The sequence below is a fragment of the Streptosporangium canum genome, assembly GCF_900113865.1.
In the GTDB taxonomy this organism is placed as follows: Bacteria; Actinomycetota; Actinomycetes; order Streptosporangiales; family Streptosporangiaceae; genus Streptosporangium; species Streptosporangium canum.
The window spans coordinates 136,041-193,711 of sequence record NZ_FOQY01000006.1 but is presented as its reverse complement, the minus strand read 5'-3'; the positions used below and the strand labels follow the sequence as shown (position 1 = coordinate 193,711).

Here is a 57,671-nt window from a genome sequence, read left to right as displayed (position 1 = left end):
CAGGGCCGACCTGTTCCTGGGCCGCCCGTGGGCGCTGTGCCCGACGGAGGAGACCTCGCCCGACGCGGTGGAGGTTCTGCTCGGGCTGATCAAGCTCTGTGGCGGCGAGGCCGTCCGGGTCGACGCCGCCGAGCACGACAGGGCCGTCGCGATCGTCTCGCACGCTCCGCACGTGACCGCCTCCGCGGTGGCCGCCCGGCTCGCCGACGCGCCGGCGACCGCGCTCGGCCTGGCCGGGCAGGGCGTCCGTGACGTCACGCGCATCGCGGCAGGCGACCCGGGCCTGTGGACCGGGATCCTGTCGGGCAACGCGCTGCCGGTGGCCGACGTGCTGGAGGCGGTGGCCGCTGACCTGGCGGCCGCGGCCGCGTCGCTGCGGGCCTCCGCGGATCCGGCGGCCATGGGCCAGGTCACCGAGCTGCTGCACCGCGGCGTCGCGGGCACGGGCCGGATCCCCGGCAAGCACGGAGGCCCGGCGCGCACCTATGCGACCGTCCAGGTCATCATCGGCGACCGTCCGGGCGAGCTGGCCAAGCTGTTCCTGGTGGCCGAGGCGGCGGGCGTCAACATCGAGGACGTCCGGCTGGAGCACGCCCCAGGGCTGCCGCTGGGCGCCGCCGACCTGTCCGTGCAGCCGGAGGCGGTGGCGGTGCTGTCCGAGGCCCTGCGCGCGCACGGCTGGCACCTGCCGTAACGGGTCCGTTCCGCGGCCCGCTCCGGCGGGCCGGGGAGCGCCCGGGGCGATCGATGCGTGCTTCCGCCTCCGCTCCCGGTAGCCTCGTACGGACAACTGAAGCGGGCTGTAAGGGAGAGGCGTCGTGACCGGACTGGTCGTCGCCATGGACGGTCCTTCGGGGTCGGGCAAGTCGAGCGCGTCGCGCGGTGTCGCGCGGGCACTGGGACTGCGTTATCTCGACACCGGAGCGATGTACCGGGCGATCACCTGGTGGATGCTCGAACGAGGGGTCGATCTCACCGATCCGGAGGCGATCGCGGCCAGGGCCCTGGCCCCGGTTCTCTCGATGGGCACCGATCCGGACGCCCCGTCGGTGGCCGTGGACGGCGCCGACGCCGCCCTGGCCATCCGGACCTCCGAGGTCACCGCCGCCGTCTCCGCGGTCAGCGCCGTGCCCGAGGTGCGGCGCCGGCTGGTGGCCGAGCAGCGTGAGATCATCGGCCTGGGCGGCATCGTCGTCGAGGGCCGCGACATCGGCACGGTGGTGACGCCCGGCGCTCCGGTCAAGGTCTACCTGACCGCAAGCGCGGACGCCCGTGCGCTCCGCCGTACGGCAGAGCTCACCGGGACCACGGTGGAGACGCAGAAGGCCGCGATGGCCCGGCGCGACACCCTGGACTCGACGCGGAAGACAGATCCGCTCGCAATGGCGGCCGACGCCGTCGAACTGGACACCACGGCGCTGAACCTGGAAGAGGTCATCGCCGAGGTGCTACGTGTGATTAAGGAAAAGGCGTGACCGGGGAAGAAGACAGCGGCTGGATCGAGGCTGAGCTGGCCGATCTGGGTACCGAAGACAGCTCTGAGGAAGTGGGCCCGGACTCCGGCCCGCAGCCGGTCGTGGCCGTGGTGGGCCGTCCCAACGTGGGCAAGTCCACTCTGGTCAACCGGATCATCGGCCGCCGGGAGGCGGTCGTGGAGGACGTGCCGGGCGTGACCCGTGACCGGGTCACCTACGACGCCACCTGGCGTGGACGCCGGTTCACGGTGGTCGACACCGGTGGCTGGGATCCCGACGCGACCGGCATGGCACTGAAGATCGCCGAGCAGGCGCAGGTCGCGGCCGAGCTGGCCGACGTGATCCTGTTCGTGGTGGACGCCGTGGTGGGCGTGACCGACGCCGACGAGATCGTCGGCCACGTGCTGCGCGGCTCCGGCAAGCCGGTCATCCTGGCCGCCAACAAGGTCGACAACCAGCAGATGGAGCTGGAGGCCGCCGGTCTCTGGGCTCTCGGCCTGGGGGAGCCGCAGCCGGTCTCGGCCCTGCACGGCCGTTCCAGCGGCGACCTGCTGGACGTGATCCTGGACAAGCTGCCGGAGACGCCGCAGCAGCGTTTCGGCGTCGAGCGCGGCCCGCGCAGGGTGGCCCTGGTGGGCAAGCCCAACGTGGGCAAGTCCTCGCTGCTGAACAAGCTGGCGGGCGAGGAGCGCGTGCTGGTCGACCCGATGGCGGGGACCACCCGTGACCCGGTCGACGAGCTGATCCAGCTCGGCGGCAAGACCTGGCGCTTCGTGGACACCGCCGGCATCCGCCGGCGCGACCGTGAGCTGAAGGGCGCCGACTTCTACGCGAGCATGCGCACCCGGGGCGCCCTGGAGCGCTCGGAGATCGCGGTCGTGCTCATCGACGCCAGCGATGTGCTGACCGAGCAGGATCTGCGGATCATCTCCCTGGTGATCGAGTCGGGCCGTGCCATGGTCGTGGCGTTCAACAAGTGGGACCTCCTCGACGAGGACCGCCGCTACTACCTGGAGAAGGAGATCGACCGCCAGCTCGTCCGCGTGCCGTGGGCGCTGCGCGTCAACATCTCCGCCAAGACCGGCTGGCACGTGGAGAAGCTCGTCCCGGCCATCGAGAAGGCGCTGGACTCCTGGTCCACCCGGGTCCCCACGGCCCGCCTCAACGCCTTCCTCACCGACCTGGTCGCGGCCACCCCGCCGCCGGTCCGCGGCGGCAAGCAGCCCAAGATCCTCTTCGCCACCCAGGCGTCGACGGAGCCGCCCAAGTTCGTGCTGTTCACCTCGGGCTTCCTTGAGGAGACCTACCGCCGCTTCATCGAGCGCCGGATCCGCGAGGAGTTCGGCTTCGCGGGCTCTCCGCTGGAGGTCACGATGAAGATCCGTGACAAGCGAGGGGCCCAGAAGAAGAAGTGACCATCTGATCGGACGGCCCGGCCCGCGCCGGGCCGTCCGTCGTCTCCGGACCTCCACGCCGGGCGGCCGGGCGGCGGGTCCGCCGCACCGGGCCGGACGGCTTCCGCCTTCCGCGGAGGGGCATCCGGGACACCTGCCTACGTACTACGGACCTACGTTTTACGAGACCACGTACCACGGGATAGGTATCTATATGGGTATTTATCCCGTTCCGACGCTGTCTTTTCGGAGGAGATGCTGGTCACGTCGGCAAGCACTCCGGCGCGACCAGCAAAGGATCGAAGGTACGAGCCATGTGTCAGCACCAACCCCTGTGTCCTCCCGCGAGCGCTCCAGATCGTGAGGCCGCCTCGCTCGTGGCCTTCCACCCTGCGCAGGGATGGGGGTTGCTCTGCAACGGTGTGGTGGTCTTCGAGGACACCGGTGAGCTCCTGCCCGACGGAAGCAGCGTCTCCGCCCACCGCGATCTCCGCGAGCGGGTGGCATGAACCCGTTCTCCGCTCCCGCCGACCGGCGAGCGGGCACGTTGTGCCCGCTCGCGCCGGCCGAGGTCCTTTCCGTGAACCGCTACGCGCGCTTCCGGCACCGGCTCAGGCGCACCGTCATCCAGCTCGGTGAACGTGTGGCCCGCCCTCCAGAGGAGCCCCCTGCCCCGGAGGCCTCCTGGCCGCTCCCGCCCGAGCCGCGCTCCGTGCCCAGAGCGCGGCGGCTGGTCCGCGCCCGGCTGGCCGAGTGGGGGCTGGAGGAGCAGAGCGAGGTCGCCGAACTGCTCGTCAGCGAGCTGGTCACCAACGCGCTGGACCATGCGAGGGGGGCGATCCGGCTCACCCTCCGCTGCCAGGACGGCCTGCTGCGCTGCGAGGTCGAGGACGCCCATCCCGCGGCGCCTCGCATGCGCCGGGCTCGCGACGACGACGAGAGCGGGCGCGGGCTGTACATGCTCGACCTGCTGGCCTGCTGCTGGGGCAGTGCCCGCACGCCGGCGGGCAAGGCGGTCTGGTTCGAGCTGCCCGTCGACGCCCTCTCCGAGGACCGGGTCGCCTGACCCGCCCTGCCCCCTCCGAGGACCGGGTCGCCTGACCCGCCCCGCCCCCTCCCCGGGTGGGACGCCGGAGCCGATGAGGTCACCACACGGATCGGCTCCGGTGTCCCTTCGCCCGTCACACCGCGTCCCCTGTCAGCCGCCGGGATCGTGCTCGCCGTCCACGCTCCGGTTCCACTCGCCTATCCAGACGGCGACCTGAGCGCGTGAGGTGAAGCCGAGCTTGCTCAGAATGTGCTCGACGTGCCCCTCGGCGGTGCGCTGGGCGATCACCAGCGCGGCCGCGATCTCCTTGTTGCTCATCCCCTGGGCGACGAGCTGGGCGATCTCCATCTCCCTGCGGGTCAACGGCGCCGGCCGTCCCTCTTCCGCCTGGGACCCGTCCCCGGGCGCGCTCTCGTCGAGTGCGTAGGCGAGCGCCTCGTCGTAGGCGAGCCTGGCGCCTCGCCTGACGGCCGTGTTGAAGGCCGGCTCCCCGAGTGCCCGGCGGACACGGGACACGCATTCGTCGTGGTAGCCGGCCAGGTGCCCGAATCCGGACAGTGGCGCGCCGATCGCCTGCCAGACGGTCTCCAGGATCCCGAGCAGCCGGGCCGCCTTCTGGTACTGCTTCTCCGCGGCGGCGATCCAGGCCAGCACCTCCAGGTTGATCCCGGCGCCCAGCGGGTCGCTGAGCGAGCAGTTGAACCGCAGGCTCTCCTTCTCGAGTCCGGCCGCGCGCGGAGCGTCGCCCTGACGCCAGATCTCGATGCCGAGGGCCATCATCGCGTACGCCCTGTGCCAGCCCTCTCCATGGGCGTCGCACACCGCCAGGCACTCCTCCGCGGCGGAGACGGCGCCCGGCGAGTCGCCCAGGAAGGATCGGGCGAGGCAGAGCCGGATGAGCGCCAGCGCCAGGCCCACCGGGTCGCCGGTGGAGCGGTGGCGGGTCACCGCCTCCTCGTAGAGCGCGACCGCGGATCCGGCGTCCCCCCGGTACATGGCGACCATTCCGGAGTAGAGGGCGACGTAGGCGAGGACCGGCTCCTGGCCGAGCCGCTCCCCGAGGGCACCGGCCTCCTCCAGCATCGCCGCGGCGGAGGCGACGTCGGCCTGGATGACGGCCAGCCAGCTGTCGGTCCACAGGGCCCGGGCCCGGGTCTCGTCCGGTCCGGTGCGGGCGGCGAGCCCCCGGTCCAGCCAGCGGCGCCCCTCGGCCAGGTAGCAGTTGGTGATCCAGTGGTAGAGCAGGTCGGCGGCCATGCCCAGGCCCGTCGCGATCCCCTCCGGCCTGGCGAAGCAATGCTCCAGGGCCGCGCGGAGGTTGGCGTGCTCGATCTTCAGGGTGGTGAACCAGGCCACCTGGGACGGACCGAACTGCTCCGCGCGCGCCTGTGCCGACAGCTTCCGGTAGTAATCGCGGTGCCGCCGCTGAAACGCGGCCGCCTGACCCGTTGCGGCGAGCCGCTCCCGGCCGTACTGCCGGACCGTCTCCAGCAGCCGATACCGGGCCGCCGAAGGGGAAGACGGACGGTCGTCCCTGATCAGAACGGACTTGTCCACCAGTCCGATCACCAGATCGACGACCTCCTCACGGAGGATGCCGTCGCCGGAGCAGACCGCCTCGGCCGCCGGCAGGTCCAGGCCGTCGGCGAACACCGAGGCGCGTGCCCACAGCAGCCGCTCCTGCTCGGTGCAGAGGGCGTAGCTCCAGTCGATCAGCGCACGGAGGGTCTGCTGGCGGGGCAGCGCCGCCCGTGATCCCGCGGTGAGCAGGTGGAAACGGTCGTCCAGGCGGGCGAGCAACTGCTCGACGGAGAGGGCTCGCAGCCGCACGGCAGCCAGTTCGATCCCGAGCGGGATGCCGTCCAGCCGCCGGCAGATCTGCTCCACGGCGTCCCTGTTGGCCTCGGTGACGGCGAACCCCGGCAGGACGGCCCCGGCCCGCTCGACGAACAGCTGTATCGCGTCATACTGCGCGAGCGATTCGAGGGAGGGCCGCGAGACGTCGGCGTCCGGCAGCGGCAGCGGCAGCGCCGGGACGGAGAGCGTCTGCTCACCGGCGATGCCCAGCACCTGCCGGCTGGTGGCGAGGATCCGCACCTCAGGCGTGGAGCGCACCAGCGTCTCGGCCAGCACGGCGCAGTCGTGCAGGAGGTGCTCGCAGTTGTCCAGGATCACCAGGGCCTGCTTGTCCCGCAGATGCTCGATGAGCACCCGCACGGGGGGACGGGAGGAGTGGTCCCGGATCTCCAGGGCCTCGCTCACCGCCTGGACGAGCAGCTCCGGGCTCTCCAGCGCGGCGAGGTCGACCAGCCACACGCCGTCCCGGAAGGCCCGCACCACGTCTGCCGCGACCCGCAGGGCCAGCCGGGTCTTGCCGACCCCGCCGGTGCCGGTGAGGGTCACCACGCGGGCTCCGGACAGCAGCCGTTTGACCTCGGCCACCTCGTGCCGACGCCCCACGAAACTGGTCACCTCGGCCGGCAGCCCCTGTGCCTGCAGCCGCTTCGAGGTGGTTGATGCCACCACATTCATCAGCGCCTCGCGCCGCCCCGGCCAGCGGATCACCATGCGCTGGAACCAGGCCGACAGAACCCAGGTTATGTCCCGGCCGTGTCGGTGCGCGGGTCGCACCGGGGTGAACGGCGCAAGCCCCTGCGAAACCGTTGCCGGCGCTCGCGGCTGAGTCCGCGGTGGTGCCGCCGGCGGCGTGCGTGGCAGGACAGCGGCAGCCACGATGATCCAGGGGTTGACGGGCCGCGTGGGCGGATGGAACCCGAGGAACGTGATGGGGTCTCCGCGCCCTGGAGGCCCCGTCACGTCGTCTGCCGCGGGTCACGGTTCCTTGAGGAATCCGGCGTCCACCGAGAATTCGGCACCGGTCGTGCTGGCCGAGCGCGGCGAGACCAGCAGGGCCACCACGTCCGCGACCTCCTGCGGGTCGACGAGACGTCCGGTGGTGAGGTTCATCATCTCCGGCGCGATCTTGTCCAGGACGGTGTCCCGGTCCGCTCCGGTCCGAGCGGCGATGATGTCGGCCGCGCCGCCCTCCTCGGTCCACCAGGCGGTCCGGACCGGGCCGGGAGAGACGGTGTTGACGCGGATGCCCTGCGGGCCGTACTCCTCCGACAGCGCCTTGGTGAGGTTGGTCAGTCCGGCCTTGGCCGCGTTGTAGTCGACGTTCATCGGAGCCGGCTTCCGCGCGTTGACCGAGGAGATGTTGACGATCGCGCCGCAGCCCCGGGCAAGCATGAGCGGGATCGCGGCTCGGATCGCGCGGACCGCCGAGAACAGGTTGAACTCGAACATCACCCGCCAGTCCTCATCGGTCGCGGACAGGAACCCGAAGCGGGGAAGCTGCGCCCCGGGCGGCGGGCCGCCCGCGTTGTTGACCAGGATGTCCAGCCCGCCGAACGCCTCGGCGGTGTAGGCGACCGCTACGCCGGGCCCCTCGGGGTGGGCGAGGTCGACCGGCGCATGGACGAGATTCGGGCCGGCCAGCTCATCGAGCCCGGGACTGGTGCGGCGCGAGACGGCCACCACTTGGGCCCCCTCCTGCAGCAACGTACGGGTGGTGGCCAGGCCCACCCCCTTGGAGGCGCCGGTGACGAGTGCGATACGGCCGGACAACTGCAAATCCATGATCATTCTCCATCGGATCGATGTCTAACGGGGCAAAAAGCCCATTAGGTGAAGATGGCGTACTCCGGTGCTGATGAAACTCTTGACCCCTTTGCTGGGTAGGGATGGCTGTTACGTGTGCCCGTCAGGTGGTGTCGCCGGCGGGTTCCCGCCGTCCCCGCCTCTGGCGGCGCCGGCCCGGCTGCGCGTTATGGCAGGTCGGCGGTCTCGGCCGTGATGAGCCGCTGGGCCGAGACCCGGGGGGCGGGTGCGGCGGTGGGATCGGTCCGGCCGGCGAAAGTGCCGGTGCCGAAGCTCGGCGCGGGGACCTTGAGCCCGGACGCGCCCGGTTGTCGGTGTTGCGTGAGGTGGCTCTCTGGTGCTTCATGGTTGTGGGTGCCAGGTGGCGCCGTCGGCGTCCTGACGTACTCGGCCGAACACCACGTCGGCGAAGTGCATGCCGAAGCCGAGGGTGCCGGGGCTCTGGAGCTCGGCCAGCAGCCAGTGGCGCCGGCGGGCCGAGAGGGCGGGATCGTGATCGGTGGCGGCGGACCACGCCGGGTGACGTACCTGGACGGGAGAGTGCAGCGCGTCGCCGAAGGCGATCAGCCGCTGCCCGCCCGCGGTGATGGTGAAGGCGGTGTGCCCTGCCGTGTGGCCGGGCACCGCCAGCGCGCGCACACCCGGGAAGATCTCTTCTCCGTCGCGTACGAGCAGCAGCCGCAATGTGACGGCGGCCAGCATCCCCGCGGTGACGCCGTGCGCGGCGGCCTGGTGGCGGCCGGTCCACTCCCGTTCGGTCACCAGGAAGTCGGCGCCGGTGAAAACCGCGGGGCTGACGCAGGCCCAGCCGAGGTGGCCGGGGTGCAGGTGAGTGAACGCCACCGCCTCGATCTCGCCGGGTGCGCGGCCGATCCTCTGCAGGTTGTCCAGCAGGGCGCCACCGTGGATGGCGCCGATCAGCGGATGATCGGGATCCTCCGGTACGGCCCGCGGTCCGAACCCCGCGTCGATGAGCAGGGCCCGCCTGCCGTACTCCACCAGCAGCCCGCCGACGCCCGCCACCAGATGGCCGGTGTCGTTGAGATATTCGGCGTGTTCCGCCCAATCCCGTCCGGTGGTGGCCGGCAGCCAGCCGCGCGGCCTGAGCTGCGCGACCCCGTCGGGCACGTAGGTGATCTTCAGCTCGCCGAGCTGGAGCGACCGGATCCCCGACGGCCTGCGTAGCCGCCGGTCGCTCATGAGGGCGGCGCCTTGCCGATCGGCGGCTGTCCGCCCGGATGCGGTGGGGCGTGCCGCCGAAATGTCGATCGCTTCTGTCACGGCGATGTTCCTCGGTCTGTGGTCACCACTCCACCATCGGGGAATCGGACATATGGCAACAAGGGTGATATATGGAACAATCCATTAGTTAGGTGCATCGTTCGAGGTGGATGGCATGGAACGGCTCGAGATCGAGATTTTCCTGACGCTGGCCGAGGAGCTGCATTTCGGGCGGACGGCAGAGCGTGCCGGAGTGTCGCAGGGCAGGGTCAGTCAGACGCTTGCCAAGCTGGAGCGTCGCATCGGGGTGAAGCTGTTCGAACGGAACAGTCGCAACGTGGCGCTGACCGCGATCGGTGAACAGTTGCGTGAGGGGATCGAACCCGCTTACCGGCGCATCCAGGAGGAGGTCGCCAAGGCGACGGCGGCCGGACGCGGCATCACCGGAATGCTGCGGGTCGGCTTCTCCGGAGCCTTCACCGGCGACCTCATCCTTCAGGTCGCCGACATCTTCTCGGCCCGCCACCCGGGGACCGAACTGCAGATCCAGCAGGTGCAGATATCCGATCCCTACGGCCCCCTGCGGGCCGGCGATGTCGATCTTCAGGTCACCGAACTCCCGATCGACGAACCCGACCTCACCGTCGGACCCGTCCTGATCTCCCAGACTCGTGCGTTGCTCATGCCGTCCGCGCACTCCTTCGCCGGGCACACGTCGGTCAGCCTGGAAGACCTGGCCGAGATGACCCTGCTGACCGTCGTCAGCGAGAACGTCCCCGCCCACTGGGTGGAGTATCACGCCCCACGCCAGACCCCCACCGGCAGGCCCATCCCGCAGGGCCAGGCCATCGTCTACTGGGAGGACGTGCTGTCGCTCGTGCTCGCGGGCAAGGGCGTCTGCCCGGTCTCCGCCGCCGGAGCGCGCTACTACGCCCGCCCGGGACTCGCCTTCGTCCCTTTCCGGGACGCCCCGCCCTTCGAATACGCACTCGTGTGGCTGAGCGCCCGCGAAACCGCCCGGGTGCGTACCTTCGTCCAGATCTCCCGCGAGTTCGTGGAGAGCCGCGGCGGTCCTTCCGCGGTCGTCGACACGATCTGAACCTCGGGCCCGCGCTGTCGTCGGCCGGGAGCCGATCGACTCCCGCGTCGCCGTACGGGCCGTCGCCGGGGCGCTCGCCGCGGCCCGAGCCGGTGCCTTCGTCGACAGCCGTACCGGCGGGAGCCTGCCGGAACGTCCCGCCGACGGCGTGGAGCATGGATGATACCGGCGTGAGCTGCAATCATGCGTTAACTGATATCGATCTCCCTCTGATATCGGTATTGGACATCCACTGGCTCGATCTGCTTTGCTCCTCCCGTCTGACGGACGAGAGCAAGGACATGGCATGCGGCATGGGCTTATGCCCGGACGGGGTGAGGGTCGGCCGGGGGCCGCGACGAAGATCGCGCGTCTTGCCGCCATGGGGGCGGCGGCGGGCGTGCTGGTCGCCGGGATCGCGTTGCCGGCCGTGGGAGGTGTGGGCTTCGGCGTCATATCGGCGGCCAACGAGGTGAACCTCAAGCCCGAGGACCTCACCGAGCCTCCGCCGGCGGAGGTCACGATCGTGCAGGACGCCGACGGCAACGAGATCGCGCGGTTCTACGAGGAATATCGCGAGGTCGTCAAGCTCGACGAGGTGGCTGAGATCATGAAGACGGCGATCGTCTCGATCGAGGACTACCGGTTCTACCAGCACGGTGCGATCGACATCGAGGGCACGATCCGCGCGTTCGCCAGGAACGTGCAGGCGGGCGGGGTGAGTCAGGGCGGGTCGAGCATCACCCAGCAGTACGTCAAGCAAGTGCTGCTCAACTCCGCCGGCACCGACAGCGACAAGAACAAGGCGCTGGAGGCCAGCTACGCGCGCAAGCTCAACGAGCTGCGTTACGCGATGGCGGTCGAGCAGAAGTACTCCAAGGACGAGATCCTGGAGAAATACCTCAACATCGCCTACTTCGGCGCGGGCGCCTACGGCGTCGAGGCGGCGGCCAGGCGGTTCTTCGGCGTCGAGGCGGACGCGCTCACCCTGCCGCAGGCGGCGACGCTGGCGGGCGCCGTGCAGGACCCCAACGCCACCGACCCCAACCTGGGCAGGAAACAGCGCGAGCGGATGCTGGACCGGCGCAACGTCGTGCTGGACCGGATGGCCGAGCTGGGCGAGATCACCTCGGCCGAGGCGGCGGAGGCGAAGGCCACCAGGCTCGGCTACAAGGGCACGGCGCTGCCCGGCGGCTGCGAGGCCAGCGACCATCCGTACTTCTGCATCTACGTCCGCAACGAGATCCTGAACAACCCCGACTTCGGCGAGACGACCGAGGCCCGTGAGGCGTTCCTCAACCGCGGCGGCCTGACGATCAAGACGACGATCGACCCGGAGGCCCAGGCGGCGGCGGACCGGGCGATCAGGAAGTGGGTCAGCCCCTCCGACGACCCGGTGGCGGCCGAGGCCCTGGTCCAGCCGGGCACCGGGGCGATCAAGGCCATGGCGGCCAGCCGGACGTACGGCCGGAGCAAGGCCAGGAACGAGATCTCCTACAACCTCGTCGCGGACGCCGCGCACGGCGGTGCCATCGGCTTCCAGGCCGGCTCCACCTTCAAGACCTTCACGCTGCTCAACGCGTTGCAGAAGGGCATGAAGGTCGACGACGGCTTCACCGTCGGTGAGGGCTACCGCGCCTCGGGCTACCCGGCGTTCAAGAACTGCAAGGGCGAGAACGTCGGCGACCCGGCCCACACCGTCACCAACGACGAGGGCAGCCCCGGCTGGAAGACCCTGCGGACCGGCACCTGGGGCTCGGTGAACACGTTCTTCATGACGCTGGAGCAGCGGGTCGGGCTCTGCGACACGGTCAAGACCGCCAAGTCGCTGGGCATCCACCGCTCCGACGGGGCGAAGCTCCAGGAGTACGAGACGTTCACGCTCGGCATCAACGAGATGGACCCGGTGACCGTGGCCAACGCCTACGCCGCGATCGGAGCGCGCGGCACGTACTGCGCGCCGATGGCGATCACCCGGATCACCGACAGGTACGGCGAGGTCACCGACTTCACGCCCAAGTGCCGCCAGGCGCTCGACCCGGAGGTCGCCGACGCGGCGGCCGACGTGCTGTCCGGGGTGTTCACCCAGGGCACGATGCGGGGTGTCGGCGGCCTCGGCCGCGACGCGGCGGGCAAGACAGGCACCACCGACGACTACGCCACCGCGTGGTTCGCCGGGTTCACCCCGGACCTGGCCGGAGCGGTCAGCCTCGGCGACCCGCGCGGCTCGCGGGACCACAAGCTGAGCGGCGTCACGATCGGCGGCCGGTACTACGGCGCGGTGCTCGGCGCCAGCATCCCGGGGCCGATCTGGAGGGACACGATGCTGGCGGCGCTGAGGAACGTCGAGCCGGCGTCGTTCACCCCGATCGACTCGGCGCGGTTCGGCGGCTGCGGCCAGGACTGCCGGCCCGCACCGCCCACGCCGCCCGCGCTGCCCACGCCGTCCCCGTCGGATGACGACGGCACCACCGAGGTCGACGGCCTCGACGGTCCCGACGGCGGCGACGGTGGCGGCCCGGACGCCCCCCTCGGCCAGGACGGCGGCTGACGCGTCGCCGCCGATCAGGCGTCCGGGTCACTTCGCGGACGTGCCCCCGGGCTCATGCGGGAGCAGCAGGGCGACGAGCGCCCCCACCGCGCACAGGACGGCGGTGAGCAGGAAGATCTCGCTGTACTCGGTGTGCAGGGCGGCCCGCACCTTGCCCTCGTACTCGGCCAGCCGCGCGGCGTAGACGGCGGGGTCCACGCCGAACGGCAGCGGCGTGTCCAGGTCGGCGGTGAGCGACTGGAACCGGTGGAACCCCCACGCCGACAGCCCGGCGACGCCGAGCAGCATGCCCATCATCCGGGCCACGACCACCGCCGCCGAGGCCACGCCGTGCTGGGCGGCCGGCGTGGCCCGCAGCACCGCCGAGGAGAGGGGGGCGATCACCACGCCCAGACCGAGCCCGGCGACGATCAGGTCGACGTCCATGCGGTATCCCGCGGCGGCCAGATCGGCGGGCCACTGGCCGATCCGGACGTAGCCGGCCGTCGCGAGCGCCAGCCCGGCCACCGCCACCACCCGCTCGCCGTACCGGCGGGCCAGCAGCCCGCCCAGCAGCGCGGACACCGAGAGCGCGACGAGGAAGCGGGACAGCACCAGCGCGCCGTCCAGTGTCCCCAGCTCCAGCAACGTCTGTGCCGACAGCTGCACGTCCACGAGCGTGACCAGCAGCGCCGCGCCGGTCAGGAAGCTCACCCCGAGGGTGGCGGAGAACGGGCCGCGCAGCGCCCCGGTCAGATCGATCAGCCGGGTCCGGGAGCGCCGCTCCCACCAGGCGAACGCGACGGCGGACACCACTCCCGCCACGATCATCGGCAGACCCCACGGCGGCAGGATCGACACGCTCGGGTCGGGGTTGTAGAGCCCGGCCACGAGCAGGCCCAGCGCCAGGGCCAGCAGCAGGCCGCCGACCAGGTCGACGCGTTGCCTCCCCGCCGGACCGCCCGCCGGACCGCCCGCCGGCTCGCGCGCCGGTGGGGGCACGGATCGCTGTACGGCCACCGCGGCCAGGGCGACCAGGGGGAGGTTCAGCCAGAAGATCGAGCGCCAGCCGCCGAGCTGGACGTCGCCCAGCCGCAGCGTGGCCGGGACCAGGGCCGCCAGGCCCGCGCCGTACAGGGGGCCGAGCACGCTGCCGAGCTCCTGGGCCGCGCCCACCGCGCCGAGGGCGACCGGGCGGTCGCGTTCGTCCCACAGGTCGCCGACCAGGGCCATGGTGATGGGCAGCAGCGCGCCGCCCGCGACGCCCTGCAGGCCGCGCCCGGCCACCAGCCAGGGGACCGTCTCGCCCAGCGCGGTGACGACCGAGCCGGCCGCGAAGCCCGCCAGGCAGAGATGGATCAGCGGGCGCCTGCCGTACCGGTCGGAGAGCCGGCCGAGCAGCGGCATGGCCGCGATGTAGCCCAGCAGGAAGCCGGTGACGATCGGGGTGGCCCGCTCCAGGTGGTTCAGCGGGACGTCGACGTCCTTGGCGATGTCGACCAGGACGGTGGCCACGACATAGGCGTCCAGGGCCGCCAGCAGCACCGCGGTGCCGCCGACGCCGAGGGCGGTCCGCCGCCGGGCCGCCCGGTCAGTGCCGGGCGCCCGGCCGGGGGGCGCGGCGGCGCCGGTCACGCCGTGGGAGGTGGAGCCGGTCGGGCTCCCGGCCGGGGGCGCGGCGGGGCGGTGGGGTGCGGGGTCGGTCATGGGTCACTCCGCCGGCGCGGTGACCTGGACCGGCACGTCGTAGTCGCGGAAGGTGACGATCACCTTGCCGCCGTTCATCGGCAGGTCGGCCTTGAGCAGGCGGCTGGTGGTCCTGTCGATCCAGAGCCGCCCGTTGACCCCCTGCGAGAGGCCCGGCACCATCGTGGCGAGGACCTGCTGGGAGAGCGTGGCGGCGACCCGGTAGGCGTCGGCGCCGTCCACCTTCTCCACGGCCTCGGTCTTCGGGTCCAGCGCGGTGCTCAGAAGCTGGACGACGCCCTTGTCGGGGTTGAGGATGGCCGACGGGTCGTAGATCGCGGCGAGCTGGCTCCGCGCTATCTTCTGGAAGCCGCCGGTCACGCCCTTGAAGTGGACGGTCTCACCGATCAGGACGAACTGGATCTCCTGGAGGCTGCCCGCCAGGTCGATGTTGATGGTGCCGTCGGCGTCGCCGGTTCCGCTGAGACGGCCGCCGGCCTTCTTGACCGGCACCGGCGGGGTGCCCTCGGTCTCCATGGTGAAGGCGGCCGACTTGACGCCTCGCATCGCCTCGGCGGACTTCTTGACGAGCTCGCTCCCGCCGGGCAGCGCCGCCTGGTCATCGGAGGAGCCGCCGCTGCACGCGGTGACGAAGGAGAACGCGGCGACCAGCGCGGCGATGAGGATCCGGCGAGCAGACATGGCCGGATCGTAGCGACCGCCCGGTCACCTAAGGGAGAACCCGCCGGTATCGGTTTCGCTTCAGCGCAGGCTCTTGAGGTGGCTCACCACGGGGGCGTAGGCCGTCTCCAGCTCGCGGAGCTGGTCGTCGGTGAGCAGGTCGATGAAGTGCTGCCGCACGCTGGCCACGTGGTGCGGCGCGACCTTCTGGATGGTGGCCCAGCCGTGCTCGGTGAGCACGGCGAAGGTGCCGCGCCGGTCGTCCGCGCAGGTCTCCCTGGCGACCAGCCCGGCCGCCTCCATCCGGGAGATCTGATGGGACAGGCGGCTGCGGGACTGGATCGTGGCGTCGGCCAGGTCGCTCATGCGCATGCGGTGGCCGGGGCTCTCCGAGAGGTTGACCAGGATCTCGTAGTCGTTCACGGAGAGCCCGAAGGTCTGCAGGTCGCGATCGAGACGGTGTTCGAGGAGCTTGTGCGCGGCGAGGTGGGCACGCCAGGCCTGCTGCTCGATGGAGCTGAGCCAGCGGGGCTCCTCCTCGTCCACCGGTCGCTCACCATTCCTCATCAGCTGCGCGGGCGGCTCCGTCCAGCCGGCCACTGCGCTCCCCGCGTTGGCTCGCTCCCTGCTCATAGGTGAGAACCTACCTCAGACAGTCGTTACCACCTCGTCGTAGGCCAGCCGGGGAAGGCGGTCGAACCAGGCGTTCTCGCCGGGCTTGCCGATGTTGACGACGGCCAGCACGGTGTGGTCGCCGTCGAAGAACTCCTTGTCGATGCCGGCGGCGTCGTAGCCGGCCATCGGGCCGGCGGCCAGGCCGGCGGCGCGGACGCCCAGGATGAAGTAGCCGACCTGCAGCGTCGCGTTGAACATGGCCGACCGGGTGCGCCGCGCCTCGTCGGCGAACAGGTCCTTGGCGCCGGCGAAGTGCGGGAAGACCTTGGGAAGCTCCTCGTGGAAGTCCAGGTCGGCGGCGAGGATGGCGACCAGCGGAGCGGCGGCGGTCTTGGCCTGGTTGCCCGGGGACATGAGGCCGACCAGGCGCTCGCGGGCTTCGGGGCCGCGCACCAGGAGGACCCGGAGCGGCTGCTGGTTCATCGCGGTCGGAGCGTACTTGACCAGGTCGTAGATCGCCCGCATCTGCTCGTCGCCGACCGGCTCGTCGGTGAAGGTGTTGGCCGTACGGGCGTCACGGAAGAGCAGGTCCTGGGCTTCGGCGGAGAGAGCGAGAGCCATCTGTAATCCTTAACGAGTCTTATAGGGCATTTGTCCGTTTCAACATGAGTGAAGATTCAACTATTCCTGGCCCGCCGGAGACGTGGGTCACAGGCGCGTACAGTGATCGGGTGGTGGACAAGGCGGCGGAGAAGTCCGGACCGGAGAGCCTCGGCACGGTGATCGTGGCGGGCCTGGCCAACCTCGCGATCGCGGTGGCCAAACTGGTCGCGGGGCTGGTCAGCGGCTCGTCGGCGACGCTGTCGGAGGCCGCGGACACGGTCACGGCGAGGAGGTCGCCGACCTGAGGATCTCCTACGCGGTCCTCGCGATCGGGGCGGTGTCGCATCTCTTCCTGGACCCGCCCCCGGCAGGTCAGCCCAGGGTGGCCGGGTGGTCGGTGACGACGCAGACCGCGACGCCTGAACCGGTCCGCCACTCCAGCAGGTGCCTGCCCGCCCACTCCAGGCGACGGATCCCCTCTCCGCCGGGACCGGCCCCCTCTCCGTCCGGGGGCGTGGCGTCCCCGCCGAGGGGGAGCGCGGACAGGTCGATCGTGCCCAGGGCGTCCAGGGTGAGCTCGCCGCGCTTGATGAGCGCCTCCTTGCGGACCCACAGGCGGATCAGCGCCTCGTTGTCGCGGGCCAGGGGTCTCTCCGCGGGGGCCAGGGCGTGCGAGACCAGGGCCCTGTCCGGCGGGCCCGCGGGGACGCGCTCGGCGTCCACGCCGACCCGGCCCGGCCCCACCGCCACGCACACGTATCCATGGCTGTGCGACAGGCTGACGCCGAGCTCGGGGACCTCCGCGAGGTACGGCCTGCCATGCCCCGGCCCGCAGTGGTCACAGTGCTGGAGCAGCGTCAGCCGGTCCTCGGGGACGCCGAGGACCTTCGCCGCGCATCGCCGTACCAGGAGGTGGGCCGCCACGAAGTCGCGTCGGTCGGCCTCTCGGACGAACGCCGCCGCGCGCTCGCGCTCGACCTCGGTGAGCAGGTCCGTTCCGGCGGCGGAGTAGATCTCGTCGGTGGGACCGGCCAGCACCAGGCAATCGCGCATCTGCCCAGATTAGGGGTTTTAGGGGTGTAAGACACGAAAGCACGGATGGAAGGCCGAGCCTGATGGCATGCCCGGCCATCGCGGGCCTCACTGCCGTGAACCCGGGTGGTGGGTTGTGGCGATACATCCCTGACCGACTTCCCTACAGAAGGGCGGAGATGATCACACAACCCGCCACCCGGGGCGGCGACGCCGACCTCGTCAGCGCCTCCTGGACCCAGCCGGAGGCGTTCGCCGAGCTGTTCGACCGCTACTCCGGCATGCTCTACCGGTATGTCGCCAAACGGCTCGGCCCGGAGCCGGCCGAGGACCTCGTCGGCGAGACGTTCCTGGTCGCCTTCTCCCGCCGCAGAAGCTATGACCTGGCCTATCCGGACGCCCGGCCCTGGCTCTTCGGCATCCTCACCAAGCTCATATCCCGTCAGCGCCGCACCGAGGCGGCCCGCTACCGGGCGCTGTCACGGGCGCCCGTGGACGACCACGAGGACTCGCCCGCCGACCGGGTGGCCGCCGGGGTGAGCGCCCAGGCCGCCCGGCCCGCTCTGGTCAGCGCGCTCGCGGCGCTGCCCGCCAAGGACCGCGACGTGCTGCTGCTGATCGCCTGGGGTGATCTGACATACGAGGAGGTCGCCCAGGCACTCGGCATCCCGGTCGGCACCGTACGCTCCCGCCTCAACAGGGGCAGGCGGAAGGTACGGGCGGCGCTGGGCGACACCAACCCGATGGTCGAGGAGGCGTGACGATGGACGATCTGAAGATGCTGCGCGACCTTGGCGCCGAGCTGGAGCACCAGCCGCCGGCGACCCTGGCCCGCCAGCGCGACCGCCTGCCGGCCCTCCAGGGCGACCGCCCGCCGGCCGCCCGCCCCCGCCGCCTGCGGGTGGGCTGGCCGGTCGTGGGCCTGGCCGCCGCCGCCACCGTGGCCGCCGTGACCGTGCCCACGCTGGTGCTGAAGGCCGGTGAGAGCGTCGCCCCGACCGGAGCCAGGCCGGTCAAGGTGACCGGCGCGCTGAACATCCTCGTTGTCGGCACCGACAGCCAGGTCGGGACCCCCCGCTTCCGGAGTGGCGCGCGCAGCGACAGCATCCTGCTGGCGCATCTGCCGGCGGACCGGGAGCGGATCACGTTCGTCAGCCTGCCGCGCGACTCGATCGTCCAGATCCCCGCCTGCGGAGCGACGCCGGCCCGGAAGGACATGATCAACTCGGCGTTCGACAAGGGCGGGCTCGCCTGCACCGTCAAGACGGTCGAGACGCTGACCGACGTGCGGATCGACCACGCGATGGAGTTCAACTTCCAGGCGTTCAAGGAGGTGGTCGACGCCCTCGGCGGCGTCGAGGTCAGGTTGCCCGAACCCGTGAACAACCACCAGGCCAAGCTGACGCTCCCCGCCGGCAAGAGCCTGCTCGACGGCGAGAAGGCGCTCGCCTACGCGCGGCTGCGCTACTACGGCGACGGCTCGGACATCCAGCGGATCAAACGCCAGGTCGCGCTCATGCAGGCGATGCTGAGAAAGGCCAGGCAGGGACTCGCCGACCCCGTCCGGCTCCGATCGTTCCTCTCGGCGGCGACCAGGAGCGTGAAGAGCGACATGGACCTGGACACGATGGTCGCCGTCGCCGCAAGTGCCCGCGAGAGCCAGCCGACGTTCCTCGCGGTGCCCTGGCGGCCGGCTCCCGGGGACCCCCGCAAGATCGTCTGGAGTCAGCCCGAGGCGAGCAAGCTGTTCGGCGGCCTGCGCTAGCTCGATCTTCACCCGGAGAGTCTCCGGAGTGACCTTCGCGGGATCGACGGGGCAGCCTTCGGGCGACGGGACCCCGGGAGGGACCGCGCGGGTCCCTCCGGTCCGCCACTCCGGTCCGCCACGGTCCACAGCGGCGCCGGGAGCCCTATCCGTCCTTCTTGCCGGTGCTCGGGGAGGGGGTGGGAGTGGGAGTGGGGGCCGGTTCGACGGCCTTGCCGTTGGGGTCGGTCACCAGCTCCTCGGCCGCGCCCATCACCGTGGCGTCGTTGACCTTCCACTGGCCGCCTGACTTGATCAGGCCGAGCTCCATGTAGGTGCCGAGCATGCGCCGGGTGCCCGCGGTGCTCGTGACCTGGGAGTCGACGACCGTGATCGCCTTGGCTCTGTCCTCGGTGACCTCGCCGACGTAGACACCCCGGACCGAGGCGGACGAGTGGGCCTTCATCGAGGTGATCACGCCCTCCAGCGGGCTGAAGGCCTCATCGTAGGTCTTCTCGAAGTCCTCGCCGGAGATGGCGAAGACCTGGTCGCGATAGGCCTGGAGGTTGGCGTAGTCATAGGTCTGCAGGGCCACGGCGAACTCGCCCGCCCGTGCGGACACCGCGCCGCGCTCGGCCTTCTCCTCGGCCAGCCGGTCGGCGGCCGTCCACTGGAGCACGGCGGTCGCCGCCGTCGCCGCGAACGCCATGGCCGCGACCGCGCCCACCAGCCGGCCGCGCCACCTTCCGGCCCCCGCGAGGCGGCCCCGCTCCCCGCCCCCGGCCACCGCCCCTTCCGGTGTCGCCTGGTCCGGGGCGACCCGATCCGGCGCCGCCCCGTCTGAGGTGGCCTTGTCGGAGGCGGCGGCCTTGTCCGAGGCGGCGGCCCTGTCCGAGGTGGTCCCCTCCGAGGTGGCGGCCTTGTCCGAGATGGGCCCGTCTGAGGTGGCCTTGTCGGAGGCGGCGGCCTTGTCCGGGGTCGCCCCGTCCGGAGCCGCGTCGACCGGGGGCACGGCGGCGGAATCCGGCTCGGTGGGTTCCCCTCCGCCCTCCGGGACCTCACCGCGGCCTGAGCCCGCCCCCTGAGGGAGGTCGTCGGGCTGCTGAGGGATTGGGCTCATCTGGATCCTTCCGGCGTGGAGACCCCGGGCCTCGGTCCCGGGGAGGATGTCAACTGGTCACTCCTGTTCACGGCGGCGTGACGCCCGGCCGACCGCGATCCAGCCGAGCACGCCGCCGGAGATGACGACGGCGAAGAGGATCGCGACGATGAAAGGGGTGAGGTCCTGGCGGGTGGAGCGCGAGGTCCTGCCGGCGTCCGCGGCGGGGGTGGCGGTGTCCTCGGAACCGGTGGCGTCGAGCGGCCCGTCGCCCTCCTGCGGTGTCCGCGTCGCCTCGTCGGGCGTGGCGGTCGCCTCATCGGCCGGATCGCCGCCGCTCCAGGAGCCGTCGGTGGGGTGGGGGCCGGGGTCCTGGTCGTCGTCGGTCCGGGTGGACACCTTGACCGCGGGGCCCTTCGGGCAGGCACGCAGTGCGGGGACCTTCGGCGGGGACAGCGGGCCACGGTACTCCCGCGCCACCGGGGGGCCACCGGGGACGCTGAAGACGAACGTGACCCTGCCGTACACCCCGTCGGCCCGTCTGTCGGTTATGTCGGCGACCATCGCCTGAGTGGTGGGCACCGTCCGCAGCAGCTGGTTGATGTTCGACCGGGTCCGGGGGGTGAACACCACGCCGGGGTTCGTCCCGGCCGCGGTGAGCATGCAGGACAGGCCGGGGCGGGCGGTGGTGAGCAGGTTGTCGACCTGGCGGAAGAAGCTCGGGCCGTGGTCGAGGGCGGTGGAGAGCTGCTTGCGGGACTCGCGGATCGCCCGGGTCACCCCGGCCAGGTCGGTGACGCCCTGCGACAGCTTCTCGCGCCGGCCCGCCAGCGTGCCGGTCAGCCGGGTCAGCTCCACCGACAGCTCGTCCAGCACGCCGGTGTTGGCGGCGAGGGTCGTGGTGAGGTCGTGGGCGTTGTCCACGACCTCGCGGATCGAGGTCGTCCGGCCGTCCAGTCCCGCCGCCAGCTCGTGCACGATGGTCTGGGCGTCCTCCGGCGGCACCGCGTTCAGCAGCTTGCCGACCCCGTCGAACAGCTTCTTGTAGTCGAGCGGGACCGAGGTGCTGGCCAGCGGGATGGTGGCGCCCGCGGCGAGGGCGCCGCCGCCGGCTCCGGACCGGGGCGGCGAGATCTCCACGTACGGCTCGCCGATGGCGGACTTGCGGCGCACCTCCGCGGTGACGCCTCGCGGCAGCCGTACGTCACGGTTGATGCTCAGGCTCACCACGATCTTGCCCGGGGCCAGCGCCACGTCGTCGATCCGGCCGATCCGGACGCCGAGGTAGGCCACGTCGAAGCCCCGCACGAGACCGGGGGAGGACAGGAACTCGGCGCTGATCCGGTAGGGGCGCTCGACGATGTCGAGCTTGATGATGCTGGTGAACGCCCACACGGTCATCACCACGCCGAGCACCACGAAGAAGCCGAGGTTGATCCGGATGCGGTTCCTCATCGTGGCGGCTCCAGCAGCAGGCGGAAGTCGTCCACCGAGTTGGGCGGACGCGGGCGGTCGCTGCTCCTGTCCGGCTTGGGCAGCAGCAGTCCCTTGAGCCAGACGAAGGTCAGCAGCTGGCCGTTCACCACGATCGGTGGCAGGTCGATGAACCGCTGCACGCGGCTGATCAGGACCTTCAAGTCTTCCTTACCGCGGACCATCGAGGTGGAAACCGCGTCGAGCTCGCGGAGCAGGGTCCGCAGCCGGGCCGCGTGTCTCGGATAGACGGTGCTGTTGACCTCGCGGGCCAGCGCGGTGAGCTCCTGGAGGGTCTTCTTCACGTGCTTGCGGCCGTGGTTCAGCCGGGCGGTGGCGTCGGTGAGCGTGCCGGGCAGCCTGTCCAGCTCCTCGCTGCCCTTGGCGAGATCGTCGCCGAGCTCGGCCAGCCCGTCTATGGTGCGGGCCAGGTCCTCGCGGGACTCGGCGTAGGCGGTGGTGACCTCGGTGATCTGCCGGAGCAGCCGGTTGAGGTCCTTGCCCTTGCCGCCGAGCCCGGTCGCCGCCGCGTCCAGGACGGCGTTCACGTCCTGGGCGCCGAGGGCGTCGATCAGCGGGCCCGCCCGTTCGGTGACCTGCTCGATGTCCGGCTCCACCGATGTCCGGGTGATCGTCGAGCCGCTCCGCATGAACGGCCCGCTCGTCATGTCCCTGCCCTCGGGCAGCGTCAGCTCGACGTAGTTCTCACCCAGGATCGAGGTCTTGGCCACGACGGCGCCGGTGCCCTCGGGCACCCGGATGCCGTCCTCGACGGACATGGTGACCTTCGCGCGGTATCCGTCCAGGCGGATGTCGGTCACACTGCCCACCCGCACGTCGGAGATCTGCACGCTGTGCCCGGCCACCAGGCTCTGCACGTCGTCGAAGGTCGCGGTCAGGGTCAGCCCGCCGGTCGGCGCTCCCGCGGTCTGCAGGGTGCACGCCGCGGCGAGGCAGAGCCCGGCCAGTCCCGCGGTCAGCCGCGTCCACGCCCTCATCCGGCGTCCTCCCTTCCCCCGCGCACTCGCCGTTCCCCGCCCGTCCGGCGGCCGGACCGTCGCACCCCGCTCACTCGCTGTTCCCCGCCCGTCCGGCGGCCGGACCGTCGCACCGCGCTCACCGCCTCCCCCTCTCACCGGCGCAGTTGCTCAGCTCTCCCGGCAGGCACGACACCTTGCCCAGGCCCAGCGCGTCGAACAGCGGCGTCAGCCAGGCCCGGGTCATCGCGTTGAGCACCAGACGGATCTTGATCAGGTGGTGCTCCTTGTCCCAGGACAGGACCAGGTTGTCGGCGAACTTCCGGGCTCCGGCGATGGCCTCGGCCGCGGACTCGCTGTTGACCTTCAGGGTCAGCACCAGCTCGGCCAGGTTGGCCACGCCCTTGGGCAGTCTCTCCTGATAGGCCTCGATCAGCACGTCACCCCGCTGGATGAACTCCGCGAGGCCGGTGATGAAGCGCTTCATGCGGCGGCGCTCGTCGGCGAGGGTGGCACTGGCCTCGGCGAAGGCGTCGATGGCCGTCTTGACCTGGTCCTCGCGGCGGTTGAGGCTGGAGGCGATCCGGTTGAGGCCGTCGGCCAGGTCGATCAGCTGCTCGTCCTGCCCGGCGAGGGTGCGGGTCAGCGAGGCCGCGTCGGCCAGCGCCCGGTTGATCTGCTTGCCCCGGCCCCTGACCGTCTCGGCGAGGTTGCCGGCCACGTCGCCCATCTTGTCGGTGTCGAGGGCGTCGGTGAGTTTGGTGAACGCCTCCAGGGCGTCGTCGATCTCCACCGGCAGGTCGGTCCGCTCCAGCGGGATCACCGCGTCCGGTGCGATCCTGGCCTGGCCGGGCTTCCACGGCGGGTGGAGCACCACGTTCCGCTCGCCCAGCGTGTTCTGCGCGGCCACGACCGCCTTGACGTCGGCGGGGAGCGGCACCTGCCCGTCGATGACCAGATCCGCCCGGACCCTGTCGCCCTCCACGGTGAGCTTCTCCACCGTCCCGGCGTCCAGGCCCAGCACCTTCACCTTGGCCTGTTCGTACAGGGACGGCGCCGCGCTGAAGTAGGCCGTCAGCCGGTACGGCGACGCCCCGCCGGGCAGCAGCGAGCAGCCTCCCGCCGAGAGCGGCAGCACCCCGGCGAGGAGCGCCGCGACCGCTCTCGTCAGGGGGCGTCCCACGCCGGGCGCACGCCGTGAACGGTCCGTCCTTCGCGGTCCACGCGTCATTCGGGTCGCTCCGCTCCGGGCGCGTGCCGGGAACGGCCCGCCCCTCGCAGTCCACGGCGTGTCATCGGCTGGTCCTGTCCTTGCGGATGGCGCCGAGCACCTCGGGGTTGATCGGGCCGAGGCCGGTGGTGATGGCCTCCACCCACGGGCCCTGGCCGCCGGAGGTGGCCAGTCCGGAGAAGGTGGGCCCGACCCAGGCGAGGACGGAGTTGAGCGCCTTGCCGCCGTCGGCGCCGAGCCGGTTGCCGATCGCGGTCACGTCGTCGACCACCGCGATCAGGTTCTTCTCGTGCTCGGTGACCAGTTCGGTGATGCTGTTGACCAGGTCGCTGCCGTCACCGAGCAGGGACTTCAGCTCGTCGCGGCGGAGCCGCAGCTCGTTCAGCATGATCTCGATGGAGTCGATCAGCCGGCCGAGCTGCGCGTCCTTCGTCTCCAGCACGTTCATGATCTTGTTGCCGTTGTCCAGCAGTCTCTGGAGCTGGGGCTCGCTCTCGCTGATGATCTCCGAGAGCTCGCCGATGTTGTCCAGCAGCTTGCTGACCCTGCCCTTGCGGGCGGGTTTGAGCTCCGCCAGCTCCGACAGGAGCTTGTCGACCGAGTCGGTGTCGAGCTTCTGCACCAGCCGGGTGGCGTCCTTGAGGGCGTCGGTGATCAGCACGGGGGTGCTGGTGCGCGACATCGGGATCCGCCGCCTCTCCTCGGGCAGCTCGTCCATGTACGGCCGGGTGACCGGTCCGGTGAGCTTGACGTAGCGGCCGCCCAGCAGGTTCGACAGGGTGATCTCGGCCCGGGTCTGCGGGCCGAGCCTGATCCCGTCGTCCACCTTCCAGGTGACCACGACGTGCCCCTGGCCGTAGTCGGCGCGTACCTCGGTCACCTTGCCGACCGGGACGCCCGCCACCCGCACGTCGTTGCCGGAACGCAGTCCGGCGGAGTCCGGCAGTATCGCCGACATCGTGTATCCGCCCTCCAGCAGCCCCAGGTTCCCGACGAGGAAGGTGGCCACCAGGACGGAGACGAGGACCGCCATCGACACCAGGCCGACAACGGTCTTGTCGCGGTCGCGGAACGACTTGAGCGCCATCAGGGGCCCACCAGCACTCGCCGCAGGTTCCCCGTGCTGGTGAGCTTGAGGTTGCCGCGCAGCGGCGGGGGAGCGCTCATCGGGTAGGGGCAGGGCTGGGGGCCCAGCGTGAGGCAGGGCACCGCCGTGGTGACGAAGTGCCCCCGGCCGGTCACCTGGAACGAGCGCCGCAGCGGCGGGGTGATGGTGTTGAGCACCTTCTCGACGCTGCCGATGTTGCGCCGGATGCCGCCGGTGAGCCGGGTCATGCTGTCCACCACCCGGCCGAACTCCCGGGAGTTGCGGCCGAGCACCTGGTTGTTGACCCGGACCGTGGTGGACAGCTCCACCAGGGCGTCGTCGACCAGCTCGCGGTTGCGGGCGAACGCGCCGGTCAGCGCGACCAGGTTGTCCACGAGCTGCGCGATCTGCCTGTCCCTGCGGGCGACGACCCCGGTCACCGTGGCGTAGTCCTCAAGCAGCCCCTGAATGATCTCCTTGCGGTCGGCCACCGTGGTGGTCAGGTCGTTGAGGTTGTCGACCAGTTTGGGGATGTTCTCCTGGTTGCCGTCCAGCGCCTCGCCCGCCGCGGTCAGCAGCTGGTTGATCTGGTCGGGGTCCAGGCTGCGGGTGAGCGGGCCGAGGTCGCTGACCAGCTCCCCGATGTCGACCACCGAGCTCGTCAGCTTCACGCGGGCGCCGTCGCCCAGCGTGTCGGCGGCGGTGCCGGGCACCAGGTAGATCACCCGCTGGCCGATCGTGTTGCGCCAGCGGACCGCGGCGGAGCTGTCGGAGGGCACCCGCACCGCCGCCCGCACGCTGAGCACGACCTCGGCCCTGCCGTCGACCACCTCGATCGAGTCGACCTGGCCGACCGGTGCACCCGCGATCTTCACCTGGTCACCCTCGTGCAGCCCGGAGACGTCGTCGAAGGTGGCGACGAGGCTGTAGGTGTCGCCGACGTTCACCCGGGCGATCTGGGCGCCGATCAGGACGATCAGGGTGGCCGTCACGAGCAGGAAGACGACGAACTTGGCGAGTGTCCAGCGGCGCTGGACCTGCTCTCTCGACCGGGCCAAAAGGCTCACCTGCCGTTCGTGGGGCCGCAGGCGCCGACGAAGAGCTCGCAGATGTCGGTCGCGATGAAGGCCTCCATCTTGATCTGGTTGGCGCCGTCCGGGCCCTGGCCCGTGACCAGGTCGTTCAGCACACTGAGGAGCTGGTTCAGTCCCCGCACGCCCTCGCCCGCGACGCCGAGCTGCGCGTACAGCAGCGCGGCCGCGCGCTCCCCGGCGTTCACCGCGGCCTTGAGGTCCCTGCGGTGCTTGCGCAGGCCGTGCGCGGTCAGGTGGGAGATCTCGTCGAACTCCCGCAGCAGCGCGCGGATCTTGTCGGCCCGCTTCAGCAGGTCCGGAGTGATCACGTTGAGGTCGGAGGAGATCGCCACCAGATCGTCGCCCTTGTCGGCGAGACTGGCGCTCAGCGCCCCGGCGTCGCCGATGAACCGCCTGAACTCCCCGCGGCGCCGATGGGCCACCTCGACGATCTTCCCGGTGCTGTCGACGATCCCCCTGATCTGCGGGCCCTTGCCGTCCAGGCCGCGCCCCAGGGTGTGCACGATGGTCGTGATGTCCTGGGGGTCCACCGCGCCGAGCCCCTCGTGGGCGGCGGAGAGGGAGTCGGACAGGTCCGTGGGCGCCTCGGTCCTGGTGATGACGGCGTCGTCGCCCAGGTAGGGGCCGGCCGTCTCGCCGGAGCCGAGGACCAGGTTGACGAACTTGGGGCCGAAGACGGAGGACGGCTCGATCGCGGCGGTGACGGTCTCGGGCACCTTGACGCCGGGCTCCACATGCATGGCGATCACGGCCCTGCCTTGGTGGTCCAGGGTGACGGAGTCGACCCCGCCCACCGTGATGCCGCGGATCTTGACGGGCGAGTTGGGATCCAGCCCCTGCCCGGCGTGGGTGAACACGGCGCTCACCCGCATGCCGCTGACGCTCGCCGCGCTCCGGACGACCAGGGCGAGGGCCAGGACGAGGGCGAGCACCACGCCGAGCGAGACCGCCAGCCGGATCGGCAGGGGGACTTCACCACGTGCCATCGCCGCTCACCCCGTCAGCTTCACGCCGCTGCCGTTGCCCCAGAACAGGTAGGACAGCAGCAGGTTGAGGAGGATGACGGTGACGATGGACTGGCGGATCGCCCGCCCGGCCGCGATCCCCACGCCGACCGGGCCTCCGGTGGCGTTGAATCCGTAGTAGCAGTGGATGCTGATGACGGCGAACGCGAAGACGATCACCTTGATCACGCTGTAGACGATGTCGATCAGCGGCAGGCCGAGGTAGAAGTAGTAGTCGTAGACGCCGGGCGACATGCCGAACAGGACGGTGCACATCAGCCGGGTGGCGAAGAAGCTGGCGAACAGCGCGATCATGTAGACCGGGACCAGCGCGATCAGCGCGGCCACCACCCGCGTGCAGATCAGGTAGGTGAAGGCGTTGATGGCCATCACCTCCAGCGCGTCGATCTCCTCGGAGATCCGCATCGCGCCCAGCTCGGCGGTGAAGGACGAGCCGACCTGCGCCGCGAGCGCGACCGCCGCGATGATCGGGGTGATCTCCCGGACGTTGGCGAAGCTGCCCACCAGGCCGATGAAGGACTCGGCGCCGATCGCCTGCAGGCCCTGGTAGCCCTGCAGGCCGACGGTGGCGCCGACCGCGAAGGCCATGGTGAACGCCACGAAGACCATGCCGCCGCCGATGACGGTCGCGCCGACGCCCACCACCACGTCGCTGACCTGGCGGAGCACGACCTTGGTGAACTTCAGCCGGAAGACGATGTCCCGCAGCGAGTAGAAGACGACCTTCCACAGGAAGAGCGGCCAGTCCGACAGCGAGGCCGCGCGGTCCACGACGTCGCGCAGCATGCCGTAGAGGCGGAATCCGGCGGTGCGGGCTCCCGGGATCGGCGCCATCACATGGGCCTGGGCGGGTAGGCGAGGAAGTAGATCATGGTGATCACGTAGTTGACCGCGAACACCAGCATGAACGTGACGACCGTGGACTGGTTCACCGCGCGTCCCACGCCGACCGGGCTGGTCTGGCAGGTCATGCCGAAGTAGCACGACATGATCGCCGCGATGAAGCCGAAGATCCACGCCTTGAACAGCGTGACCAGCAGGTCGCTGGTGACCAGCAGGGACACCGCGCCGTCGAAGTAGGCGCCGGGGGTGACGCCCTGGATGACGACGTTGAAGAAGTAGCCGCCGCTCGCCCCGGCCACGATGACCAGCGGGACCAGCAGCACGGCCACCGTGCTGGCCGCCCACAGCCGGGGGGTGACCAGGCGGTGGACCGGGTTGACCGCCATCACCTCCATGGCGGCCAGCTCGTCGCGGATGTTGCGGGCGCCGATGTCGGAGGTCATGGCCGAGCCTCCGGCGCCCGCGATGAGCAGGGCCGAGGCCATCGGGGCGACCTCGCGGACCAGGCCGACCACCACGGCGCCGCCGGTGGCCGAGGAGGCGCCCAGCTGCCAGGCGAGCTGGCCCACCTGGAGGGCGACGGTCGCGCCCAGCGGGAGCGAGACGAGCAGCACGGGCAGGCTGGTGACGCGGGCGAGGAACCAGCACTGCTGGATGTACTCCCAGAACCAGGTCCTGACGTCCCAGGTCCGGCGGAATCCCTCAAGTGCGATCACCGACATGTCGCCGACCCGGCCGAACACGTCGGTGCTCCGGCGGACGAGGTAACCGGTGACCCCGACCCGCCCGCCGACCGCCATCAGTGCGCCGTCCGTAGTGCCATGAACACCTCGGGGTTCGCGACTCCGACCATGGATCAGTCACCCTACTGACGGGTAGTCCAGTAAGTCGATGGCTCCTGTGTAATTTGATGAAAAGGAATGAGGCCCAGATCACATCTTGTCAGGGCCTCACATTTTCCACAGGTGATCGCGGGTACGGGCCGCGACGTACGGCGGTCGCGGGTGCGGGGCCGCCCCGCTCCGGTCAGGCGGAGATCGCGCTCATCCACCCCTCGATCTCGTCGGGGTGGCGGGGCAGCCCGGCCGACATCAGGCGGGCGCCGTCGGCGGTGATGACGAGGTCGTCCTCGATCCGCACGCCGATGCCGCGCAGCTCCGGCGGGAGCGTCAGGTCGTCCGGCTGGAGATAGAGGCCGGGCTCGACGGTGAGGACCTGGCCCTCCTCCAGCACGCCGTCCAGGTAGACCTCCGAGCGGGCCCTGGCGCAGTCGTGGACGTCCATGCCCAGCATGTGGCCGCTGCTGCACAGGGTGTAGCGGCGGTACAGGCCGCTGTCGGTCTCCATCGCCTCGTCCGCGCCGATCTTCAGCACGCCCCAGTCGTGCAGTCCCTCGGCGATGACCCGCATGGCCGTCCGGTGGAAGTCGCGGAACCTCGCGCCCGGCCTCAGGGCGGCGATGGCCGCGCTCTGGGCCTCGTAGACCAGCTCGTAGACCTGGCGCTGGATCGGGCTGAACCGTCCCGACAGCGGCAGGGTCCTGGTGATGTCGGCGGTGTAGAGGTTGTCGGTCTCCACGCCCGCGTCGAGCAGGAGCAGCTCGTTCTCGTTCAGCCGGCCGTCGTTGCGGATCCAGTGCAGCACGCACGCGTGGGCGCCGGAGGCCACGATGCTGTCGTAGCCGACCGCGCCGCCCTCCAGGCGGGACCGGAGGCCGAAGACCCCCTCCAGGTAGCGCTCGCCGCGCCGGTGGGCCAGGGCCTGGGGCAGCGCCCGCACCACGTCCTCGAACCCACGGGCGGTCGCGTCCACCGAGAACTGCAGCTCGGCGATCTCCCACTCGTCCTTGACCAGCCGCATCTCGGACAGGAACGTCTCCAGCTCGCCGTCCCCGTCGTGCGCCGCGACCCGGGAGTCCAGCGAGGCGTCCACGCCGCGCAGCACCCGCGCCGGCCCGCCGAGCGCGTCGTCCAGCCTGTCCACGGCCGCGCAGTCGATCAGATAGAGCGCCTCCGCCTCGGCCAGGTCGGGACGGCGGCCCACCCAGAACTCGCCGTAGCGGCGGTCCCGGTAGAACTCCTGCCCGGCCGTCCCCGGGGCCGAACGCGGCGAGCGCGGCCGCAGGAACAGCGTGGCCGACCCGGACGGTTCGATGACCAGGACGTTGCCGGGCTCCTGGTCGCCGGTGAGGTAGGTGAAGGCGCTGTGCGACCGGAACCGGTAGTCGCTGTCGTTGCTGCGGGCCTTGAGCGTGCCGGACGGGATGATCAGCCGCTCGCCGGGGAAGCGCGCGGCGAGCGCGGCCCGGCGCTTGGCGGTGTAGGCCGCCAGCGGCAGCGCGGTCAGGTCGTCGCGGCGGGTGTCGGCCCAGCCGGTCGCCATGAACGCGGCGAGGGCGTCGGAGATCGGCAGGTCGTGGCTGCCGGTGTTCAGCTTCTCGGTCATCGTGTCCCCGGGAGCGAAGGTGTGTGGTATTTCACACATTACTCCGGGGCGGTACGGCGCGCACCCCTACTTTAGGCGGGTGCGCGCCGTACCCCGGACCGGCGGTCAGCCGACCGGCACCGGGTAGTCCTTGGCCAGGTCCGAGATCGCCGCCTCCTTGAAGACCACGGCGCCGCCGAGCGCGGCCTTGTCCGGTTTGACGACGAAGGACGCCCGCGACGCGGGCTTGTCGAACATGGAGAAGTCCATGACCGTGCCGTAGTCGCCGCCCCAGGAGGACTGGCCGCGGTGCGCGGCGACGACGGCGGCCCGGCTCAGGTCCTTGCCCTCACAGGCCTTCCTGAGCGCGTCGCTGACGATCGCCGCCGCGGAGTAGCCCGTGGCGACCCCGCTGTCGATGGTCTGGCCGGGATACTTCGCCGCGTAGTCGGCCGCCAGCTTCTTCATAGCCGGCAGCGGCGCGCTGATCGGCGCGCCGCCGGTCATGACGTAGAAGTCCTTGAGCAGGGCGGGACCGGCCGGGGTGGGGAGCAACTGCGGGGAGTAGGCCGAGTTGCTGCCGACGAACGGCACGTCCATGCCCTTGGCCAGCGAGACGCCGACGAGCGAGGCCGACTGCTTGGGGCCGACCGAGACCAGCACGGCCTTGACCCCCTCGGCCTTGAAGGCGGCCACCTGGGCGCTCATGTCCTGGTCGGTCGCCTTGATCTTCTGCTCGACGAGCGTCAGGCCGAGCTTCCCCGCCGCGTACTTGGAGCCGTTCAGCGCGCTCTCGCCGTAGTCCCCTTCGAAGTAGAGGTGACCGATCTTGTCTCCGGACTTGATGCCCTTCTCCTTGACCAGGAAGTCCACCCCGTTGATCATGTCGATGTCGTAGGTGGTGGCGGTGACCTGGATGGGCTTGCTGCCCAGCAGCCCGGTCGCCCAGGCCATCGGGATGGTCAGCAGCTCGTCTGCCTCGATGCGCTGCTTGAGCGCCATGACCATGGGAGAGCCGATGAAATGGGCGATCGCCACGGACTTGGGGGCGATCTCGGTGTAGGCCGCCACGGCCTTCTGCGCGTCGTAGCCGTGGTCGCGCACGACGGCCTCGACCTTCCGGCCGCACACGCCTCCACCCGCGTTGACCTGCTCGAAGTAGAGCTGCTGCGCCTGGGTCAGGCTCTTGCCGAACGAGGCGTAGGGGCCGGTGAGATCGGTCATGAGGCCCACCGTGATCGTGTCGGCGGTGACGCCGGGGCCGGTCTTGACCCCGTCGCCGCCGACGGCCGGCGAGGCGCCGGCGCCCCCGGTGGCCTTCCCGCTGGCGCACGAGGCGACCGCCAGGGCCAGGACGGCGAGCACCGCGATCCGCCGGGCCGGGATCGCGGCGATCCCGCCGCGGCGCGGCGCGGGGAGCGGGAGGCCGCCGCCTTCGGGGAGCGGGAGCGGGGACGGGAGTGGAGGAGTCACGTCAGTTCCTTGTCTCGGGGGACGGGCGTAAGGAGGCCTTCTCCGCCGTGGAGGCGGAGGCGATCCGGCGGTTCGGGGACGGCCGCAGGCGGCCGGCGAGGCCGAGCAGGCCGCCCGGCAGGAAGAGGACGATCACGACGACGGCCGCGCCGTACAGGATCCGGGCGGCCTCGGCGGGGGAGACCCCGCCGGAGCCGGGTTCGGCCACCAGCGGCAGGGCGTCGCTGTAGCGGGTCAGGAGCTGGGGCAGCAGGGAGATGAAGACGGCGCCGATCACCGCCCCCGCGACCGAGCCGAGGCCGCCGATGACGATCATGGCGAGGTAGTCGAGGGAGAGCAGGATGCCGAAGTACTCCGGCACGGTCCGCTGGAAGACCAGCGCGAGCAGGACGCCGGCCAGCCCGCCGTACATCGACGACAGCACGAACACGCCGGCGCGGTAGCGGGCCACCGGAACGCCCATCACCCCGGCGGCGATCTCGTGGTCGCGGATGGTGTTCATGGCCCGCCCGGGACGTCCGGTCAGCACCCCGCGGGCGAACAGCGCCGCGCAGACCAGGGCGGCCAGGCCGAGGAACCACAGCCGCTCCAGCGCGCCGAACGGCACCTGGGCCACCACGAGCGCGGGGGAGTCGGCGAAGGCGAACCCGAACAGCTCCATGGGCGGCACCGGGCGGCCGTTGTAGCCGCCCGTCACGGGCCCGGCGTTGAACAGCAGGTGCTGGCCGAGGAAGATCAGCGCCAGCGTGGCGATGCCGAGGTAGGCCCCTTTCAGACGGCCGGCGATCGGGCTGAACACGCCCCCGGCGACGCCCGCGGTGAGCACCGCCAGCACCGCCGCGACAGGAGTGGGCAGGCCCAGCCCGGCCAGGCCGGGGCCGGGATCGGAGGCGAAGTAGACGTAGGAGTAGGCCCCGGCCGCCAGGAAGAACGCGTGACCCATGGACAGCTGGCCGGTGGCGCCGGTCAGCAGGTTGATGCCGATCGCCCCGACGGCCGCCGACATCGCGAAGAGCCCGGCCTGCAGCCAGAAGCCCTCCAGGTAGAACGGCACCGCGACCGCGGCCGCGACCAGGACGGCCGACCGGAGGAGGATCCGCACGGACCCGCCGGGCTTGTCAGACACGTGCCAGCTCCCTCGTCCCGAACAGCCCCGCGGGGCGGATGAGCAGGACCACGATCATCACGAGGAACGGCGCGACGTCGCCGATGCCCCTGCCGAGGAAGGCCAGGTCGTTCTGGTAGCCGCTCATCAGGGTCTCGGTGACCCCGATGATCAGGCCGCCCACCAGCGCCCCCGTGGTGGAGTCGAGGCCGCCGAGGATCGCCGCGGGGAAGGCCTTCATGGCGGCGAACGTCGTGCTGCGGTCCAGGCCCGGCGTGGGGAACACGCACAGGAAGAGCGCGGCGACGGTGGCCAGGGCGCCGGCCACCGCCCACGCCCCCATCGACACCCGCCCCCGCCGCACGCCCATCAGGGCGGCGGTCTCGGGGTCCTCGGCGGTGGCGCGCATGGCGACGCCCCAGCCGGTGTGCTTGAACGCCAGCAGGAACGCGGTGATGAGGACCGCCGCGACGGCCAGCGCCACGACACGGGTCTGGGCGATGCCGACGGCCCCCAGGTGCACCACCTGGTCGCGCCACGGATCGCCCAGGGCGAGCACCTCGGTGCCGATCCGCCGGGTGAGCTCGGTGGTCAGCACGATGTCGACGCCGATCGTCACGATCGCCAGGACGCTGTGGGAGGAGACGTTCGCCCGGCGGATGATCAGGAACTCGATCAGGACGCCCACGGCGGCCGCGCCGGCGACGCCGAGCAGCAGGGCGGCCCAGAAGCCGATCGAGGAGTGCAGCCTCGCGACGACGAAACCGCCGGCCAGCAGCAGCGAGGCGTGGGCGAAGTTGACCACCTCGGTCGCCTTGAAGATGATCACGAACCCCAGGGCGATCAGCGCGTACACCGCGCCGACGGAGATCCCGTTCGCCAGAAGCTCCAGGAAGGTGGTCACGGAGCGGCCTCCCCGCTCCCGCTCGCCGCGCCCAGGTAGGCGCGGATGACCTCGGGATCGTCCTGGACCTCGGCGGGAGGCCCGCCGGCGATCCGCCGGCCGAAGTCCAGGACCGTCACCGTGTCGGCGAGCCGCATGACCATCCCCATGTCGTGCTCGACCAGCAGGATCGAGATGCCGAGGCTCTCCCGGACGGCGACGACCAGCTCGGCCATCTCGCGGCGCTCGCCGCCGTTCATGCCGGCCACCGGCTCGTCGAGCAGGAGCAGGCGGGGCTCCATGCACAGGGCCCGGGCCAGCTCGACCCGTTTCTGCACGCCGTACGGCAGGAGCCCGACGGGGGTGGCCAGCCGTCCGGCGAGCCCGACGAAGGCGGCGATCTCGTTCACCCGCTCGCCGTGCAGCCGGGCCTCCCGCCGCGCGGACGGCAGCCGCAGGCCGGCCGCGACGAATCCGGCGCGGGTCAGCCGGTGCCGGCCGAGCATCAGGTTGTCGCGCACCGACAGGCGGGGCGACAGGGCGATGTTCTGGAAGGTGCGCGCCACGCCCAGAGCGGCGATGCGGTGCGGAGCCAGGGCGGTCAGCTCCGCCTCGCCGAAGCGCACGCTGCCCGCGGTGGCCCGGTAGACCCCCGACAGCACGTTGAAGCAGGTCGACTTGCCCGCGCCGTTGGGGCCGATGACCGCGTGGACGCTGCCGGGCTCGACGGTGAAGCCGATCGCGTCGAGCGCGGTGAGCCCGGCGAAGCGCACGGTGACGTCCCGGACCTCGAGCCGGGGCGGGGAACCGGCCATACCGTCTGGTTGGTATGTGTCGCTCACGCCGACCACCTCGCCAGGGCCGGGCGCCCGGCGGACGCGCCGGCCGGGGAGGCCGCCCGGTCGTCCTCGATCCCCAGGTAGCGCCGGCGCACCTCGTCGCTCCGGGCGAGGTCGGCGGCGGGGCCGGACAGCGCCACCTCGCCGACCTCCAGCACGTACGCCTGGGAGGCCAGCGAGAGGGCCATGGCGGCGTTCTGCTCCACCAGCAGCACCGTCGTCCCCTGCGCGTTGATCTCGCGGACCGTCTCGGCGATCCGCGCCGCCATCATCGGCGCCAGGCCGAGGGTGGGCTCGTCGAGCAGGAGCATCGCCGGCCGGGCCATCAGCGCGCGGCCGATGGCGAGCATCTGCTGCTCGCCGCCCGACAGCAGGCCCGCGCGCTGCCGGGCGCGTTCGGCGAGCACGGGGAAGAGGGTGTGCACGCGCTCCCTGGCCCCGGCCGCGGCCCGGCGGTCACGGGCGCCCAGCGAGCCGGCCCGCAGGTTCTCCTCCACGGTCATCCGGGCGAACACCCGGCGTCCCTCGGGCACCTGGACGACGCCGCGGGCGACCACGGCGGAGGCGGCCGTGCCGGACAGCCGTGTCCGGCCGAAAACGATCTCGCCCGCCGTGATCCCGCCCCGGTGGAACCTGAGCGTGCCCGAGACGGCGCGCAGCAGGGTGGACTTCCCCGCGCCGTTGCCGCCGAGCACCGCGACGATCGAGCCGCGCGGGACGCTCAGTGAGATCCCGCGCAGGGCCGTCACCGGACCGTAGTTCACCGCCAGATCCCTGACGACCAGCCCGGGATCTTCGGGCGGTGGAGGGGCGTGGACGTCCATGTGTGCCTCCTGACAACCGATGAACGCACCCAACCCGGGTGGTTCACCGGAGTCCAGAGGCCGGGGTGAAGTCGGGACCGGCGCCCACGGGGAGCCGGTGCCGGTTGTGCGTCAGCACAGCACGGGGTCACGAAACAGAACAGAACCTTGTTCGGCTTCGTGTGCGGCTGACACCATTGCCCGATGGGGATCCGGACGACCGCCGACGACGAGGTGCGCAGGATCATGCGCATGGCCGCCGCCCGGCTGATGCAGCGCCTCCCCGAGCTCACCGACGAACTGGTGACCAGGACACGTGACACCGACGAGGCCTACCGCCGGATGGTGCCCACCGACGACCACTGGCAGAGCGTGCACGACGCCATGCGGGTCGGCATCGGCGCCATCCTCCTGCCTCTCGCCGAGCGGCGGGACCTGCAGCAGGCGGAGCGGACCGCGCGCCGCCGCGCCGAGCAAGGCCTGCCGATGGACTCGCTGCTGCGCAGCTACCGGATCTCCGCCCAGGTGATGTGGGACGGGCTGGTCGGCGTCGTCGCCGAGGAGGAGCCCGACAGCCTGCCGGTGCTGATCCGCAGCGCCACCAAGGTCTGGCACGCCGTCGACCGGCAGGCCGTCGCGGCCGCCGAGGCCTACCGCAGCCGGGAGGCCGAGATGTTCGGCCGGACCGCCGAGCGGGTCCAGGCCCTGCTCGACGCACTCCTGGAGGACCGTGCCGACGCCGCGCTGGTCCGCAGCGCGGCCGCGGCGCTGGACCTGCCCGAACTCGGCCGCTACGCGGTCGTCATCACCCGCCTGCCGGGCCGCCACGACCACCGGGACGACGCCCTCCGCCCGACGGGCCTGGGCGTGATGCGGCTGCTGTGGCGGATGCGCCCCGACTACGAGGTCTCGGTCGTCCTGCTCCACGAGGCGGGGATGGAGGACCTGACCCGCGACCTGCGCCCGCACGTCACCGGCTGTGCCGGGATCAGCCCGGTGGTCGAGGGGCTGGCCGAGCTGGGCCGGGCGCGCAGGCTCGCCGAACTCGCCCTGCGGACCTGCGTGGGGGAGGGGCCGGAGATCGCCCGGCTGGAGGACCGGCTGCCCGCGGCGCTGGTGGTGAGCCAGCCCGAACTCGCCGGCCACCTCAGCGGCGCTGTGCTCCGGCCCATCCTCGCCCTGGACCCGGCCGACCGGGAGGTGCTGCTCGGCACCCTGGAGGCCTGGCTGCGCTGCGAGGGCTCCGCGATGCGCGCCGCCGGGCAGCTCTACTGCCACCGCAACACGGTCTTCAACCGGATCCGCCGCATCGAGCAGCTCACCGGGCGCTCCCTGGCCCGCCCGCTGGACATCGTGGAACTCGCCCTGGCCCTCGACGCGGTACGGCTACTGCCCGTGACCTGACAGCGACGCCGTTACCCCCGTCCGTGCTTAGACAGGGTGTCGATGGGGCAATGGTTAGGGATACCCCAGCCAGGTTGAACCGAGGTGGTGCCAATGCTGATCGGTACGATTCTGCAAGGCAAGGGAGCTGATGTGACGACCGTCCGCCCCGAGGCGACGGTGACCGAGCTTTTGGAGCTGCTGGCCGAGCACAACATCGGCGCCGTGGTGGTCTCCGAGGACGGCTCGTCGATCGCGGGCATCGTCTCCGAGCGCGACGTGGTGCGGCGGCTGAACGACCGGGGCGCGGACGTGCTGACCGCCCCGGTGTCGTCCATCATGACGACCGACGTCCGCACCTGCCCGCCCACCGCCGACGTCGACGACCTGCGGCAGACCATGACCACGCACCGCATCCGGCACGTCCCGGTCGTGGCCGACGACCGGCTGGCCGGGATCGTGAGCATCGGCGACGTCGTCAAGAGCGCCATCGAGTCGCTGGAGACCGAGAAGGCCTACCTGGTCGACTACCTGCACCGCTGAGGCCCGCCCCCGCGGGGCTCGCGGGCACCGGTCCCGCTCCGCGCGAAGCCCGGGTCCCGCCCGGGCGACCGGGTCAGGACCCGGGCAGGACCCGGGTGGGCCCGGCGCGCACCGGCGCCGGGCCCCACGGGTTCCTACTGCACGGTTATCTTGTCGACCTCGATCGTGATGCCCTTCACCTGCGGTGTCGACGTGCCCGTCGTCACCGACCCGCTGCCCGCGCTGACTCCCTTGACCTTCATCGTGTAGGTCAGGGTGCCGCCGGGGGCGCCGGGCGTGCTGGTCACCCGCAGGTCCTGGGTCGGCGGGCCGGTGATCTGGCCGCCGGCCGTACCCTCGTCGTTCTCGGCGCCGACGGTCAGGCCGTAGCCCGCCGGGGTGTCGCCGGGCAGGTTGTCCGGGTCGTAGGTGTAGGTGATGTCCTCGGTCCCGTTCAGCCCGATCCACTGCTGGAACACCTTGGCGTCCGTGGTGCCGTAGACGTTGAGGCGCCATTCGACGACGAGCCAGTCACTCACGCCGTCGGTCAGCGTTCCGACGTAGACGCCCGGCGCGCCGGTGCCGTCCAGGTCGGTCCAGTAGGGGGCGAGCACGTTGTTCGGGCTGGCCGGGTTGGGCAGCGACTGCGGGGTGGCCGAGATGTCGGTCGAGCCCGCGGTGCCTCCGGCGACGGTGTAGCCGTTGGCGACGACGCCGATCCGGTTGTAGGTCTTGCCCGCGTAGGTGAACGGCGGGACGGTGAAGTTCAGCGCCTGCTCGTCGCCGATCGGCGTCGGCGTGATGCCGAAGGCGTCGAGCGGCAGGTAGGGCGCGGGCCCGGTGCCGGGGGCGATGCTCGGGCTGTCCGGCTGCCTGGCCGTCAGGGTGGTCTTCGCCGTCGCGATCTGGGTGCCGACCTTGGTGGCGCCGGTCACGGAGTTCAGCCGCAGCTTGCTGTCCAGCGTGCTGACCGCCGTCACCTCGGCGTCCTCAAGGGTGGTGTTCTGCACGCTCACCGTGCAGGTGGACTCGCCGGTGTCGCGGGCGATGGTGTCCGGCACGCAGGTCTGCTCGACCGGGACGGCGCCCTCCTTGCGGAAGAACGCCACCGGCAGGTGCAGGTCGCGGCTGCCGCCCGACTGCTTGAGGTTCACCTGGCCGAAGTACTGCCCTTCGGGCAGCTCGGGCGCGGTGACCATCACCGTGATCTTGGCGGTCTTGCCCGGCTTGACGGTGAACCGGGGCGGCAGCACCGTGATGTTGGCCCCGCTCACGGTCGTGCCCGAGGTGGTGTAGGTGAGCGTCTTGTCGGTGACGTTGGTGAACGTCCGCTTGGCGGTGATGAGGCCCGGCATGGTCGGGGCGTTCACCGACGGCAGGTTGAGGTCGATGCGGTTGAGCTCGTCGTTGGCGGAGGCGGCGAAGTTCTCCGCGGTCTCGTTCAGCGTCAGGCCGGGGTCGCCGGCCTTGGTCAGGTCGATGCGGCCGCCGCCGAAGTCGAACGGGTCGGCGGGGGTGACGCGGTCCTGCTTGGTGACCGAGGTCTTGGCCGTCGTCTCCAGCGCGGACTTGACCTGGCCCGGGGTCCAGTCGGGGTGCAGCGCGAACACCAGGGCCGAGGCGCCGGCGACGTGCGGCGACGACATCGAGGTGCCCGCGATGACCTGGTACAGGTTGCCCTGCGGGCCGCCCGCCGGACCCTCCAGCGCCGGCGTGGTCCCGGCCAGGATGTGCAGGCCGGGCGCGGTGACGTCCGGCTTGAGGAAGTCCCCGCCCGGCCCGCGGGAGGAGAACGTGGTGATCGCGTCGCCCTGCCAGGTGGCCTTGGCGCCCTGGGTGAACTTGCCGGTCGCACCCGGGTTGGCGGACAGGAAGGCCAGCAGCGCGTCGCTCTCCGGCTTGTCGATGTGGACCGTCGGGATCCAGTGGTTGTCGGTCATCACGTCGAGCGGCGTGGTGTTGTAGAGGATCATTCCGGCCGCGCCGCCCTGGAGCACGTTGTAGCTCTTGAGCACCCGGTTGGGGCCGCGCTCACAGGCGACGATCTTGCCGGTGAACAGGCCAGCCGGGGCGGGGGAGGTACAGAGCGCGTTGGAGTACGGCGGAGCCGAGGCGAGCACCACCGGCAGCGGTGAGTTCACCCCGGCCGTGATGGAGGCGCCCTTGACCGTGGCCGTCGCGCCGCCGGAGCCGGCCAGCGTGATCGTGGACTGGAACGTCCTGGTCTGCGTGGAGGCAGCCACGGTGGTCACCCACGGGCTGAGGTGGTTGGCGGTCGCCGCACCCGGACCGGCGTTGCCCGCCGAGGCCGACACGAGCACGCCCGCCGCGTAGGCGTCGAGGAAGGCCAGCTCCACCGGGTCGCTGTAGGGGGAGTTGCCGCCGGAGATCGAGAAGTTGATCACGCGGACGCCGTCGAGGATCGCCCGGCCCACCGCCTGCGCGGAGTCGGAGGGGAAGCAGCCCTCCACGCCGCAGACCTTGTAGATCGACACGTGCGCCGCCGGGGCGATGCCGTGGATCGGGCCGCGGCTGATGCCGAGCGGGTTGGCGTCGGCCACCGGGCCGCCCGCCGAGGTGGTCGCGGTGTGGGTGCCGTGGCCGTTGGAGTCACGGGCGCTGTCGGGGTAGACCTCGCCGGGGAACAACGCGTTGTAGGTGTCGAGGAACGGCGCGCCGCCGATCAGCTTCTTGTTGCAGGCGAACGGGTCGGCCGCCGGGGTCAGCGGGTTGTCGCCGAAGTTGCAGACGCGCGGCGTGCCGTCCTTGGTCGGGGGCGCGGCGGGCAGCGTGCCGGGGTCGGCGAACTGGGGGTGCTCCGGCCAGGCGCCGGAGTCCAGGATGCCGACGACGACGCCCTTGCCGGACGAGGCGCTGCCGCCCAGCTTGTTGTAGATCGTGGGGGCTCCGATGAAGGAGGCGCTGGAGTCGGTCAGGAGCTGCTCGGGCCTGTCCTCCTGGACGGCGGCCACCCCGGGCAGCTTCAGCAGCTCGGCCGCCTTGTTGGCGGGGATCCGCAGCGCCATGCCGCCGTAGACGGTGCGCAGCTTCTGCCCGGCCTTGGCGCCGGGCACGCTCTTGGCCAGCCCGGCGAGGAAGGTGTTCTCCACCTCCTCGATGTGCTTTTCGTATTTCTTGGCGTCGGCGCTTTTGATATCGAGAGCCTTGCCGGTCTTGGCGGGGCTGGTGGCGGGAAGTCCGTCAAGCCCACCCTGGTAGGCGGCGTAGGAGTCGTAGTCGAGTTTGACCATCACGCTGACCGTGTCGCCCGAGGTGGACTTCAGCAGCGACTGGTCGCTCTGGGCGAGCTTGCCGGTCGCGGACTTGGCGCCCTGGACCGGTTCGCCACCGGTAAGCGGGGTCGCCGTCCACTTCTTGGCGCTCGGGGTGGGGGTCGGATCAGCGCTCGCCGGCGGCGCCATCGCCGCGACGAGTCCGGCGGCGACGGCGAGCATCGCCACGCGCCTGGTCCGTGATAAGTGGGACTTCCTTGGCAACGAGACCTCCCTGTAGGGACGCATGACCACGTCACGCCGGAAGGAGGTGTCAGGTCACCCGGGCATGCCTGGATCAGGGCATGGCTGAGGAGGACTCGACCCTCCCCGTTGGGTGACGAGAGAACGGCCACCCGTAAAGGCGGCCGATCATGCAGGGAGCCTAACTAGAGATCATTTATTTGCCTAGATCGTGGAATTGCCACAATCAACGGATTAATTGGTCAAATTTAATTACTCGGTCAGCCCAGCGGCCTGTCAGCCCAGCGGCCTGTCAGGTTCACGCGGAGAGGGCCGGCGCGGCGGAGGTGAGCTCCGGTCTCATCGGCAGAGCCGGCCCGCGGCTCATCAGCCCCTCGTACATTTGGGGATGAAACGCGGCGAGCTGGTGCGCGTAAACTGGTCCGACGCGACCTGTGGGAGGCCCGGTTGAAGCTCAAGCTGGATCTGCATCCGATCTTCAACCGGGGCGGTGAGATCGACAAAGCGCTGCGGGGCATCATCGACGAGGCCATCAGGAAGAAGGCCACCGAGGTCGAGATCATCCCGGGCAAGGGGTCGGGTCAGCTCAAGAAGAAGGTCCTGCGCTTCCTGGAGCAGAAGGAGATCAAGGCCCTCTACCACCGCATCGACAAGGACGCCAAGAACCACGGTCGGCTGTTCGTGTACTTCCGCTACAAGTAGACCGGCGAGCGCGCCGGCGACCGCCGTCAGGCCGTCGGGTCCGCGCTCGCCCTGGCCGTCCTCGTCGCCGGCGAGCGCCGCGGTCCGCCCCGGCTTTCCCGCCCGCCCTGCTGCGCGCAGGCGGGGTGCCCCGGATGCCGGCCACGGGCGCGGCGATCCAGCTCGTCATGTCGGAGGTGCTCTTCGCCCTCGGCCTGCACCTTCTCGACCACCTGCACCTGACCCCCGCCCAGGCCGGGCTCGCACACCCGCCCTTCATCATCGTGCCGCTGACCACGACGATCGTCGGCGCGGCGCCCGCGGGGACCGGGGGTGTCGTGGGCGGGCTGTTCAACTCCGTGCGGCAGGTCGGAGGGGCGCTCGGGTCGGCGGTGCTGGGCAGACTCGCCGCCACCGCGGGGGCGGGGCAGCCCTCGCCATGGCGGCCGTGGTGCTGGCCGGGGTCAGCGTTGTTCAGCGTTCCCAGGCTCCGGCGGGGATGCTGTAGAAGGTACGGGTCGGCGTCCACCACTCCCGATCTGCGAAGCGTCCCGTGATCCGGCCGACCACGCACCACAGGGTGTGGACATCATGCTCAAGGTCACCATCGGGGTCGAGTGCCAGCCCCTCGGTGAAGGGCCGGTAGTCGGGGAGGGACATGTATCCGCCCTCCTCGTACGGTGGATTGACATCGCCGAGCAGTTCCCCGTCGTAATGGAGGTACAGCGGCTCAAGTCCTTCACCCACCTCGCCCCAGAATTTGATCTGGAAGGCTCGCCGCTTTCCGAGATTGCCGATCGCGGGATGGGTCGAGGACAGCCCGAAGACGAAGAGATGGGTCCAGCCCGGCGCGTGCGGGCCGATCCAGATGCCTTTCGCCGGAGGGCCTTTGTACCTTCCCGCGAGCGTTGTCACGTCGCACTCCAGGCGTGAGCCCGGGTCCACGCGGAATCGGCTGGACAGTTCTTCCGGGTCGTCGCTCTCCACCCAGAGGGCATGGAAGCCGAGCTGGAGTCCGCGGCCGTACTCGACCAGCAGGTCCCACTGGTTCTCCGCGGGAAGAGCCTGTTCCGTGTTCGTCATTCTTCACATCCTGCTGTCCAATGGGAATGCGGGGCTGCGCTCGGCAGCCCCGCATTCGATGGGCGATTATTTCACGATCTTCACCCAGAACGGGCTGTCGCTGATCTTGGTGATGGTGTTATCAGGGTCGTAGTCGAGAAGGCGATAGTGGCCGTAGAACGCCTTCAGCGCATCTCCATGATCCTCGTTGTGGTCTTTTCGGACCCCTTGAATCGAATAGTGGATCTTGTCCTTCAGTGCTCCCTGCTCGGTCGACGCGAACGGATATTCGTCGCACTGCACGTTCCGGTAGCCCCATTGCTGGTACACCTCCTTGGTGTAGTACCTGCAATAGGTCCCTCCGTAGGGCAACTCCCAGTTGTCCTCGGGCACCGCGAAGGGAGTTCCGGAGAACACCCTCCTGTTCTTGGCGTAGACGCCCTTCGCCGCTCTCCACAGGGGTTCTCCCTGCCGGGTGTTCGGGGCAGCGGCGTAGTTGCCCCCGATGACCTTCGGCAGTTCGTTGCCCAGCGGCCCCTTGACCGGCGGACGGTTTTTTATTCGCCCGTCGGTCGTATCTCCAGGGCGGTAGGGCGGGTAGGTGAGGGAGTTCGTCGCCGGGCTCAGGGCCTTCTCTATGTGGTTGATGACATCCAGGAATTCGTCGTCCCTGCTCTTGGACATCGTGAACACCCGGTCGGCTCTGATGTAGATGCACCCGCCGGTGTTCGCCGTCTCCTCACCGAAGTTCCCGAGTTGCCTCCAGTCGCAGCGGAAACTGGGAGACCATAGGGTGTTACTCGGAACGCCCTGTCCCCACCGCACAACGCCCTGTCGTTTGCCTGCTTCGCCGAGGAGTTCCTGGTCCCACAGGGGAAGCCGGCCCCGCTTGTCCCCGTACTTGGTGATGGCGGGCAGGATCGAGCAGACTTCCCTGTCGTGTGACGCCGGTTTGGCCGTTTTGATCAGGTACTCCAGGTACGCTGTCGAGCGCCAGCCGGAGATCGTCTTCAGCTGGGTGGGATCGGGACTGCCCGCCTGGACCTCGCAGCCCTGCGTGGCAAGGTCGAACTCGATCTTGACGTCGCTCAGATCGGCATCCAGCTCGGTACGCCTGACACCTCTGTTCCAGATGCCGAAGTCTGTCAGCTTCACGAAGAACTTGATGTTCTGCGGCTTCAGCTCGGTGTCGTCGGCACCGCTCTTGTAGACAGCCTCTCCGGTGTGGTTGCCGATGTAGGTGTGCGCCACCCAGGTCACGCGGAAGGTGAACACGTCGTCGTCGGTCACCTTGTCCAGCAGCTTCGCCGGGATCCGCAGTGGCCCGGGGAACATCCTGACCCACCAGGCGGTCCGGTTCTTGCGCCGCTTGACGCCGTTCTCGTCGACCTCCTCCCATCCGCCGTGCCCGATCCAGCTGGTCCAGCAGGCCGAGTGTGGGCGCTCCTGCATCCGCGAATAGGCGTCGGTGAACCTTGGCGCCCTTTCGGTGGCGTAGCAGGTCTCCAACGACGGGTGCTTGTAGTTGAAGTTGCCGACCATGGCCGGTACGGCGGCAGCGCTCGGAGTCGCGGACGCCCTGGCCTGGGAAGGCTGGGAGGCCGAGCTCGCCAGCAGGGCGAGGATCTGGGTGGTATCCAGAGTCCGCTGGAAGACCTGGACCTCGTCCAGGTCGCCCTTCATCCGGCTGCCGAGTGCCATGGCTGTGGCGGCGTTCCAGGTGGTGAAGCTCACCGGCGCGCTCTTGATCAGTACACCGTTGAGGTACAGCGAGGCGGTCTTGGCCGCCGCGTCGTACACACCCGCCAGGTGGAACCACTCGTCGACCGGTGCCCGCGTGCCCGAGAGCGCACCCTCGACCGTCGCGTCGGCGGTGTCGGCACTGGTGAGGGTGAACACCAGTCCGTGCGCGGGGTCGTTGCCGAGCCGGAAGGGTTCCTGATGGTCGCCCTTCTGTGCGACGACGTCGTAGTCGCCGTTGGCGTCGCTCCACCGCAGCCAGGCAGCCACCGTGAAGCTTTCGTCCGTCCGGATCACCGAGCCGGTGGTCTGCGCCAGCGGCTCCTCACCCGGGTGGATGACGTCGACCTTGAGCACCTGCCAGTCCGACCACGCCGACGCCGCGCTGGGCGACGCCGCGCGAACGCGCCAGCGCACCAGCCAACCGTCGGCCAGCTTCCCGACGGGTACGGCGAGCGCGGCCTGGGCGCCGACCTCGACACCGGCCACGTTGTCGGCCCAGATCTGCCCGCTGCCCTGACCGTCGGGAGCGGCCGGATCGTGCTCGATCTCGAACTCCGCGGTGAGCGCATCGCCACGGGGATCGGTGACCTTCGCGGCCAGCGTCGGCGTCTCGATGCGAGTGACCGTCCGGTCATCGATCTTCTTGGACGGCGTGACCTTGAGGTCGTCCACCGCGGGCGCCGAGTCCGGCCGGTCCACGACCAGCTGCTTCCAGCCCGACCAGGCCGAGGCCAGCTCGTCGATGTGGGAGCGGACGCGCCAGCGCACCGTCCAGCCGTCGGTCAGCTTCCCGGCTGGCACGGCTACCGCGACCTGCGTGCCTGCGGCCCCCTCGACCGAGGTCGTCCAGATCTGCCCGGTCCCCTGGCCCTCGGGGGCGGAGGGATCGTGCTCGATCTCGAACTCGGCCCGCAGGTTACCGCCGGGACCGTAGGTGACCCGCGCCTGCAGCGACGGCGTCAGCATCGGGGTCACCGTCTTGCTGTCGACCTGCTCCGACGGGGTGACCTGAAGCTGGTCCACCCCGGGCTTGGGAATCTCGATGGTGAGTTGCTGCCAGCCCGACCACGCCGAGGATGTGGTCGCCGAGGTGGCCCGGGCACGCCAGCGCACCACCCAGCCGTCACTCAACTTTCCTGCGGGTACGGCGAGCGCGGCCTGGGCGCCGACCTCGACACCGGCCACGTTGTCGGCCCAGATCTGGCCACTGCCCTGACCGTCGGGAGCGGCCGGATCGTGCTCGATCTCGAACTCCGCGGTGAGAGCCTCACCGCGAGGGTCGAGCACGGTGGCCCGCAACTGCGGGGTCGCAGTGGAGGTGACGGTCTTGCCGTCCACCTGCTGCGACGGGGTGACCTGCAGCTCCTGTACGGCGGGAGCCGAGTCCGGCTGGTCCACCAGCAACTGCTGCCAGTCCGACCACGCCGAGGCGAGCGTGCCCGTGGTGGAGCGCACGCGCCAGCGCACGGCCCAGCCGTCGGTCAGCTCGCCTGCCGGGACGGTCACCGACGCCTGTGTCCCGACCGGGACGTTGTCGGCGGTACCGGCCCAGATCTGCCCACTGCCCTGGCCTTCCGGAGCAGCGGGGTCGTGCTCGATCTCGAACTCGGCCCGCAGGTTACCGCCGGGCGCGTAGGTGACCTGCGCGTGCAGCGACGGCGTGAGCACGGTGGTGACGGTCTTGCCGTCGGCCACCTGCGACGGGGTGACCTGGAACTGGCCCACCCCGGGCTTGGGCACGGCGACCTTCATCTGCTGCCAGGCAGACCAGGTGGAGGAGGTGCCACCCACCAGCGAACGCAGCCGCCAGCGCACCAGCCAGCCGTCGGCCAGCCTGCCTTCAGGGACGGGCACCGAGACAGCCGTACCGGATGCCACATTGTCCAGTGCCGTGGCCCAGATCTGGCCACTGCCCTGCCCCTGTGGCGCGGCCGGGTCGTGCTCCAGTTCGACCTCCACTCGCGAGGCGCTGCCCTGCGGGTGGGACACGAGCGCACGCAGCTCAGGGATGACCGACGTGGCGACCGTTACCCCATCCTGGGTCTGCGAAGGAACGACCTGGAGCTGGCTGACCGCTGGGTCGGTGGCCGGATCGAAGATGTCGGTCCGGAACCGCTGCCAGGACGACCAGGCCGGCGTCGAGCCCGGTGTGGTGGCCTTGACCCGGAACTCGTAGTCGATCTTGTCGGACAGCTTCCCGGCTGGAACGGCTACCGACGCCTGTGAGCCGGAGGCGACGCCCGTCACGGTCGTTGACCAGAACACCGTGTCGGTGGCCCAGTCGGCGACCTGGAAGTCGACCGTGGCCGTGCCGCCAAGCGGGTCCGTGACGCGGGCTAGCAAGGTCGGGGTCAGCGATGGTGTCACCGTGCTCGTGCCGACGTTCTCCGACGGCGTGATCTGGAACTGGTCCACCACCGCCTCGGGCACGTTCACAGTGAAGACCTGCCAGGCCGACCAGGTCGGGGTGGATCCCGGGGTGGTGGCCTTGATCCGCCACTCGTACTTCACGCCGTCAGTCAGGACGCCGCTCGGCACCGCAATCGTGGCGGTGCTTCCCGATACGACGTTGCTCAGCGAACTCGACCACCGCACGGTGTCGGTGGCCCAGTCGGCGACCTGGACGTCGACCGTCGCAGGACCGTCCAGCGGATCGGTCACCCGCGCACGCAAGGTCGGGGTCAGGGAACTGGTGAAGGTGTCGGTGCCGGAGATCGCCGACGGCGTGATCTGGAACTGGTCCACCACCGCCTCGGGCACGTCCACGGTGAAGAACTGGTGCGGCGTCCACGCCGAGGTGGCGCCGCTGGCCGTGGCCTTCACCCGCCACTCGTATCTGATGCCGTCGAGCAGCTTGGCCGCGGGAACCACGATCGACGCCTGCGTACCGGAGGCGACGTTCGCCACCGAATCTGACCAGACAACGATGTCGTCGGAGTAGCGGGCCACCTGGAACTCGACCGTGCCCGTGCTGCCCAGCTTGTCGACGACCCTGGCCAGGAGCGTCGGCGTCAGCATGGAAGTAGTGATGGCGGTCCCGGTGCCCGCCGACGGGCTCACCTGGAGCTGGTCCACCACGGGAGCGGCGTCCACGGTGAAGAACTGATAGGGCGTCCAGGCCGGGGTGGATCCCGGCGTGGTGGCCTTGACCCGCCACTCGTACTTCGTGAGGTCGAGCAGTTTCCCGGCCGGGACCGTCACGGAGGCCTGCGAGCCCGAAGCTACGCCGGACAAGGTAGTCGACCACACCACCACGTCGTCGGAGTAGCGGGCCACCTGGAAGTCGACCATGGCCGGACCGCCGAGTGGATCGGTGACTCTGGCTTTCAGCGTCGGGGTCAGCGAGGAACTCTTGGTGTCACCGGCGGTCCCCGACGACGGGGTGACCTGGAACTGATCCACCACGGCCTCGGGCACGTCCACCGTGAAGAACTGGTACGACGACCAGGCGGAAGCGCCACCCGCGGACGTCGCACGTACCTGCCACTCGTACTTGACGCCGTCGACCAGCTTGCTCGTCGGCACCGCGATCGACGCCCCCGTACCGGAAGGCACATTGGCCAGCGAACCCGACCACACGTGACTGTCGTCGGTGTACTTGAGTACGCGGAACTCGACAGTCGAGGCGCCCGATGCGGCATCGGTCGCCGTCGCCTTGAGCGTCGGCGTCAACGACGACGTCACGATGTCGCCGTTGATCGTCTGTGAAGGGGTCAGACCGAAACCGGCGACCGCGGGGGCAGCCGCCACCGCGTTCAGCCGGGAGGGCGACGCGGGTCCGGCCGACGTCGGCGTCGGGGTGGCCGCAGGGGTGTTGGTCAGCCCGGTACCGCTCTTACCCGGGGTCCACGAAGCCGTCTCGTTCAGCTTCACATCGTGGCCTTTGCCCGACGAATCGCTCGCCGTATCACCGGAGCCCTCATCGAACTTCCAGTGCCCCGCAGCCTGCTTCGGGGTGCTGAAGGACCACGTGTAGGTGGTCATCCTGTTTTCCCACTCGTCGGCCGCGTCCGAGAGCACCACTGTGTACGTGGTTCCCGCGGTCAGCGCGCGTTCCGGCGTGAATGTCACCACCGTCCCGCTGCTGTCGTAGGTCGCCGGCGTCGGCACCTCGACGCCGCTGGCGTCCTTGAGCACCACGGCGGCCTCGGTGACCGGCTCGGAGAAGGTGACCTTCAGCTTCGTGTTCAGGGGGACGTCGGCAGCGCCGTTCGCGGGCTCGACGCTGACCACGCGCGGCCCGAGCGTGTCCTCGCCGGTTCCGTCCTCACCGTCGTTGCCCCCGGGGCTGCGGTCGAGTTCGTCCGCCACGACCTCGAAGGGTTCTCCGTCGCGCTGACCGGCGATCTGACCGGAGAGCGTGTTGTCGATCCTGGTCCGCTCACTGCCTGCCGGCTCATAAATCGACCGGGCGCGGGCCTCCTCGAACGCCGGAAGGCTCGTGATCGGGTCTGGCGACATGAATGTGAAGCCATCGACCTTGGGCGGAGCGGGAGCCTCGTACTCGAGGAAGAAGTAGGGGTGGTGGCTGCCGTCCGGAGCGGTCTCCGGGTAGTTGCCCGACAGGTACTGGCGCCAGTTGTTCCCGCCCGACTCGGCCACCGCGCGGACCATCAAGCCATGGTTGGGCGTTCCGTCCGCCCAGGCCTGCGCGATCTGCTCGATGGAATACCAGAGCTCGCCCTCGGCCATCCAGTCGGAGCAGTTCGCGTCCTTGCCGTAGGGGTTGACCACGTAGCCGTCGGCTACGGCGAGTGGCTGCTCGGACCACTTGATCGTGGTAGGGGTCCAGCTGGCGGCGACGCGGTGCATGGAGATGTCACCGACATTGCCGCAGGCGCTGGAGATGTAGTTCCACAGCGTGATGTTCGCGTCGATGATCCGCTGGCCGAAGAATGGCGCGTTCGTGAGGTCGAACTTCAGGTAGGAACGGTAGTTGTAGCCGTCCCGGCGCCCGGCGAAGAGCGCGTTGCTGTTGGCCGAGTAGCTGCCGTTGACGTAGCTGCCGCCATTGGCGATGAACGTGTCGGCGGGAGCGCCGGCTCCGTGCCACGGCGTCGGGTTGGCCGCGGCCACCGTCACCGGGTAGGTCACCGCCGGGTCGGCCAGGAACGTGGCGTCCGGGGCGAGGACGAGCGCGGCATCGTCACCGCTTCCAGTGAGGGTCGCGGTCGCGGTGCCCGCCTTGCCGCTGCCAGGCGTGGCGATCTCCTTGGCGTCCATGACCGGAAGCACCGACAGGTCGGCGACCTCCTTGCCGCCCGCGAGCGCGGACGGCTTGCCACTGGCGGACTTGCCCAGGCTCATCCCAGAGGGCGGGTCGATCTGTACGGGCAGCTTGAGCTGCTCGGCAGGCCGCTCGCGGATCACGATCTGCTGCTGGTAGCCCGTGGGAGTCACGGTGACGACCAGGTCGATGTTGTGGCCGTAGGCGGACCGGTAGGTCGCGGTATGGTCGGACAGCTCAGGCACGGGCAACTTGCCGGGCGCGGCGATGCTGACCTCGCCGGGCTGGCCCTCCTTGAGACCGAGGAAGTCGCCCTTCGCGGTCAGCAGAGGGGCATTGCCGCCGCCGTTGGACAGCTTGATGTCCAGTTTGGTCATCCGGGGTTTGACGACCCCGTCCTCCACGACCAGCGTCGGGTCGACCTTGTGCCACTCGCTACCGCGCTGGACACGGACGACAGTGCTCGACACATACGTCTTGACCGTTTTGCCGCCGGGCATGGCGACGGTGGTCATGTTCTCGGTATGAAGGCTGGGAATCTCCACCTCCTTGCCCGTCCGCTTGGCTTCGGCCTTGGCCAGATCGACGAAGTTCGGCTCAACCGGTGCGGTGGTGGAAGCCGGGTCAGGAGGCGGGGTGGGTTCGGCGACGGCCGGTGTCGCCAGGATCGAAGCTGAGAGCGCAAAGGTTGCCAGGAGCGAGCCTCCGCGACGCGTCGCGGAGGCTAAGCCGGACGTTGATCGAGCGTGTTTCACATGCACCCTTTCAGGCACAAAACGACAGAACGAGGTGATCATGGCAGCATGTCAAGTGCATGTAAAGATCACTTTCGTAACCGGTAAGATCACCTTCGTCATTGGGGCCGGTAGTCGCCTCGCCGGTGATCACCGCATGATGCCCTGCGGTGCTCCTGTGTTTATAAATTCAGGCCTGAATGGCTACCCTCGTCTCCCAGTGGCCGGCGGCCGCAAGATGGATGACGATGTCCGAGACCGGAACCATGCGTAACGATCCCGGAGTCACTCGCCCAGACGGACGTCCTTGTCCGCCTCATGACTTTCTTCCGTAGCCGTTAGGTCCACCCACGCGCCGATTCCATGAAAATTCGCCGTGATGCCGCGAAGCCTGGAGCTTTGAAGTTTGTCGACCGGGACAGGGTCAACAGCCGTTCAGGCACGATATCGCTTTGATGGGACTCAATAACCACTCCGTTGAGTAGACCCAGCCCGCCGGATTTCAAGAAAGAGAATTTATCTCTCAGAAATGATTGCGGCCATTCCCGTTGGAGTGCTCTCGGTTTCTTCAATCAATCTGGATGGCCATGGCCTCTCATCGATTTTTTCGATCATCGACCAGCCGTTATCCCAGTGAGTGGTGAAGGCCCAGCTCAACGCGTGTGCCAAGCCTTCACCGCAGGTCAGTCACCATGACGGATCAGATCCACGACATCCGGTGCTTACGGGATTCCTGGCCCTACGACACAGCGAGGAGATGATCACCTCGGCGAGGAGCTCAGCTCCTCCATGCCGAATACGTGCTGAAGTCCCGTGAGATCGCGAGCTGACGGGAACCTTTGTGCAGGTAGGCAGGTAGAAGGTGTGTCCAGCGGTGGCGGCCGGAGGGACCCGTAATCCCTGGGGCTCGAGTCCCGCCCTGCCCTCACGCCTCCCGCGGAGCGCCTCTGCCCCGCCTGTTCGCGGGCGGAGGAGACCGGTGATCGCCCTGTTCGTGCCCGTCCCCCGAGACGGGCCGGCAGGGGTCAGGCGACCTTCGAGGAGGGAGCCTTCCAGGTGTTGCACGCGCCCGAGCCCTGTGACCTGTAGCCCTGCTCGAACCAGTGAAGGCGGTTGGCGGGCTTGCCGTACCAGTTGAATCTGCCGTATTCCTTCGGCGTCTCGGCGGTGAGGAGGGGTTTCCAGTTCTTGGCCGAGCACCCCAGGATCTTCATGGACACCCCGCCCAGGCAGTCGGCCTGCAGGTAGAAGCGGCTCGCCGCCGTCCTCCTCGTCTCCGGCCGGCAGCGCCCACCAGGCCTCGCTGATGCCCGCCTGCGCCTGGACGGCTCCGGCGTACGGCGGGGCCGTTTCGTGAGCACCGGCTCCGCCACCGTCACCGGCGTACGGCGGGGCCGTCTCGTGAGAACCGGCCTCGCCACCGTCACCGGCGGCCCCGCGGGAGAGGACGCACGCGTCCCCTTCCCGCACCTTCGCGGAAATCCGATGGACGAGACGGCCCGGACGGTGGAATAGTCCCGCCGTGACCGCCGCACCCTCTCCCTCCGCGCCCCTCCCGCTGGCCGGCGGCCTCGTTCTGAGGCAGGCACAGCCCGCGGACCTCGACCAGATCAGCACGCTCCTGGCCGAACGCGGCGACGAGGCCGACGCCCTCGACCATCGGCTGGTCGTCGCGGATCCCGAGGCCGGCTGGCCCGCCAGCGCTGTGGTCGTCGACGGAGACCGGGTCGTCTCCACCGCGACGCTCCTCGACGAGGAAGTACGCATCGGCGACATCCGCCTGCCCGCCGGCCAGGTCGAGCTGGTCGCCACCGACCGCGAATACGAAGGACGCGGACTCGTGCGGGCGCTCATGCAATGGGCCCACGACCGTTCCGCCGCCCGCGGTCACGTCATCCAGGCGATGATCGGAATCCCGTACTTCTACCGGCTGTTCGGCTACGAGTACGCCATCGACATACCGCCGGCGCCGACCGTGCGCACCCCGCCGCCCGGCGAGGCGGCACCCGCGCTCCGCGCCGCCCGGCCCTCCGACATCCCCGCGATGGCGGCCCTTCAGGACATGACCCAGGACCGGTTCGACGTGGCCATGCCCCACTCGGCGGCATGCTGGCGATGGCTGCTGGAGCACGAGGCGAGCACCCTCTGGGTCGTCGAGCGGGGCGACACCGTCGTCGCCGCCGGACGCACCACACCCCCCGACGATGACGAGGTGCTCCTGGCCGAGGCAGCCGCGCTCGACGACGCGGCGGCCCGGGAACTGCTGCGCGGCGTCGCCGCGCTGGTGCCCGGCGGCCAGGTACGCGTCGTCCACCGGGCGGGAACCGTGACCGCCGCCGCCTGGCGGGAGTTCCTCGACCACGGACCGCGTAAGCAGGCGGAGCAGTACTACCTCCGCATCCCGGACGTCGCGGCGCTGCTCGACCGGCTGCGGCCGCTGCTCTGGCAGCGCCTCACCGCGGCGGGGGCGGAACGCGCCGGCCGCGACATCGTCATCTCCACCTTCGGCGCCCACTACCGGATCCCCGTCCACGCCGATGGCCTCGGCGCGGTCGTCACCGGCGGCGCGATGCAGGGGCCCGGAGCCGTGGGAGGCGCCGGAGTGGCCCCCGACCACCTGCCCGCCCTGCTGTTCGGCCCGCACGGGATCGAGGGCCTGACCCGGATCCGGCCCGACGTCTACACCGGGGAGGAGGAGCTGTTCCAGGCGCTCTTCCCGCCGCTCACCGCCGACGTGCTCAGTTACTACCTGCCGTATTGAGAGCCGGTCCTGGGCGGCGACCGGCAGGATCCGGCAGCGGCGGACGACCGATCGTTCCTCGCGACCGCGGCGCACCCCGCGCGGCGGTCTGACCCGGAGAGACGCCGTCTTCACGGTCGCGGCGCCGGCGCCCCTCCTCGCGATGTACGGGTCACAGCTTGCGGAAGTTCCTGGACTCCTCGGCCGCGGCCAGCACCGCCTCCAGCGAGGCGCCCGTGCCCGCCGTGACGACGGCCGCGATCGCCCCCTCCACGAACGGCACGTCGGCGATCACCACGCCCGGCCCCTCCATCAGGCGGGCGGTCAGCACCGAACTGCCCAGGTCGGGGATCAGTATCACCCCGTCGCCCCGGTCCACCTCCCCGATCGCCGCCTCCACCAGGCTGGGGCTGGTGCCGACGCCGCCGTCGTCGGTGCCTCCGGCCGCGGCCAGCGGGACGCCCGTGCCGCCGATCTGCGTGGCCAGGACGGCGACCTCGGCGGCCAGCGGGCCGCTGTGCGAGATGAGGACGATGCCTACCATCGGAGGGGTCCGCACGCCGCCGAGGAGAGGCGGGGGAGTGCCCGGTCAGCGGGGAGCGTCATCGCGTCACCACCGTGCGCAGGGCGGCGAGGATGAGGGCGGTCGACGCGGCCCCGGGATCCTCGTGGCCCACGCTGCGGGGGCCGAGATAGCTGGCCCGTCCCTTGCGCGCCTGCATCGGGATCGTGGCCTCCGCTCCGGCGAGGGCCGCCGACGCGGCCGCGCCGATCGCCTCTTCTGGCTCCTTGCCCTCCTGCGCGGCCAGAGACATCGCCCGGACCGCCGGAGCGAGCGCGTCCACCATGGTCTTGTCGCCCTCGGCGGCCGATCCCAGCCTCTGGACCCCGTCCAGGGCGGCCTGCAGGGCGGCGGCGAGGTCCGCGACCGACACCTCGGAGGCGTCGCCCAGGAACTTGCCCGCCTCCCGGAACGCCGTGCCGTACAGGGGGCCGGAAGCCCCGCCCACCTTGCGGATCAGCGTGCTCCCCACCAGTGCCAGCAGCGCTCCGGGGGTGTCGGGCTCGGTGCCGGCCAGCGCCTGGGCGATCGCGGTGAAGCCCCGGTCGAGGTTGGCGCCGTGGTCGGCGTCGCCGATCGCGGCGTCCAGCCGGGTCAGCCACTCCTTCTCGGCCCCGACGGTCCGGGCGGCCTCCTCGATCCACGCGGCGAAGAAAGCGGTGTCCAGGTCGGCGGCGCCCATGTCAGCGGCCCCAGCGCAGGCCGGGGGTCTCCACCGGGGCGTCCCACAGACGGGTGAGCTCGTCGTCCAGCCGGCAGACCGTGATCGAGAAGCCCTGCATGTCGAGGCTGGTGACGTAGTTGCCGACCAGGCTCCGGGCCGCTCTCGCGCCCTTGCCCGCCAGGTAGTCGCTCACCTCGGCGAAGGCGATGTAGAGCTCGATCAGCGGCGTGCCGCCCATGCCGTTCACCATGACCAGGTTGTCGCCGGAGACCGGCATGTCCTCGTCGATGGCGTCCATCGCGGTGTGGACCAGCTCGCGGGCGCCGCGCATGGCCGAGCGGGCCCGGCCGGGCTCGCCGTGGATGCCGATGCCCAGCTCGACCTCGGTGTCCTTCAGGTCGAAGGTGGGCTTGCCCGCCGCAGGGGTGGTGCAGGCGCTCAGCGCGACGCCGAAGGACCGGCTGCGGGCGTCGACCGCCTCGGCCACCCGGGTGACCTCCGCCAGCGGCGCGCCGGTCTCGGCCATGGCCCCGGCGATCTTCTCCACGAAGAGCGTGGCGCCGGTTCCCCGGCGGCCCGCCGTGTAGAGGGAGTCCTGCACGGCCACGTCGTCGTCGACCAGCACGCTCGCCACCTCCACGCCCTCCTCGGCGCAGAGCTCGGCGGCCATCTCGAAGTTCAGGACGTCGCCCGTGTAGTTCTTCACGATGTGCAGCACTCCCGCGCCGCCGTTCACCGCCTCGCTCGCCGCGATCATCTGATCGGGCACCGGAGAGGTGAAGATCTCGCCCGGGCAGGCCGCGTCGAGCATGCCGTACCCGACGAAGCCCGCGTGCAGCGGCTCGTGCCCGGAACCCCCGCCGGAGACCAGGCCCACCTTGCCCGGACGCGCCCCCGAGGCGCGCAACACGATCTGGTTGTCCACGTCCACCCGCAGCCCGGGGTGCGCCGCCGCGAGTCCGCGCAGCGCGTCCGGGACGACCGAGTCGACGCCGTTGATGAGCTTCTTCACATCTCAGAGCCCTTCCCCCTCGGCGATGGCGGCAAGCGCGATCAGGGCGGTCTCTTCCCGGAGCGCGCCGCGGCCGCCGCCGTCGAGGATCTCGACGGCGGCGGCGCACCCGCCGTGCGGGGTCGGCGACCGGCGGACCGGCCGGGCTCAGAGGCGGGCGAACCAGTCGAGCGGGAACGGCGGCCGGGCCAGCGGCGCCACCGCGATCCGCATGAGGGCGAGCGGGTTGTCGTCGCCCGCGATGCGGTTGGCGTCGAGGGCTCCGCAGCCCGTGCAGTGGTGGACGAGGGCCCACTCGCCGTTGTGGCGGACGTGGACGGCTATCGGGGTCATCGACGACCCGCAGTCCGCCGCCCTGTCACCCGGGGTGTCGTCCAGGTGCCTGCTCCACAGGCAGGTCGGGCAGTGGTTTCGGTGCGCCGTGCCCGGCGCGTCGGCGGGGACATCGAGGCCGCAGTGGAGGCAGCGGAAGGAACGGATGCGGGCGCGGCCGCGGGATGGAACGCGGGACATGGAGACTTCCTCAGGGATGATGATGGGCACAGGTCACCGGTGCCTCCGTCACGCCACGTCGTGGGCGCGCGAAGGCCGTTTCGGTGCCCGCGGGCATCAAAATCCCCCCTTTCGAAAGCTCGTCGCGATGTATCCGAGTGAAGACGTATCCGAGTGAAACGGAGGACGAGAGGGATATCAACGGGTTTTCCTCCCGCACTCCGCCGGAACCCCTCTTTCGTGATCGGCACGTGTCCGTGCCGCGGCTCCGGCGGCCTCAGGGGGTGGGCCGCAGATGCCGGAGCGCGGACGCGGCCTCCTCGCGGACCTTCCGGTGCGGGTCGTCCCGGGCGAGGGTCTCCAGCCAGGCGAGGGTGAGCGGGTCCTCGTGCGCCAGGAAGCCGACGGCCCAGAGCGCGGTCACCCGGACCTGCCAGGCGCCGTCGGCGGTCACGCGCTCCCGCAGCCACGACAGCGTTGCGGAGTCGGCCGGCGCGGAGATCCTCACGATCTCCTGCACCGCTTCCTCCCGGATGGCCCAGCGCGGGTCGCCGGCGGCGCGCTCCCGGAGCCGGGCCGCCGTGCCGGCCGGATCCGCCCGCCACCACGTGCCGGCTCCCTGTACGGCGGCGCGGGCCACGGCCGTGCTGGGATCGCGCGCGATCCGCTCCCTCAGCCAGGAGATCATCTCCGGTGTTCCGCCGACGGCCTTGGTGATCTCCTCCACGGCCCCCTCACGGACTCTCCAGTGCTCGTCGGCGGTGGCCCGGTCGCGCAGGAGATCCAGGGTGGCGGCATCGTCGCACCAGCCCCGGGCGAGAGCGCGGACGGCCGCCAGCCGGACCTGCGCGTGCTCGTCGCGTACGGCCCGCTCGCGCAGCAGCGGGACTGTGGCCGCGTCGTCGGCCCGGTCGGCGGCGATCGTCTCCAGCATCGCCCGGCGCACCCGCCAGTGCCCGTCGGAGCGCACCCGCCCGCGGAGGAGGAGAAAGGTGCCGGGCTCTTCCGGCCAGGTGCTTGTCAGCGCCGTCAGCGCGGCCAGCCGCACCTGCCAGTGCCGGTCCCCGGCCGCGCTCGCCTCCACGGCGGAACGTGCCCGGTCGTCGTCCGGCCGGCCCTCGGCCAGCGCCCGCACGGCCGCCCGCCGGCCCATCCAGTGCCGGTCGGCTCTCGCGTGCTCATGGAGCCGGTCCGGCGTGCCGGGCCCGTCGGGCCAGCCCCAGCCGAGCCCGGTGATCGCCGCGGCCCGCACCTCCTCCGGGTCGTCTCCGGCGATCCAGGCGAGCACCCGGGAGCACATGCCGTCGTGGTCGCGCCAGTGGCGCACGGCCGCGTCCACGGCGACGGCGCGGACCTCGGGGTCAGGGTCGCCGGAGATCCTGCCGTACAGCCAGGACAGGGTGGCGTCGTCGTCGGCGGCGATCCGGGCCACCTCCCGGACGGCCGCGCCGCGCACCTCCCGGTGACGGTCGGCCTCGGCCCGGCCCCGCAGCCACAGTACGGTGTCCGGCCAGTCCGGCCCGATCCGCGCCATCGCCTCGACCGCCGCCCGCCGTACCTTCCAGTGCTCGTCCCGTGAACTCACCTCCCGCAGCCAGGGGAGGGTCGCCGGATCCCCCGGCCAGGTCCGCGCGGCGAGTTCCACGCCCGCCGCGCGGACCTGTTCGTGGTCATCGGCCGTCGCGCGACCGCGCACCCACGAGGAGACGCCGGGCCGGTCCGGCCAGCCCAGGGCGACCCGTTCGACGGCCATGCCGCGGACGTCCTCGTCGGGGTCGGCCAGGGCGCGCCGCCGCAGCCAGGGCAGCGTGGCCGGCTCGTCCGGCCTGATCAGTCCCACGATCTCGACCGCGGTCCTGCGTACCTTCCAGTGGCCGTCCGTGACGGCGATCTCGCTGATCCAGGGCGGCGTCGCGGGGTCGTGGGCCCGGCTCTCGGCCACCGCTTCGACGGCAGCCGCCCGGACGTCCTCGTCCCCTTCGAGGAGGACGCGATCGCGGAGCCACGCGAGAGTCTCGGGATCGCCCCGGTACGCCGTGGCGATCTGCTGGAGGGCGGCGCGGCGGACCTCCCGGTGGCCGTCCGCCACCGCGCGCTCGCGCAGCAGCGCCAGGTCGTCCACGCCGATTCCCCCGCTGCCGAGTCTCTGGACGGCGGTGCGGCGGACCTCCCAGTGGCCGTCCGCCACCGCGCGCTCGCGCAGCAGCGCCAGGTCGTCCGCACTGAGTCCCCAAATGCTGAGCCTTTGGA

At 70.8% G+C, this 57,671-nt stretch carries 47 protein-coding genes (1 of these 47 only partly in view); 15 read left to right on the top strand and 32 right to left on the bottom strand.

Going from position 1 to position 57,671, the window contains the following annotated elements; translation table 11 throughout:
• The 5 genes from BM085_RS11570 to BM085_RS11550 all read left to right on the top strand — a co-directional run.
• Positions 1 to 694, top strand: partial view of a prephenate dehydrogenase gene (locus tag BM085_RS11570; protein ID WP_093887007.1) — the 3' portion only. It extends 416 nt beyond the left edge of the window; the window shows 694 of its 1,110 coding nt (coding positions 417-1,110); its start codon lies off the left edge, out of view; it ends in the stop codon at positions 692 to 694.
• Between the two features lie 124 nt (positions 695 to 818).
• A complete protein-coding gene (cmk, locus tag BM085_RS11565) occupies positions 819 to 1,475 on the top strand; it encodes a (d)CMP kinase (RefSeq protein WP_245789261.1) in 657 nt (218 codons plus the stop codon).
• A complete protein-coding gene (gene der, locus BM085_RS11560) occupies positions 1,472 to 2,890 on the top strand; it encodes a ribosome biogenesis GTPase Der (RefSeq protein ID WP_093887006.1) in 1,419 nt (472 codons plus the stop codon). The genes cmk and der overlap by 4 nt, the downstream gene beginning before the upstream one ends.
• Before the next feature lie 293 nt (positions 2,891 to 3,183).
• Positions 3,184 to 3,378, top strand: coding sequence for a DUF5999 family protein (locus BM085_RS11555; protein WP_093887005.1), 195 nt, complete (start codon positions 3,184 to 3,186; stop codon positions 3,376 to 3,378).
• 71 nt (positions 3,379 to 3,449) lie between these two features.
• Positions 3,450 to 3,935, top strand: coding sequence for an ATP-binding protein (locus BM085_RS11550; protein ID WP_218158694.1), 486 nt, complete (start codon positions 3,450 to 3,452; stop codon positions 3,933 to 3,935).
• A 132-nt stretch (positions 3,936 to 4,067) separates the two neighbouring features.
• On the opposite strand, the gene BM085_RS11545 is transcribed toward BM085_RS11550, so the two are convergent.
• From BM085_RS11545 to BM085_RS11535, 3 genes are all read right to left on the bottom strand, one after another.
• Positions 4,068 to 6,485: an ATP-binding protein gene (locus tag BM085_RS11545; protein ID WP_245789260.1), complete on the bottom strand. Its 2,418-nt coding sequence runs from the start codon at positions 6,483 to 6,485 to the stop codon at positions 4,068 to 4,070.
• 264 nt (positions 6,486 to 6,749) lie between these two features.
• The gene (locus tag BM085_RS11540) at positions 6,750 to 7,556 is read right to left on the bottom strand and encodes an SDR family NAD(P)-dependent oxidoreductase (protein ID WP_093887134.1); all 807 of its coding nucleotides are present in this window, start codon (positions 7,554 to 7,556) and stop codon (positions 6,750 to 6,752) included.
• Positions 7,557 to 7,919: 363 nt separating this feature from the next.
• The gene (locus tag BM085_RS11535; protein ID WP_177245062.1) at positions 7,920 to 8,777 is read right to left on the bottom strand and encodes an MBL fold metallo-hydrolase; all 858 of its coding nucleotides are present in this window, start codon (positions 8,775 to 8,777) and stop codon (positions 7,920 to 7,922) included.
• Between the two features lie 196 nt (positions 8,778 to 8,973).
• On the opposite strand from BM085_RS11535, the gene BM085_RS11530 reads away from it, so the two are divergent.
• Entirely contained in the window at positions 8,974 to 9,897 is a 924-nt protein-coding gene (locus BM085_RS11530; protein ID WP_093887002.1) for a LysR family transcriptional regulator, read from the top strand.
• A 286-nt stretch (positions 9,898 to 10,183) separates the two neighbouring features.
• The gene (locus BM085_RS11525) at positions 10,184 to 12,427 is read left to right on the top strand and encodes a transglycosylase domain-containing protein (RefSeq protein ID WP_245789259.1); all 2,244 of its coding nucleotides are present in this window, start codon (positions 10,184 to 10,186) and stop codon (positions 12,425 to 12,427) included.
• A 27-nt stretch (positions 12,428 to 12,454) separates the two neighbouring features.
• Here the strand turns inward: BM085_RS11525 and BM085_RS11520 are convergent, their stop codons facing one another.
• From BM085_RS11520 to BM085_RS11505, 4 genes are read right to left on the bottom strand one after another with little or no spacing between them, the layout of a single operon-like run.
• A complete protein-coding gene (locus BM085_RS11520; RefSeq protein ID WP_093887000.1) occupies positions 12,455 to 14,113 on the bottom strand; it encodes an MFS transporter in 1,659 nt (552 codons plus the stop codon).
• A 3-nt stretch (positions 14,114 to 14,116) separates the two neighbouring features.
• The gene (locus tag BM085_RS11515) at positions 14,117 to 14,794 is read right to left on the bottom strand and encodes an LppX_LprAFG lipoprotein (RefSeq protein ID WP_093886999.1); all 678 of its coding nucleotides are present in this window, start codon (positions 14,792 to 14,794) and stop codon (positions 14,117 to 14,119) included.
• Between the two features lie 60 nt (positions 14,795 to 14,854).
• A complete protein-coding gene (locus BM085_RS11510) occupies positions 14,855 to 15,406 on the bottom strand; it encodes a MarR family winged helix-turn-helix transcriptional regulator (protein ID WP_245789258.1) in 552 nt (183 codons plus the stop codon).
• A 15-nt stretch (positions 15,407 to 15,421) separates the two neighbouring features.
• A complete protein-coding gene (locus BM085_RS11505) occupies positions 15,422 to 16,009 on the bottom strand; it encodes a malonic semialdehyde reductase (protein WP_093886998.1) in 588 nt (195 codons plus the stop codon).
• A 110-nt stretch (positions 16,010 to 16,119) separates the two neighbouring features.
• On the opposite strand from BM085_RS11505, the gene BM085_RS42890 reads away from it, so the two are divergent.
• A complete protein-coding gene (locus tag BM085_RS42890; RefSeq protein WP_218158693.1) occupies positions 16,120 to 16,296 on the top strand; it encodes a hypothetical protein in 177 nt (58 codons plus the stop codon).
• A 67-nt stretch (positions 16,297 to 16,363) separates the two neighbouring features.
• Here the strand turns inward: BM085_RS42890 and BM085_RS11500 are convergent, their stop codons facing one another.
• The gene (locus BM085_RS11500) at positions 16,364 to 17,044 is read right to left on the bottom strand and encodes a 4'-phosphopantetheinyl transferase family protein (RefSeq protein WP_093886997.1); all 681 of its coding nucleotides are present in this window, start codon (positions 17,042 to 17,044) and stop codon (positions 16,364 to 16,366) included.
• Between the two features lie 158 nt (positions 17,045 to 17,202).
• Here BM085_RS11500 and BM085_RS11495 point away from each other — a divergent pair, with 158 nt between their 5' ends.
• Both BM085_RS11495 and BM085_RS11490 read left to right on the top strand, forming a co-directional pair.
• The gene (locus tag BM085_RS11495) at positions 17,203 to 17,784 is read left to right on the top strand and encodes an RNA polymerase sigma factor (RefSeq protein WP_093886996.1); all 582 of its coding nucleotides are present in this window, start codon (positions 17,203 to 17,205) and stop codon (positions 17,782 to 17,784) included.
• A gap of 2 nt (positions 17,785 to 17,786) precedes the next feature.
• Positions 17,787 to 18,788 (top strand): LCP family protein, encoded by a 1,002-nt coding sequence (locus BM085_RS11490; protein ID WP_093886995.1) that lies wholly within the window; start codon positions 17,787 to 17,789, stop codon positions 18,786 to 18,788.
• Between the two features lie 145 nt (positions 18,789 to 18,933).
• Here the strand turns inward: BM085_RS11490 and BM085_RS11485 are convergent, their stop codons facing one another.
• The 15 genes from BM085_RS11485 to BM085_RS11415 all read right to left on the bottom strand — a co-directional run bounded on the left by BM085_RS11485 (position 18,934) and on the right by BM085_RS11415 (position 35,144).
• Positions 18,934 to 19,887, bottom strand: coding sequence for a hypothetical protein (locus tag BM085_RS11485; RefSeq protein ID WP_093886994.1), 954 nt, complete (start codon positions 19,885 to 19,887; stop codon positions 18,934 to 18,936).
• Between the two features lie 57 nt (positions 19,888 to 19,944).
• Positions 19,945 to 21,321, bottom strand: coding sequence for an MCE family protein (locus tag BM085_RS11480; protein ID WP_093886993.1), 1,377 nt, complete (start codon positions 21,319 to 21,321; stop codon positions 19,945 to 19,947).
• Complete coding sequence (locus BM085_RS11475) at positions 21,318 to 22,337, bottom strand: MCE family protein (protein ID WP_093886992.1); 1,020 nt, start codon at positions 22,335 to 22,337, stop codon at positions 21,318 to 21,320. Before BM085_RS11475 ends, BM085_RS11480 begins: the two co-directional genes overlap by 4 nt.
• A 118-nt stretch (positions 22,338 to 22,455) precedes the next feature.
• Positions 22,456 to 23,499: an MCE family protein gene (locus tag BM085_RS11470; protein ID WP_245789257.1), complete on the bottom strand. Its 1,044-nt coding sequence runs from the start codon at positions 23,497 to 23,499 to the stop codon at positions 22,456 to 22,458.
• 109 nt (positions 23,500 to 23,608) lie between these two features.
• Positions 23,609 to 24,634, bottom strand: a complete 1,026-nt coding sequence (locus BM085_RS11465; RefSeq protein ID WP_093886990.1) for an MlaD family protein — start codon at positions 24,632 to 24,634, stop codon at positions 23,609 to 23,611.
• On the bottom strand, positions 24,634 to 25,701 hold the full coding sequence (locus tag BM085_RS11460; RefSeq protein ID WP_093886989.1) for an MCE family protein: 1,068 nt from the start codon (positions 25,699 to 25,701) through the stop codon (positions 24,634 to 24,636). The genes BM085_RS11465 and BM085_RS11460 overlap by 1 nt, the downstream gene beginning before the upstream one ends.
• Entirely contained in the window at positions 25,698 to 26,714 is a 1,017-nt protein-coding gene (locus BM085_RS11455) for an MlaD family protein (protein WP_093886988.1), read from the bottom strand. The genes BM085_RS11460 and BM085_RS11455 overlap by 4 nt, the downstream gene beginning before the upstream one ends.
• Before the next feature lie 6 nt (positions 26,715 to 26,720).
• Positions 26,721 to 27,587: an ABC transporter permease gene (locus tag BM085_RS11450; protein WP_093886987.1), complete on the bottom strand. Its 867-nt coding sequence runs from the start codon at positions 27,585 to 27,587 to the stop codon at positions 26,721 to 26,723.
• Positions 27,587 to 28,396, bottom strand: coding sequence for an MlaE family ABC transporter permease (locus BM085_RS11445; RefSeq protein ID WP_031159839.1), 810 nt, complete (start codon positions 28,394 to 28,396; stop codon positions 27,587 to 27,589). Before BM085_RS11445 ends, BM085_RS11450 begins: the two co-directional genes overlap by 1 nt.
• 226 nt (positions 28,397 to 28,622) lie before the next feature.
• A complete protein-coding gene (locus BM085_RS11440) occupies positions 28,623 to 30,041 on the bottom strand; it encodes an aminopeptidase P family protein (protein ID WP_093886986.1) in 1,419 nt (472 codons plus the stop codon).
• A 105-nt stretch (positions 30,042 to 30,146) separates the two neighbouring features.
• Positions 30,147 to 31,493, bottom strand: a complete 1,347-nt coding sequence (locus tag BM085_RS11435) for an ABC transporter substrate-binding protein (protein ID WP_093886985.1) — start codon at positions 31,491 to 31,493, stop codon at positions 30,147 to 30,149.
• A gap of 1 nt (position 31,494) precedes the next feature.
• Positions 31,495 to 32,619, bottom strand: coding sequence for a branched-chain amino acid ABC transporter permease (locus BM085_RS11430; protein WP_093886984.1), 1,125 nt, complete (start codon positions 32,617 to 32,619; stop codon positions 31,495 to 31,497).
• On the bottom strand, positions 32,612 to 33,502 hold the full coding sequence (locus BM085_RS11425; protein WP_093886983.1) for a branched-chain amino acid ABC transporter permease: 891 nt from the start codon (positions 33,500 to 33,502) through the stop codon (positions 32,612 to 32,614). Before BM085_RS11425 ends, BM085_RS11430 begins: the two co-directional genes overlap by 8 nt.
• Positions 33,499 to 34,296, bottom strand: coding sequence for an ABC transporter ATP-binding protein (locus BM085_RS11420; protein ID WP_093886982.1), 798 nt, complete (start codon positions 34,294 to 34,296; stop codon positions 33,499 to 33,501). Before BM085_RS11420 ends, BM085_RS11425 begins: the two co-directional genes overlap by 4 nt.
• 23 nt (positions 34,297 to 34,319) lie before the next feature.
• The gene (locus tag BM085_RS11415) at positions 34,320 to 35,144 is read right to left on the bottom strand and encodes an ABC transporter ATP-binding protein (RefSeq protein WP_031159829.1); all 825 of its coding nucleotides are present in this window, start codon (positions 35,142 to 35,144) and stop codon (positions 34,320 to 34,322) included.
• A 183-nt stretch (positions 35,145 to 35,327) separates the two neighbouring features.
• On the opposite strand from BM085_RS11415, the gene BM085_RS11410 reads away from it, so the two are divergent.
• Positions 35,328 to 36,527, top strand: a complete 1,200-nt coding sequence (locus BM085_RS11410) for a PucR family transcriptional regulator (RefSeq protein ID WP_093886981.1) — start codon at positions 35,328 to 35,330, stop codon at positions 36,525 to 36,527.
• A 93-nt stretch (positions 36,528 to 36,620) separates the two neighbouring features.
• Entirely contained in the window at positions 36,621 to 37,049 is a 429-nt protein-coding gene (locus tag BM085_RS11405; RefSeq protein ID WP_093886980.1) for a CBS domain-containing protein, read from the top strand.
• 134 nt (positions 37,050 to 37,183) lie between these two features.
• Here BM085_RS11405 and BM085_RS11400 read toward each other — a convergent pair whose 3' ends face one another.
• Complete coding sequence (locus BM085_RS11400; protein WP_093887131.1) at positions 37,184 to 40,483, bottom strand: S8 family serine peptidase; 3,300 nt, start codon at positions 40,481 to 40,483, stop codon at positions 37,184 to 37,186.
• 468 nt (positions 40,484 to 40,951) lie between these two features.
• Here BM085_RS11400 and BM085_RS11395 point away from each other — a divergent pair, with 468 nt between their 5' ends.
• Together BM085_RS11395 and BM085_RS42885 are read left to right on the top strand one after the other, a co-directional pair.
• Positions 40,952 to 41,206, top strand: coding sequence for a Smr/MutS family protein (locus tag BM085_RS11395; protein WP_012889737.1), 255 nt, complete (start codon positions 40,952 to 40,954; stop codon positions 41,204 to 41,206).
• A 134-nt stretch (positions 41,207 to 41,340) separates the two neighbouring features.
• Entirely contained in the window at positions 41,341 to 41,742 is a 402-nt protein-coding gene (locus BM085_RS42885; protein ID WP_143120887.1) for an MFS transporter, read from the top strand.
• Here the strand turns inward: BM085_RS42885 and BM085_RS11385 are convergent.
• From BM085_RS11385 to BM085_RS11375, 3 genes are all read right to left on the bottom strand, one after another.
• Complete coding sequence (locus BM085_RS11385) at positions 41,660 to 42,268, bottom strand: hypothetical protein (RefSeq protein WP_093886978.1); 609 nt, start codon at positions 42,266 to 42,268, stop codon at positions 41,660 to 41,662. The genes BM085_RS42885 and BM085_RS11385 overlap by 83 nt on opposite strands.
• Positions 42,269 to 42,334: 66 nt before the next feature.
• Complete coding sequence (locus tag BM085_RS11380) at positions 42,335 to 49,732, bottom strand: DNRLRE domain-containing protein (protein WP_177245061.1); 7,398 nt, start codon at positions 49,730 to 49,732, stop codon at positions 42,335 to 42,337.
• A 1,244-nt stretch (positions 49,733 to 50,976) separates the two neighbouring features.
• Positions 50,977 to 51,165: a hypothetical protein gene (locus BM085_RS11375; RefSeq protein WP_143120886.1), complete on the bottom strand. Its 189-nt coding sequence runs from the start codon at positions 51,163 to 51,165 to the stop codon at positions 50,977 to 50,979.
• 308 nt (positions 51,166 to 51,473) lie between these two features.
• On the opposite strand from BM085_RS11375, the gene BM085_RS11370 reads away from it, so the two are divergent.
• Complete coding sequence (locus BM085_RS11370) at positions 51,474 to 52,712, top strand: GNAT family N-acetyltransferase (RefSeq protein WP_093886975.1); 1,239 nt, start codon at positions 51,474 to 51,476, stop codon at positions 52,710 to 52,712.
• Between the two features lie 151 nt (positions 52,713 to 52,863).
• Here the strand turns inward: BM085_RS11370 and BM085_RS11365 are convergent, their stop codons facing one another.
• The 5 genes from BM085_RS11365 to BM085_RS44325 all read right to left on the bottom strand — a co-directional run.
• Positions 52,864 to 53,235, bottom strand: a complete 372-nt coding sequence (locus BM085_RS11365) for a PTS-dependent dihydroxyacetone kinase phosphotransferase subunit DhaM (RefSeq protein ID WP_093886974.1) — start codon at positions 53,233 to 53,235, stop codon at positions 52,864 to 52,866.
• A 58-nt stretch (positions 53,236 to 53,293) separates the two neighbouring features.
• Complete coding sequence (dhaL, locus tag BM085_RS11360; protein WP_093886973.1) at positions 53,294 to 53,935, bottom strand: dihydroxyacetone kinase subunit DhaL; 642 nt, start codon at positions 53,933 to 53,935, stop codon at positions 53,294 to 53,296.
• A gap of 1 nt (position 53,936) precedes the next feature.
• A complete protein-coding gene (gene dhaK, locus BM085_RS11355; protein WP_093886972.1) occupies positions 53,937 to 54,929 on the bottom strand; it encodes a dihydroxyacetone kinase subunit DhaK in 993 nt (330 codons plus the stop codon).
• A gap of 147 nt (positions 54,930 to 55,076) precedes the next feature.
• Positions 55,077 to 55,442: an RNHCP domain-containing protein gene (locus tag BM085_RS11350; RefSeq protein ID WP_093887130.1), complete on the bottom strand. Its 366-nt coding sequence runs from the start codon at positions 55,440 to 55,442 to the stop codon at positions 55,077 to 55,079.
• A 256-nt stretch (positions 55,443 to 55,698) separates the two neighbouring features.
• Positions 55,699 to 57,671: HEAT repeat domain-containing protein (locus BM085_RS44325; protein ID WP_177245060.1), on the bottom strand; the 1,973-nt coding region annotated here is incomplete at its 5' end.

Excerpts from the sequence above, each read along its gene's own strand:
- BM085_RS11365 (WP_093886974.1), bottom strand. The coding sequence starts at position 53,235 with ATGGTAGGCATCGTCCTCATCTCGCACAGCGGCCCGCTGGCCGCCGAG.
- BM085_RS11455 (WP_093886988.1), bottom strand. The coding sequence starts at position 26,714 with ATGGCACGTGGTGAAGTCCCCCTGCCGATCCGGCTGGCGGTCTCGCTC.
- BM085_RS11480 (WP_093886993.1), bottom strand. The coding sequence starts at position 21,321 with ATGAGGAACCGCATCCGGATCAACCTCGGCTTCTTCGTGGTGCTCGGC.
- BM085_RS42885 (WP_143120887.1), top strand. The coding sequence starts at position 41,341 with ATGCCGGCCACGGGCGCGGCGATCCAGCTCGTCATGTCGGAGGTGCTC.
- BM085_RS11495 (WP_093886996.1), top strand. The coding sequence starts at position 17,203 with ATGATCACACAACCCGCCACCCGGGGCGGCGACGCCGACCTCGTCAGC.
- BM085_RS11385 (WP_093886978.1), bottom strand. The coding sequence starts at position 42,268 with ATGACGAACACGGAACAGGCTCTTCCCGCGGAGAACCAGTGGGACCTG.
- BM085_RS11465 (WP_093886990.1), bottom strand. The coding sequence starts at position 24,634 with ATGGCGCTCAAGTCGTTCCGCGACCGCGACAAGACCGTTGTCGGCCTG.
- BM085_RS11525 (WP_245789259.1), top strand. The coding sequence starts at position 10,184 with ATGCGGCATGGGCTTATGCCCGGACGGGGTGAGGGTCGGCCGGGGGCC.
- BM085_RS11380 (WP_177245061.1), bottom strand. The coding sequence starts at position 49,732 with ATGACCACCGTCGCCATGCCCGGCGGCAAAACGGTCAAGACGTATGTG.
- BM085_RS11545 (WP_245789260.1), bottom strand. The coding sequence starts at position 6,485 with ATGGTGATCCGCTGGCCGGGGCGGCGCGAGGCGCTGATGAATGTGGTG.
- BM085_RS11555 (WP_093887005.1), top strand. The coding sequence starts at position 3,184 with ATGTGTCAGCACCAACCCCTGTGTCCTCCCGCGAGCGCTCCAGATCGT.
- BM085_RS11530 (WP_093887002.1), top strand. The coding sequence starts at position 8,974 with ATGGAACGGCTCGAGATCGAGATTTTCCTGACGCTGGCCGAGGAGCTG.
- BM085_RS11475 (WP_093886992.1), bottom strand. The coding sequence starts at position 22,337 with ATGAGGGCGTGGACGCGGCTGACCGCGGGACTGGCCGGGCTCTGCCTC.
- BM085_RS11420 (WP_093886982.1), bottom strand. The coding sequence starts at position 34,296 with ATGGCCGGTTCCCCGCCCCGGCTCGAGGTCCGGGACGTCACCGTGCGC.
- BM085_RS11485 (WP_093886994.1), bottom strand. The coding sequence starts at position 19,887 with ATGAGCCCAATCCCTCAGCAGCCCGACGACCTCCCTCAGGGGGCGGGC.
- BM085_RS11505 (WP_093886998.1), bottom strand. The coding sequence starts at position 16,009 with ATGGCTCTCGCTCTCTCCGCCGAAGCCCAGGACCTGCTCTTCCGTGAC.
- BM085_RS11445 (WP_031159839.1), bottom strand. The coding sequence starts at position 28,396 with ATGGCGGTCGGCGGGCGGGTCGGGGTCACCGGTTACCTCGTCCGCCGG.
- BM085_RS11490 (WP_093886995.1), top strand. The coding sequence starts at position 17,787 with ATGGACGATCTGAAGATGCTGCGCGACCTTGGCGCCGAGCTGGAGCAC.
- dhaL (WP_093886973.1), bottom strand. The coding sequence starts at position 53,935 with ATGGGCGCCGCCGACCTGGACACCGCTTTCTTCGCCGCGTGGATCGAG.
- BM085_RS11375 (WP_143120886.1), bottom strand. The coding sequence starts at position 51,165 with ATGAAGATCCTGGGGTGCTCGGCCAAGAACTGGAAACCCCTCCTCACC.
- BM085_RS11415 (WP_031159829.1), bottom strand. The coding sequence starts at position 35,144 with ATGGACGTCCACGCCCCTCCACCGCCCGAAGATCCCGGGCTGGTCGTC.
- BM085_RS11535 (WP_177245062.1), bottom strand. The coding sequence starts at position 8,777 with ATGAGCGACCGGCGGCTACGCAGGCCGTCGGGGATCCGGTCGCTCCAG.
- BM085_RS11515 (WP_093886999.1), bottom strand. The coding sequence starts at position 14,794 with ATGTCTGCTCGCCGGATCCTCATCGCCGCGCTGGTCGCCGCGTTCTCC.
- BM085_RS11450 (WP_093886987.1), bottom strand. The coding sequence starts at position 27,587 with ATGGCGCCGATCCCGGGAGCCCGCACCGCCGGATTCCGCCTCTACGGC.
- BM085_RS11350 (WP_093887130.1), bottom strand. The coding sequence starts at position 55,442 with ATGTCCCGCGTTCCATCCCGCGGCCGCGCCCGCATCCGTTCCTTCCGC.
- BM085_RS11410 (WP_093886981.1), top strand. The coding sequence starts at position 35,328 with ATGGGGATCCGGACGACCGCCGACGACGAGGTGCGCAGGATCATGCGC.
- BM085_RS11540 (WP_093887134.1), bottom strand. The coding sequence starts at position 7,556 with ATGGATTTGCAGTTGTCCGGCCGTATCGCACTCGTCACCGGCGCCTCC.
- BM085_RS11400 (WP_093887131.1), bottom strand. The coding sequence starts at position 40,483 with ATGCTCGCCGTCGCCGCCGGACTCGTCGCGGCGATGGCGCCGCCGGCG.
- BM085_RS11510 (WP_245789258.1), bottom strand. The coding sequence starts at position 15,406 with ATGAGCAGGGAGCGAGCCAACGCGGGGAGCGCAGTGGCCGGCTGGACG.
- BM085_RS11520 (WP_093887000.1), bottom strand. The coding sequence starts at position 14,113 with ATGACCGACCCCGCACCCCACCGCCCCGCCGCGCCCCCGGCCGGGAGC.
- BM085_RS11405 (WP_093886980.1), top strand. The coding sequence starts at position 36,621 with ATGCTGATCGGTACGATTCTGCAAGGCAAGGGAGCTGATGTGACGACC.
- BM085_RS11440 (WP_093886986.1), bottom strand. The coding sequence starts at position 30,041 with ATGACCGAGAAGCTGAACACCGGCAGCCACGACCTGCCGATCTCCGAC.
- BM085_RS11500 (WP_093886997.1), bottom strand. The coding sequence starts at position 17,044 with ATGCGCGATTGCCTGGTGCTGGCCGGTCCCACCGACGAGATCTACTCC.